The organism is Labrenzia sp. 011 (genome assembly GCF_003075075.1).
GTDB lineage: Bacteria > Pseudomonadota > Alphaproteobacteria > Rhizobiales > Stappiaceae > Roseibium.
The window spans coordinates 1-56,607 of sequence record NZ_QCYM01000009.1 but is presented as its reverse complement, the minus strand read 5'-3'; the positions used below and the strand labels follow the sequence as shown (position 1 = coordinate 56,607).

Below are 56,607 nucleotides of genomic sequence, written 5' to 3'. Positions count from 1 at the left end.
GTCTTCAAAGATCCGACCTCCATGCTGACCGGACAGAACCCGCTCGCGCGCACTGTCCCATGATGCAGCCCAGGCCTGGGCATCGTGCAGTTCCTGCAGAGGGTTTGACCTGCTTCGCGCGACAAAGCCGGGAAATGCCGGGCGGCCACTCTCCTGTCCGATGGGATGGAAACGCAGATCCATGCTCCAGCGCAGGTTTTGCGACAAGTTGGGCAACGCCCGATGGACGTTCATCTTGTGGAACAACACCGCTCCGCCCTTCCTGACGGGCAATGGCACACCCGCGCGTCCCTGCATGAGCTTGTCCGGCACCTGCGGCTCGCTGGCAATCGCGTCATTGGAGCAATGCGTCTTGGGACCTTCGCGATGGGAGCCCGGGATCGACACCAGGCAGCCGCTTTCGATGCTCGCGTCGCTGATCGCCAGCCAGACAGTCAACTGCTCGGTTTCATCTGCCTCAGGGAACAGGGCCACGATGTCCTGATGCCAGGTTGTTGCTCCCACATTCGAATGACCGGCCAACGCATCGCTGAGCTGCTTTTCCGGTGGCTTCATCCGCATTTGCTGCACCGGACTGGCATAGATCTCCGGGCCGATGATGGCCTCGACAACATTCAGGATTCTCGGGTGGCGCATCAAGTGGAATGCCGCCGGACCACTGTGCATGTGAAAGGTCGAGGCATCTATGTCTTCGTTCAACAGGGGCAGGGAGATATTCAGAAATTGATGCAGATCCGGATATTCCGAAATGATCCGGGCATATCGGGCCCCGAATTCCAGATCGGCATATTCATCTGCAATGTCGCCTTGCAGGTACAGACGTTTCGCATGTTCATCCAGCGCCGCATCATATTCCTGCTCTATGGCTTCCAGATCTTCGGCCGGCACAAGGTTGTCCAAGACAAGAAAACCATTTTCCTGAAACGACACAATCTGTTCTGCCGAGAGCGCAGGTTCACGGACCATAAGAGTATCCCCAGTTGAAACGCCAGGCGGCGTGTTCCTTGAATGCTTGCGAGATTGACATCGCCATTGTCGCCAATCAAACGTATTCTCAAGCGTCTAAGACCCCCGTTTTTTCGTGTCTCGGACCCTCTTCAAATTCCGGGAAGGAACATCGAATGGCGAGCAGACTCCCTCCTCTACCGGCCTTGCAGGCATTTGAAGCCGCCGCACGACACGAAAACTTCGCCGCCGCCGCGGTCGAGCTGAATCTGTCGCAATCAGCGGTAAGCCATCGGGTGCGCAGTCTGGAGCAACATCTCGGTTTCCTGTTGTTCGAGCGGCTTCCGCGCGGATTGCGACTGACGGAAGCCGCCAAGGCCTATCTTCCTTCGGTCCGGCAGGCCTTCGACGATATCCTCAGCGCGACTTCAGGCGTTTTCGGGCGAAGCGGAAGAACGACACTGAACATTCGTGCTCCCATCAGCTACGCAACACTGTGGCTTGCTCCGCTCGTGGACCGCTTCGTGAAGGAGTTTCCTCACGTTGAGGTAAGCATCTCGAGTTCAATCTGGGTAGAAAGACTGGCCACCGGCGGAACAGACGTCGAAATCCGGATTGGCCGCGGACATTGGACCGGATACGAGGCGGAGCTGCTCTTCAAGGATGCGCTTGTGCCTGTCTGTTCCGTGTCGGCGGCCGAAAGCATGGGTGCGTCCGCCGAACCCGCAGATCTGGCTGATCGGCCCCTGGTGCATCTGATGGGAATCGAAGACTACTGGGCCAGGTATTTCGAGCAATTTGGCATCGACCGCAAAAGACGGCCGGTTGATATCGGAGTGGATTCCGCGATGACTTCGGCCGAACTGGCCGCCTCCTCGCACCGTATTGCAATTCTGCACCAGACACTCGCCACGGCCTATGTAAGACAGGGGCGTCTGGCCGTCGCGGCCAGGGGGCGGGTGTTACCGGGGGAGGCGATGTATTTGCTGATACCCGGAAAATCGGACCAGCGAAACCCGGATGCGATCCTGTTCGAGAAATGGCTCCGGGCGGAAACCAGGCAATCGGACCCAGACATGTAATGAAAGCGGTGCTTTGATCTCCCCCTGCTCAGGCCGGCAGGAAAAGCCGCCTAATCCACATCGACCGCCTCGTCGGCTTCCAGAAGCTGACGCAACCTGCCGAAGGCGAGGCGGATACGGGATTTGACCGTTCCCAGCGGCAGTCCGGTCTCCTCCGCGATCTCGCTGTGCGACTGGCCGATGAAAAACGCCAGCCGGACCACCTGCCTCTGTTCGTCGGGTAATTGCCGGAGCGCGGCCTGAACGCGGGTTTCCCGCAGGCGTGCGTCCATTTCGTCGGCCACATCCGGCAGCGGCACCGGCTGCAGGGCCGGCTCTTCCGGATCGAGTTCGGCGGTCTTCTGCCGCCGCAGACGGTCGATGCGCCGATTTCGCGCGATACGGAAAAGCCAGGTGCTGGCGGAAGATTTTTCCGGGTCGAACAGGTGCGCCTTGCGCCACAGCGTGACCATCACGTCCTGGGCAACATCCTCGGCAACCCCGGCCTCAGCCCCCTGCCTCATCAGATAGCCCTTCAGGCGTGGAGCGAAATGATCAAACAATTCAATGAAGGCAGCCTTGTCCCGCTCCGCCGCGACCTTGACGATGAGTTCGGAATAATACTGCGTATTCGCCAATGGCTGCCAAACTCCCTGTCGACACGGCGGTCATGACGAATCTTTAGCAGGTTCGCCGGTTTTCGAAAGGGGGATGAGCCACTCCGCCACACTCTTGCCGTGATTAACCGCAACAGCCTGTGGTATGCGTTCCTGGAAATGACCCCCTTCGGGAGGTCTGTCCCCTGACATGACAAAAAGAGCGTCGAAAATTCAAAAAGCCAATTGTCACGGCTTCAACCCTTTCGTAACCCGCTTTAAGTTATCATTAAAGCAAGGTTTATATGTCAAACGGCAATTGAATTGAATTCGACGGAAACTCAAAGCCAAACGGTGTGGAGATGATGAAAGCAAAATCGCTGGTTCTAGCCCTTGCAGGTCTGGCCGTTTCGAGTGCAGTGGCTTTCGCGCAAACCCCGACGCTTCTGAAGCAGCATAACGATTGGGCGGCCTATGCATTGACCAGCGGCAGTGGCAAGGTCTGCTACGCGCTGACCAAGCCGACCACTCTGCTTCCCGGGGATCGCAATCACGGGGACGTCTTCTTCTTCGTGACGACCCGTCCGGCGGAAGGCGTCAGCTCCGAACCCAGCCTGCTTGTCGGCTATCCCTTCAAGGACAAGTCCTCTGTGACCGTCGACATCGACGGCAAGGGCTTTACGCTGTTCACCAACAATGACGGCGCCTGGGTGGAAAATGCGGCAACCGAAGCGCAGCTCGTCGCCGCCATGAAGGCGGGCCGGGAAATGAGCGTGAACGGCGAATCCAGCCGCGGCACCCGGACAACCTACAAGTTCTCGCTGTCCGGCGTGACGGCGGCGATCAATACCGCCAGCCAGGCCTGCAAGTAACAGGCCTGCCGCCCTTCGCGAACGGGACCGACCCGGCCGGACGTGTCCGGTTCCCCGGCATTCATCCGAATGCGGGCGGATCCGGCACCGGGCCGGGTTTTGCGCTCTGATGCGCGGGATGCTGCATGGCACCCCTGCAGTCCGCAAAGCTTGATTTTCCCCGCCGTTTGTGGTTTTGGAAGCGGACGGGGTTCCTGCGTCCGATTGACTGTGGGCAGGATGTTCCGACACATTGAAAGCGATCAACCTTCAAACTTCCCATCGTTTCCGGTCGGAAGAGCGTTGATCTTGGGTTTCAGCCTGCTTGTCAGGTGCCCGGCCGCCGCGTCCGGAAACGGGATGCGCCTCGACGAGAGCCGGACAAAAAAACGGATCACGACATGGCGATTACCCTCGACATCGCGCGGGACAATCCGAATGCGCAGACGGTTCCAGCCGCAGCCTCCCCGCTGCTTGGCGAGGACAAGCCGGGGCTGATCGGTCTCAGCCGCGAGGAACTGGGCGAGGCGCTCGGCACGATCGGCGTGCCGGAAAAGCAATGGCGCATGCGGACCTCCCAGCTCTGGCACTGGCTGTATGTGCGCGGCGTGTCCGATTTCGCGCAGATGACCAATATCGCCAAGGATCTGCGCCAGAAACTCGCCGAGAATTTTTCCATCGCCCGTCCGGAAATCGTCTCCGAGCAGATTTCCGTCGACGGCACCCGCAAGTGGCTGTTCCGCTTTCCCCCGCGCGGCGCCGGCCGTCCGGTCGAGATCGAGACCGTCTACATTCCCGAGGAAGGCCGCGGCACCCTGTGTGTCTCTTCCCAGGTCGGCTGCACCCTCACCTGCACCTTCTGCCACACCGGCACCCAGAAGATGGTCCGCAACCTGACGTCCGAGGAAATTCTCGCGCAGATCCTTCTGGCGCGGGACCGTCTCGGCGACTTTCCGGAGGCCCACACGCCCCAGGGCGCCATCGTCCCTTCCGAGGGACGGCTGGTCACCAACATCGTCATGATGGGCATGGGCGAACCGCTCTACAATTTCGACAACGTCAAGAAAGCACTGCTGATCGCCTCCGACGGCGACGGCCTGTCGCTCTCCAAGCGCCGCATCACCCTGTCGACCTCCGGCGTCGTGCCGGAAATCTTCCGCACCGGTGACGAGATCGGCTGCATGCTGGCGATTTCCCTGCATGCAGTCCGCGACGACCTGCGCGATGTGCTGGTGCCGATCAACAAGAAGTGGAATCTCGAAGCCCTGCTGGACGCCTGCCGCAACTATCCGGGCCTGTCCAACGCCAAGCGCATCACCTTCGAATATGTGATGCTCAAGGACGTCAACGACAGCAACAGGGATGCACTGGATCTGGTCCGCCTGCTCAAGGGCATTCCGGCCAAGATCAACCTGATCCCCTTCAACCCCTGGCCCGGCTCGGAATACGAATGTTCCGACTGGGAGCGGATCGAGGAATTCGCCGACATCGTCAACCGTGCCGGCTACGCCTCTCCCATCCGCACCCCGCGCGGCCGCGACATCTTCGCCGCCTGTGGCCAGCTCAAGTCCGCATCGGAACGCATGCGCAAGAAGGACAGGGACGCGCTGGCGGCTCAGAATTAAAGCCGCGGCCTATCCGGAACGCCGTCCCGGCCTCGAGCCGGGACCTGCTAGCAGAAGAGGGTAAAGGTCCCGGCTTGACGCCGGGACGGCCAGATCCATGCGCGCGACGCAAAAGGCCGCCCCGGGGGACGGCCTTTCTTTCGTTTCAGGCGACCTTCAACTCACACGAGCCCCGCCTTCGACAACGGCAAACTCGTGATCCATTCGCCCTTCGCCGAAGCGATGGCGTTGGCGACGGCCGGGCCGATTGGCGGTGTGCCCGGCTCGCCGATGCCGGTCGGCGGTTCGTTCGAGGCGACGATATGCACCTCGACTTCCGGCATGTCGGACATCCTCAGCGGTTCGTAGGTGTCGAAATTGGTTTCCTCGACCACCCCGTCCACCAGCGTCACCTGGTTGCGCAGGACCGCACCCAGGCCGTAACCGATACCGCCTTCCACCTGGGCAACGATGTTGTCCGGGTTGACCGGCGTGCCGCAATCGACCGCGGCGGTCACCTTCTCCACCTTCACGGTCCCGTCGTCGCGGAACGAGATTTCCGCCACTTCCGCCACATAGGAGCCGAAGGACTTGTGCACGGCCACGCCCCTGTAACGGCCGTCGGGAAGCGGCTGATCCCAACCGGCCTTTTCGGCGGCAAGCCTCAGGACATGCGCCTTGCGCGGATCGTCCCGGATCAACTCCAGCCGATAGGCCACCGGATCCTTGCCCGCTTCCTTCGCCAGCCGGTCGATCATGGTTTCCATGACGTAGGCCGTGTGGGTGTGGCCAACCGACCGCCACCACAGAACCGGAACCTGGGTTTCCTGGTAGGCAAGATCCATGTTCATCAGCGGGAAGGCGTAGGAGGTGTCATGCGCCCCCTCGGTCATGGAGTGATCGACACCGTCCTTCATGAGCACGGCTTCGAACGCGGTGCCCTTGACGATCGATTTGGCCGCGATGTTGTACTGGAACGCCGTGACGTTGCCCGCCGCATCAAGGCCCACCCTGATCCGGTGCGCCGACATGGGCCGGTAATATCCACCCGTCATGTCGTCTTCACGGGTCCAGACGATCTTCACAGGCGCGGGCGCCATGCCGGCCGCCTGCATGGCTTTGCCCAGTGTTGCGATTTCCGCGACCGGATGGGCGTCCGCCTGGGCACGCCGGCCGAAGGAGCCGCCGGCCCAGAGCGTGTTGATCTTCACGTTCTGGAAGGGGATGCCAAGCACGGCCGCCGCCACGTTGTGGTCGATGGTCTGGATCTGGGATCCGAACCAGAATTCCGCGGTCTCTCCGTCGAACATCATGGCAATATCGAGCGGCTCCATCGCGCCATGGGCCAGCAACGGAAAGTCGTAGTCGGCCTCAATCACTTTCGCCGAGGCCTCCAGCGCCGCGGCGACATCGCCGTCCTCGCGCACCTTCACCGGCGGCGAGACCGTCATCTCCTTGAGTTCGGCGATCATGGCATCGCTCGACCGGGTCTCGGCCGCGCTGTCGTCCCACTCGATTTCCAGCAGGGACCGGCCCCTGATCGCCGGCCATGTGCTTTCGGCGACGACGGCGACGCCGTTCGGGATCTGCAGCACCCTGACGACACCGGGAACCTTCATCGCTTCCCCCGCATCGAACGACTTGACCTTGCCGCCGAAGCGCGGCGCCCTGGCGACCGTCGCCACCAGAAGACCGTCCCGCTGAAAATCCATCGTGTAGGTGTTCGGCGCGCCGGCGGACTTGTTCTTCACGTCAAGGCGCGGAAAGGACTTGCCGATATAGACCCACTGGTCCGGCGTCTTCAGCACCGGCTCGGCCGGAACCTCCTCAGCGGCGGCAAGGCCCGCCAGCGCGCCCAGCGTCGCGGAGTCGCCCGACCCGTGCGAGACGACACCCTTGGAGACGGTGATCTCACCGACAGGAACGCCCCACGCCTTTGCGGCGGCAGCCACGATCATGGCTTTTGCCGCCGCACCGGCCTGGCGATACTGCATGAAGGAATTGGCCATGGCCGTGGAGCCGCCCGTGCCCTGCACACCGAAGAGCGAGTTGGCATAGACCTGCGGATCGGATGGCGCGAATTCGACCGTGACCTGGTCGTGCGCCGCATCGAGTTCGTCGGCAACCAGCGTCGCGAGGCCGGAGGCCGTCCCCTGCCCCTTGTCCAGATGCTTGGACAGCACCACCACGGTGTTGTCCGGACGGATATGCACGAACGGCTGGATGAATTCGCCTTCTGCCGCCGAGGCGGCGGATCGCGGCAGGTTCATTGCCAGAACGAGCCCGCCAATGGCGCCCGCCGACGCCTTAAGAAAGGTCCGGCGACTCGGTTGCGCGGCCGCAAGAGGCTTTTGCAGGAGATGCAACATGGCTCAGGCCTCCATCTTGTCGGATGCAAGGTGGATCGCCTTGCGGATACGGGCATAGGTGGCGCAGCGGCAGACATTGCCGTCCATCGCCGCGTCGATGTCATCGTCCGTCGGCTTCGGCGTATCGGCCAGAAGCGCGGCGGCGGCCATGATCTGGCCGGACTGACAGTAGCCGCACTGCGGAACCTCCAGTTCCTGCCAGGCGGCCTCGACCGCTTGCGCGGCCTTGCCGTTGATCCCTTCGATCGTGGTGATTTCCGCCCCTTCGACGTCTCCCACCATGGTCTGGCAGGACCGGATCGGCATTCCGTCCAGATGGACGGTGCAGGCCCCGCAGGAGGCAATGCCGCAACCGAACTTCGTTCCGGTCAGCTTGAGTTCGTCGCGCAGCGCCCACAGTAGCGGGCTGTCGGGATCCGCGTCGAGCGCGCGCTTTTCCCCGTTGATTGAAAGTGTAATGGACATCTGAAGACATCTCCTTTGGCTGGCCTGATCTGGCTAAAGGATGTAAACTATACCGTGTAGTATACTTATCGGCTGCGCATCTGTAAACGCCCTAGTTTACACAGGACTCGATTTTTGGGATGAAAGGGAGCGGGAGCCGTCCCCCGACAAAATTCTGCAAGCGGAGAACTCGCAACAGGCATGTCCGTATCAGACCGGAAAAAAAAGCAGATCATTGAAGCCGCGATCGCGGAATTTCAGGACAAGGGCTATGCCGGCGCAAGCATGGACCGGATCTCCGAACGGGCACAGGTCTCCAAGCGGACGGTCTACAACCACTTCGAGAGCAAGGAAGTGCTCTTCCACGAGATCAACCAGTTTCTCGTCGATCAGGTGAACTCCGCCCTGGAGATTCCCTACGACAACACGAAGCCGGTCCGCGACATGCTGATCGAGCTGGGCTGGGCGGAAGGCGCGCTGCTGATCAATCCCTGCTTCATGAACCTTGCCCGCATGGTGATGAGCGAGACGATCCGCGACCCTGCCCTGGCAGCGGACATGGACGATCGCATGACCCTTCAGTCCGATTTCGAAGCCGTTCTGAAGCGGGCAACCGAGGAAGGCCGGCTGTCCGTGGACGATCCGGCCGTCGCGGCAAAACAGTTCCTCGGCCTGATCAAGTCCCGCGGATTTTTCCCGAATCTCTACGCCGCCCGGGTTCCTGACCGCGAGGAGGTCGACAAGATCATCACCGAGAGCGTGGACATGTTCCTGGCGAAATACGGCAAGGAAGCGGACCGGTCGCAGTGAAACCGGCGAACATCGATCGGACCGGACGACCCTCCGGGTGACCCGCGGCGGTGACGCTGTTTTCCATGAGCATGCCCCGCAGACCGCCTTCCGGCGGACTGAAACTCCGGCCGATCTGCCTGCGGACCGGCCATGCCGACGGCAAATGCACGCAGGCGGGCCCGCAAGGGCTTGCGCCGGGAAGAGAACCGGCTAAATTGCCGCAAATTTTCAACCGCGCGGTCAAACCGCCCGGGAGCTGCCCAGGACATGGAACTTGACCGGATTTCGGCGCAATTTCCCCACCCTGCCGCCCCGGAACAGCAGACTGGACCTTCCCTCTATGGCGCATGGTGACATCAAGAAAGTCGTACTGGCCTATTCCGGCGGCCTCGACACCTCCATTATCCTGAAATGGCTGCAGACCGAGCTCGGCTGCGAAGTGGTGACCTTCACCGCGGACCTCGGTCAGGGCGAGGAACTGGAACCGGCACGCCGCAAGGCCGAAATGCTCGGCATCAAGGAAATCTATGTCGATGACCTGCGCGAGGAATTCATCCGCGACTTCGTCTTCCCCATGTTCCGCGCCAACGCGGTTTATGAAGGTGTCTACCTGCTCGGCACCTCCATCGCCCGTCCGCTGATTTCCAAGCGGCTGATCGAGATCGCCGAGGAAACCGGCGCCGATGCCATCGCGCACGGGGCAACCGGCAAGGGCAACGACCAGGTCCGCTTCGAGCTCTCCGCCTATGCGCTCAATCCGGACATCAAGGTGATCGCCCCCTGGCGCGACTGGAGCTTCAAGTCCCGCACAGATCTGCTCGATTTTGCCGAAAAGCACCAGATCCCGGTGCCCAAGGACAAGCTCGGCGAGGCGCCCTTCTCCGTCGATGCGAACATGCTGCACTCCTCCTCCGAAGGCAAGGTGCTGGAAGACCCGGCGGAGGAAGCCCCGGCCTATGTCTACCAGCGCACGGTCGATCCGACAGAAGCCCCCGATGTGGTCACCGAGATCGAGATCGGCTTCGAAAAGGGCGATGCGGTGTCCCTGAACGGCGAGAAGATGTCTCCGGCAACGCTGTTCGCCAAATTGAACGATTATGGCCGCGACAACGGCATCGGCCGTCTGGATCTGGTGGAAAACCGCTTCGTCGGCATGAAAAGCCGCGGCGTCTACGAGACACCGGGTGGCACCATCCTTCTGACCGCGCACCGCGGAATGGAATCCATCACCCTCGACCGCGGCGCCGCGCATCTGAAGGACGATCTGATGCCGCGCTACGCGGAGCTGATCTACAACGGCTTCTGGTTCTCGCCCGAGCGTGAAATGCTGCAGGCGCTGATCGACAAGAGTCAGGAACATGTCACCGGAACGGTCACGCTGAAGCTCTACAAGGGCAACGTGATCCTGACCGGCCGCTCTTCGCCCTATTCGCTCTATTCCGAAGAACTGGTCACCTTCGAGGACGACCAGGGCGCCTATGACCAGAAGGACGCGGCCGGCTTCATCAAGCTGAACGCCCTGCGCCTGCGCACGCTGGCCAAGCGCGACAGGCTCGGCTGAGCGGTGCCGGCATGAACGGACCGGCGGCAGCGGAGCTCGAAAAGGATCTCGCCGCCGCCGGTTTTCTGTGTCTGGGCGGGTTCTCCCCCGGCAAAGACAGTGACGTACCCGCGCTATCCGGAGGCACCCGGCCGCAAACCCTGCTGCTCATCGGTAGCACCGGACCGTCGATCTGGCCGTGTCTGGTGGAGAGCCCGGAGTGGGCGGACGGCGCCGACGATCCGCTTGACCGCTACACGGCACGGGTTCTCGGCGTACTTGCCCGCAAGCACGCCTGCGAGCCTCTCTTTCCCTTTCAGGGACCGCCCTATCATCCCTTCCAGAAATGGGCGCAGGCCTGCGGCGGCTTTTCCCAAAGCCCGATGGGCGTTCTGGCCCATCAGGTCTTCGGACCCTGGGCCGGTTTCCGGGCCGTCTTCCTGAGCTCACAGCCCCTGGATACGCCACCTGCTGCGGAGCGGTCCGGCCCCTGCGATACCTGCCTGGACAAGCCGTGCATTGCCGCCTGTCCCGCGAACGCCCTGTCGCTGACCGGCGGCTACGACGTTCCCCGATGCCGGGATCATCTGGCGCGGAGCCGCGCCCTCGACTGCTGGTCCGGATGCCTGGCCCGCCGGGCCTGCCCCGTCGGAACGCCCCATCGCCAGGACCCGGCCACCGCGCGGTTTCACATGGACAGTTTTATCGGGCTGTAAACAGCGACTGCGGCCCCGGACAGGGCCGCAATATTGCCGTCACCGGAATGCCGGCAGCACCCGATCTCACCCGGGCACCTCTCCACGCCTTTCATGCAGCTCCAGAAACCGACCGGCCGCACCTTCCTGTCGTGAGAATGTAAGGGCCGCATGGACCAGAACGGCAATGGCAATCACCGGAATGAAACTCGAGAAATAGAACGCGGCATCGGCGGCATAGACATTCAGGACATCGTGCACGACAGGAGCGATCCAGAGCAGCCCCGCGATCGCCTGCAGCGACAGCGGCCATTTTGGAGACAGCTTGAGCAGCAGGAGAAGCGCCATCGCATACATCAGCCAATCGTAGAAAAGGAAAGACGGCGCCGCCAGACTCATCGCGAGCATGGAAAGCGCCGCGGCAGCATCTCTTTTCCAATGGCGGGCGCAGCCCCAGACGACCAGTCCGAAAACCAGGATGCAGACGAGCTGCGCGACCATCTTCAGATCGGCTCCGGCGCCGATCTTGCCCATCGACTGGCCGATGGTAACCATCATGTTATGCGAAATCTCAAACTGGATTGAATGCACGCCGCCGGTCATCGATGCGAAAAACGCCTGCCAGACGGAAACGCCGTAAAGACCGATGGATGCGGCGATCAGAACGAGGGTTCCGCAGGCAGCAACTCCGAAGGCGCGCCAGTCCCTCATTGCCAGCAGGTAGACCGGAACCAGGAGTCCATATTGCGGCTTTATGGTCAGAACGCACAGGGCAAGCCCGCTGAGCACCGGTTTCCGGTGACTGAACAACAGCGCAAACAACAGCAGAAACGTGGTGATCGGGGCGAGCTGCAGCAATTGCAGGGAATAGAGCGTACCCGCCGAAAGCGCCACGAAGACATAAGGCCAGAACCCCGCCGGCAAACGGATCATGCCGACCGACAGGAAAAGGCAGAGGATACTGGAAGCCAGAATGACCCCCCGCGCCGTCGGATAGCTCATCTTTGCCAGCAGCTCATAGAACAGCAGGGCATGGGGAGGATTGAGAAACAGCAGACTCTGGTTCTCGGGCGAAAGACCTTCGGTGAACCGGTAATAGTCATAGACTTCGGCCGCCCTGCCCTGCGCCGCCATTTCGCCGCCACGATAGAAAGCGGCGAAGTCTTCATGCTGGGCCACAGCCGGGCTTGCGCCGAATTCCAGCAAGCCGATGTCGGAGCTGATCCAGGTCGCCGCCAGCAAGAGCGAGGCGGCAATCAGCATGGCCACGAAAAGAGGCCCGCCGAAACTGCTGTTCAGTTCGTCGGACTTCAGCATTTTCAAATAGAATTTTCTGATCTCGTTCATGAAAACCCCGGTGGATCACGAACGGATCTTGACCCGAGACCGTTTCAGAACCGTGAAGGACCGGGCAACCATCGCCCTCTGGCGCCGCTTCATTCGGCCGGGCAGGACAACCTACCCGTCCAGCTTGACCACGCCTTCCTGATCCGGACAGCTCTCCAGAGCCTCGGCCGCCGTGCGGCCATCCGCGAGCGGCGCATCCGGCCAGATTTCGGCCAGCGGGATCAGCACGAAGGCCCGGTCGCCCATGCGCGGATGCGGGATCTCGAGATCGGATTCCGCGATCCGTTCCATGCCGTAGATCAACACGTCGATATCGATCGTCCGCGGCCCCCAGCGCTCTGCGCGCACGCGGCCCAGTTCGATCTCGATGGCCAGGCAGCGTTTCAGCAGATCCCGCGGGCTCAGGGTCGTGTCCAGCACAACACAGATGTTGCGGAAATCATCCTGTTTCACCGGCCCCCAGGGCGGCGTCCTGTAGTCGGAAGAGCGCGCCACCAGCGTCACCCCTTCCGTCAGCTCCAGCCGGCGGACGGCCTCGTCCACATTGGCCTTGGGATCGCCGAGATTGGACCCGAGCCCGAGGGCGCAGCGGGTCGGCATGTCAGTCGTCATATCTGGCCGGATCATTCAGTTCGGGTCCCGCTCGAGCCTGGTTGCTTCCAGCATACGCACACAATCGGCATGTGGATGCACGTCATGTGCCCGGACGATCGAGGCGCCCTTGAGCATTGCGGTCATATGGACCCCCATGGACCCGTAGAGCCGGTCGGCCATTTCGGCCTGAAGCACTGTCCCGATCATCCGTTTGCGGGACGCGCCGGCGAGAAGCGGCAACCCGTGTTTTTTCAGGGTCTCGAAGCGGTTGAGGATCAGGAAATTCTGGTCGATGGTCTTGCCGAATCCGAAGCCCGGATCGAGGATCTGCTTCTCCCGGACAATGCCGGCCCGCTCCGCCAGCTCCATGGAGGTTTCGAAGAAGCGGTCGATGTCGTCGAGTATATCGAGGCCCCCGTCGGCTTCGGCGCGATTGTGCATCATCACCACATGCACGCCGGCTTCCGCCACCACATCCGCCATCGCCGGATCCTTCTGCAGGCCCCAGACATCATTGACGATGGCAGCACCGGCCGCGCAGGCACGTCTGGCGATTTCCGCCTTGTAGGTGTCGATGGACACCGGCGTTCCCAGGTCGATGACATCTTCCAGGACCGGAGCGAGCCGTGCCCATTCCTCCTCCTGTGCCACCGGCGTCGCATTCGGCCGCGTGCTCTCCGCGCCGATGTCGAGAATATCCGCACCCTCGGCGATCATCGCCCTGGCATGGTCAAGCGCGGCCCCGGCAAGCGTGTGCCGTCCGCCATCGGAAAAGGAATCGGGCGTCACGTTGAGAATGCCCATCACATGCGGGCGCTGCGTCGGCAGCCGATATCCGGCGGTTTTCACCATCAGGGGTCCCTCGTTCATCCGCACCTGATGCCCGCTCGGCCGGTGGTGGTCAAGCTATTGCTTGACCTGAATGACCCGAAAGGATGCGGCTCACGACACCGCGGCCGCCTGCCTCGGGATCCGGCTCCTGAAGATCAGGGACAGGACAATGCCGGTGACGAGCATTGCCGGCGGTATGATGGCCATGCCCAGGACCGGATTGCCGAGAGCCGCGATCACCAGACTGGCCAGGATGCCGCCGCCGAACTGCAGGAAGCCGAGCATGGAGGACGCGGCACCCGCGATCTGCGGAAACGGTGCCATGGATTCGGTGAAACATGCCGGCAGCACCAGCGCAATGGCGAACATGAAAAACCCCACGGGGCCCATGACCGTTGCGATGGACGGAACCTGTGTCAGCGACAGATAGCACATCAGGGCAGCAGAGATCAGCAGGAGCACCAGGCCATAGGGGACGAGCTTGCGCGCATCGACGGCACGCAACAGCCGGCCGGTCACAAAGGTGCCGGCGATGAACGACCCGGACTGGAGCATCATGGTGAGACCGAATCCGGACGGCGACAGGCCGACCTCATAGATCAGCACGAAGGGCAGGACGGTCGCCAGGGCATAGATGTTCCCCAGCCCGAAACCGATCAGCAGGCCCGGAGCGAGAAAGCGGGGGTCCTTCAGGAGCGTGCCGTAGCTCGCGGCAAGCTGTCTGGGGTTGAGATGATGCATGCCGGGCCGGGGATTTGTTTCCACCTGGAAAAGCGCGACGCAGACCATCAGCACCACCCCGTAGATCACCATGCACCAGAAAACTTGCCGCCAGCCGAACAGCTCCAGAACGATGCCGCCGATGGTCGGGGCAATGGCCGGTCCGAGCGCCAGCATCATGGCGATGGTGTTCATCACCCTGGAGGAGGCCTGCCCTGTGAACTGGTCGCGGACGATCGCCCGCGAAACGGAAATGCCCACCGCCGCGCCGATTCCCTGGAGGGCGCGGGCAACCACCATGAATTCCACCGTCGGCGCGAGGGTCGCGAAAACGCTGGAAACGAGATAGAGCGTCAGGAACATCTGCGTGACAGGCTTACGCCCGAAGGCATCCGACAGCGGACCGCAGACGAGCTGCGTCGCCGCAAAGCCCGCGAAATAAGCCGTCAGCGTCAGCTTGACGGCACTTTCCGTCGTGCCGAAGGCCTCGACGAGCGCCGGCATCGCCGGCGTATAGAGCGCCATGGATATGGGGCCGATCGCCACAAGCCCGGCCCCCAGCAGCGACGTGCGCCGCGTCGTCATGATCGAATTTTCGGAAGTCATTTCTGTTTCTCTCTGGAAACGTCCTGCAGCAGACTGTCCTTCATTGTCTGCAACAGGTTTTCCAGGACCTGCTTCCCCTCTTGCGGGATCTTTTCGAGCGCTTGCGAACGCACCGACTGCAGCGCCACGTCGATGCGCTCGATAAGCGGCACGGCGCGCGGCGTCAGCTTGATCAGCTTGGCCCGTTTGTCGGTCGGGTCGGAGCAGCGTTCGATCAGCCCGGCGGCTTCCAGCGAGTCCAGATAGCCGACCAGGGTCATCGGCTCGACATACATGTTCTCGGCCAGAACGGCCTGCCGCTGCCCGGGACTGCGCCAGACATAAAACAGCGTCCGCGCTTCGCCAACCGTCAGCCCCGTGTCGACCTCCGACAAGGCGCTTTCAAAGCGCCGCCGCATCAATCGCGCCAAATCGACGACCAGCATGGTAACACCGACACTCGGAGGAGGAACTGACATCACCGCTCCAATATAGTAAGGATACCTTACGAATTACGCCGTCAAACGGCACCTGTCAATGCACACTTGTGACATTGCGTTGCACAATTCGTCCCGGCCACGTATAAAGGCGCCAAATACGGCACGGCTGCCGATCTGTCGAAATCTCATATCCAGACAAGCTGCGGGTCCACAAGGGCCCGTTCTGTCTTTTGGAGCCACTCATGAACTTGCGCAATATTGCCATCATCGCACACGTCGACCATGGCAAAACAACACTGATCGACGTTCTTCTCAAGCAATCCGGCGCATTCCGCGACAACCAGCGCACGGAAGAACGGATGATGGACTCCAACGACATCGAGCGCGAGCGCGGGATCACCATCCTCGCCAAGGTCACCTCGCTTGTCTGGAAAGACACCCGCATCAACATCGTCGACACGCCAGGCCACGCCGACTTCGGCGGTGAGGTCGAGCGAATCCTGCACATGGTCGACGGCGTGATCCTGCTGGTCGATGCCGCCGAAGGCCCGATGCCGCAGACCAAGTTCGTTCTCGGCAAGGCGCTGAAGCTCGGCCTGAAGCCGATCGTCGCGATCAACAAGATCGACAAGCCCGAGCAGCGCGCCGAGGAAGTCCTCGACGAGGTCTTCGATCTCTTCGCCGCGCTCGACGCCAATGAAGACCAGCTCGATTTCCCGGTGCTCTACGGCTCCGCCAAGCAGGAATGGATGGCGCTTGAGCCGGACGGGCCGCAGGACAACATGGATCCCCTGTTCGACATGGTTCTGGACCGGATCTCCGAACCGGAAGCCGAGCCGGGCGATTTCCGCATGCTGGCGACGACGATTCAGTCCGATCCCTTCCTGGGCCGCATCCTGACCGGCCGCATCGTTTCCGGCACCGCCGTGCCGAACATGCCCGTCAAGGCCCTGGCGCGGGACGGCAGCGTCGTCGAGACCGGCCGGATCTCCAAGGTCCTCGCCTTCCGCGGCCTGGAGCGCCAGCCGATCGAACAGGGAGAAGCCGGTGACATCGTCTCCATCGCCGGCCTGACCAAGGCCACCGTCGCCGACACGCTCTGCACCCCCTCCATCAGCGAGCCGCTGCAGGCCCAGCCGATCGATCCGCCGACCCTGTCCATGACCTTCCGCGTCAATGACAGCCCGCTGGCCGGCACCGAAGGCGCCAAGGTGCAGTCGCGCGTCATCCGCGAACGCCTGATGAAGGAAGCCGAAGGCAATGTCGCCCTGAAGGTGGAAGAGACCGAGGAACCGGACGCCTTTGTCGTTTCCGGCCGCGGCGAACTGCTGCTGGCGATCCTGATCGAGAACATGCGCCGCGAAGGCTTCGAACTCGGCGTCGGCCGTCCGCGCGTCGTCTACCAGTACGACGACGCCGGCAACCGGCTGGAGCCGGTCGAGGAAGTCATCATCGACGTGGACGAGGAACATTCTGGCGCGGTCGTGCAGAAGCTGCAGGAACGCAAGGCCGACCTGCTGGAAATGAAACCCTCCGGCGGCGGACGCACCCGCCTCGTGTTCCATGCTCCGACCCGGGGCCTGATCGGCTACCAGGCCGAACTCATGTCCGACACCCGCGGCACGGCGATCTTCAACCGCCTGTTCCATGGCTACGAGCCCTACAAGGGTCCGATCCAGGGCCGTCATACCGGCGTGCTCCTGTCCAACGGCACCGGCGAAGCCGTGGCCTACGCCCTGTTCAACCTGGAAGACCGCGGCCCGATGATGATCGACCCGGGCACCAAGGTCTATCCGGGCATGATCGTCGGCGAGCACACCCGCGGCAACGACCTGGAAGTCAACGTGCTGAAGGGCAAGCAGCTCACCAACATCCGCTCCGCCGGCAAGGACGACGCGGTCAAGCTGACCACGCCGAAAAAACTGACCCTGGAAGCCGCGCTTTCCTACATCTCCGATGACGAGCTGGTGGAAGTGACCCCGGTGTCCATCCGCCTGCGCAAGGCCATGCTCGACCCGCACGAGCGCAAGCGCGCCGAACGCTCGGCGAACAAGGCCACCGCGTAGAACCGCGCCTGCCCCGCACCGTCTCCCTGCCCCGGCCTCGCGCCGGGGCCACGGCGAAAAACGGCGACCGGTCCCGGCTCGAGTCCGGGACAGTCCGGGCTCGCACTCCGGTTCCCGAACAGGCCCTCCGCGCCCCTTTCCGCAAAAGATTGCCAGACAGACCCTCCGTTTTGGTTCAATTTATCAACCAGCCGGACAAATTTGAAACGTCATCCCTGTTTCGCGCGCAGCAGCTTCCCTAGATTCAGCCACATGTAACAGATGCGGCCGGACGCAAGCCGAAGGCCGCTGACCAGGAAAGCTGATCCCATGAAACACGTCGCTCTCGCACTCGCGATGGCCACCGGCCTCGCGACCTCTGCCCTTGCCGACACCTATGGTCCGCTGGTGGAAGCGGCGGAGCTCTCCGCCACCCTCGACACGGCACAGCCGATCCTTCTGGACATCCGCAACGCCGGCTATGAAGAGTCTCATGCCGACGGCGCCCTGTTCGCGCCCTATCGCATGTTCCGCGGGCCGGAGGAAAATCCGGGCGGTCTTGTCGACCTGGAAAAACTGGAGGCGGAACTCGAGGAGCTCGGCCTGGAACAGGACAGCCCGATTGTCATCCTGTCGGAAGGCAAGAGCGACACCGATTTCGGCGCCGCAGCCAGGGTCTACTGGACCCTGAAGTCCACCGGCTTCACCGACCTGTCGATCCTCAATGGCGGCCTCACCTCCTGGCGGGCAGCCGGTCTGCCGGTGAACAAGACCGTCGAATCCGCCATGCCCAGCGAACTCGACCTGACCTTCGACGATACCTGGCTGGCCACAACCGCCGACGTCGCGGCCGTGGCCAACGGCGAGAAGGACGCGCTTCTGGTCGATGCCCGTCCGGCCGACTTCTTCAACGGCAAGAAAGCCCACGAGGCCGCCGCACGCCCCGGCACTCTGCCGACCGCCACCAACCATTCCTATACGTCCTTCTTCGACAAGGGCTCCCCGGCCATGTCGACGGCCATCGATCCGGCGGCGCTCAAGGCGAGCCTGGGCGTCCAGGACGGCAAGGACACGGTTTCCTTCTGCAACACCGGCCACTGGGCGGCAACGCACTGGTTCGCCGTGTCGGAACTGGCCGGCGTGGAAAACGCCAAGCTTTACCCGGGGTCCATGGTGGAATATTCCAATGCCGGCTATGAAATGGCCAATACGCCGACCCTCTTCGAAAACCTGATCCTCCAGATCAAGCAGATCATCAACTGACGTGACCACACTGACCGCACCCCGTGACACCGCCGCCGCGCCGCTCCTGCGCCGCGGCGGTCTCGTTCTGGCCGCCATTGCCATCGTCTTCGCAGCGGCGCTTCTGGCCGGCGGCCGCTTCGGCCTGATGCTGGCCATCGGGCTGGGCTTCGGCATCGTGCTGGAGGGCCTGCGCTTCGGCTTTGCCGGCCCCTGGCGCGCCATGATCCTGCGCCGCGATCCGGCCGGCCTCTGGGCACAGCTCCTGGCGATCGGCATCGTCACCCTGGTGGCCCTGCCGATGATCTCGGCCGGTACCGGCGAATTGACGGGCGCGCAGGCGCCGGTCGGCTTTGCCATGATCGCCGGTGCCTTCATCTTCGGCGCAGCCATGCAGGTGGTGCTCGGATGCGGATCGGGAACCCTGGTGAACGCCGGATCCGGAAACGCGGTCGCCCTGGTCGCCCTGCCCTTCTTCGCCATCGGCAGTTTCGCCGGCGCCTATCACCTGATCTGGTGGACCGACCTGGGTGCGCTGCCGATCATCAGCTTTTCCGGCTGGCGGGGCGTCGCGGTCACCCTCCTGGGCCTTGCCGCAATTGCCGCGCTCCTGTGGAAGCTCGCCCCGCCCGAACACCGCCGCCTGCCGCGCCGGCTGGTTGTCGCCGCAGTTCTGGTTGCCGCCTTTGCCATCCTCAACCTGATCGTTTCCGGACAGCCCTGGGGCGTCGTCTACGGGCTCGGGCTGTGGGCCGCCAAGGCAGCCTCCGCCGCCGGTGCCGACCTGTCCGGATCCGCCTTCTGGAGCGCGCCGGGCTCGCTTGAGCGTCTCAAGAGCAGCATCCTGACGGACTACACCTCCCTGACCAACATCGGCATCGTGCTCGGCGCCTTCCTCGTGGCCAGCTGGCGCGTCGGCGGCCTGTCCCAGAAGATTCCCGCCCTTCCCCTCCAGGCCTGGCTGGCGGCCATCGTCGCCGGCTTCCTGCTGGGCTATTCCTCGCGGCTGGCCTTCGGCTGCAACGTCGGGGCGTTCTTTTCCGGCATTTCTACGGGAAGCCTGCACGGCTGGGTCTGGTTCGCCGCCGCATTTGTTGGATCGATCTACGGCATCCGGCTGCGGTCGCTCGTCAAGCTGGAGCCAAAGCCATGACCCGTCTGGTAACCGCCTCGATCGCAGTTCTGGGGATCGCCGTTCTGGTCGCCCTCGACGCCTCCGCGACCCCGCCCAATCCCTACAAGGCCCCGCCCTTGCTCGCCCTCGGCTCCGGCACGGCCCCGAGCGGCGGCTTCTGCGGCGCCCTGCCGGAGCCGGCAGGGACGTAGGAAAAGACCCCGGGCTTACAAAAAGCCCGGATCAGTCTTTCACCAACGCCGCCGCGTCGTCTCCAGCATCCCGGCAGCAGCAAGCCCCTTTGCCTGCATCTCGCGCGCCCGCTTCAGCGCGACCTCAAGACAATCCATGAAACACCCGCTGTCCCGGACCTGATCCGGGACCTCCTCGCGTGCCTCCGCAACAGGTGCAGGACAGGCTCCGGCTCGGGGGCATGAGCGGCGTGGTGCCTTGTGGGGCATCGCAATGCCGTCCCTCCGCAAAAGGTTCAACTTGCTCCTGTGCGCTGCGGCAGGCTTAATGCGCGCCAGTGGGATCACGAGCAGGAGGCGGCGTTGAGCAAGAGCGGTCAGGGCAATTTTTTCGAGGATTTTGAAGTCGGCCAGGTGATCCGGCACGCGACGCCGCGCACAGTCACCAGCGGCGACCAAGCGCTTTACACGGCGCTCTACGGTTCGCGCTTCGCGGTGCAGTCCTCCGACGCCTTCGCAAGTGCCCTCGGCTATGCCCATGCGCCGGTGGATGACCTGCTGACCTTTAACATCGTCTTCGGCAAGACCGTTCCGGACATTTCCCTGAATGCGGTCGCCAATCTCGGCTACGCGGGCGGACGGTTCCTGGCGCCGGTCTTTCCCGGCGACACGCTTTCCACCGTCTCGGAAGTGATCGGCAAGAAGGAAAACTCCAGCGGCCGGACCGGGGTGGTCTATGTGCGCTCCACCGGCTACACGGACAAGGGCACGGAAGTGCTGGACTATGTGCGCTGGGTGATGGTCAACAAGCGCGTTGCATCCAGCCCGGCGCCCGAACCGGTGGTTCCGGACCTGCCGGCCGCTCTCGATCCGCAGGTTCTGGGCATGGCCGTGCCGCTGCTGGACAGCGCCAACTGGGACAACGATCTGTCCGGCTCGCCCTACCACTTCGGCGATTACGAGATCGGCGAGAAGATCGACCATGTGGACGGCATGACCGTTGAGGAAGCCGAACACCAGATGGCGACGCGGCTCTACCAGAACACCGCCCGAGTGCATTTCAATCATCACACGCAGGCTCACAGCCGTTTCGGACACCGTCTGGTCTATGGCGGCCACGTGATTTCCATCGCCCGGGCACTGTCCTTCAACGGTCTCGCCAACGCCTTTCATATTGCCGGCATCAATGGCGGCCGCCATGTCGGTCCGCTGGCGGCCGGCAACACCGTCTATGCCTGGTCGGAAGTGCTGGACAAGGCCGATATCGACGGCCGCTCGGATGTCGGCGCGCTGCGCCTGCGCCTGGTCGCCACCCGCGACCGGCCCTGCCATGACTTCCCCGGCAAGGACCCGGAGGGCAATTATCTGCCCGAGGTACTGCTCGACTTCGACTATTGGGCCCTGATGCCGAAATAGGCCGGTCCCCAAGACTCCGCAAACGGGAGAAAACCATGAAAACCGTCTCCTTCACCCAAATGAAAGACGGCACCCGCCAGGACTACGAACTGCTGGAAAAAGCCGAGAAATCCTATCACGCCCTGACGGCGGACCGGGTGCTGGCCGAGCTGCGCCGCCAGGGCGAGGACACGCTGTCAGGCTACAAGATCACCCGCATGCAGCACGGTCTTCAGGCGGCGACACGGGCCCGGCGCGAAGGCGCGGATACCGACTGGATCGCCGGTGCGTTGCTGCACGACATCGGCGACGGTCTGGCGCCGCAGAATCACGACCGGTTCTCGGCGGAAGTCATCCGGCCATTCGTGCGCGACGAGGTTTCCTGGGTGGTGGAGCACCACGGCATTTTCCAGTCGATCTATTACGCCCGCCACTATGGCTGGGATGAAAACGCCCGCGACCGGTTCAAGGGACACATCCACTTCCAGGCCTGCGCCGATTTCTGCGAACGCTGGGACCAGAGTTCCTTCGACCCGGATTATCCGACCGACCCGCTGGAAAGCTTCGAGGCGCTGGTCAGGGAGGTTTTTGCGCGCAAGGCACATGACCCGGCGGTTCTGCGGATGGGCGTTTCGACCGGCCTGCCGCCGCTTGCGGGCAACAGGCAGGGCTGATCAGTCCGGCTTTGCTCCCGGCACGACCTCGGTGGTGATGGGCCTGATACCCGCGCCTTCATCTGAGGTCTTGGGTCCGAAGGGCACCCAGCGCTTGAAGAAACTGCCCACGGAACCGCCACGCGGTCTTTCATCAGCCACATAGGCCGTTTCGACCGCCGCTCCCGGGCGTTTCTGCGCTTCCGGCGCGTCCGCGGCATCCGCCGTGGCGGTCTCAGCCGGCTTCGCGGCGGAAGTCGCCTCCGCAGCCGGCTGGGAGGCCGTGTCGGCGGCAGCCGTTTCCGTTGCCGCGTCCTTCTGCCCGCTGCCGAGCACTTCCGCGATGCGGTTGGAACGTTCTTCCCAGCGCTTCTGCCGTTCCTCGCGCGCGTCGAAACGCGCGGCAAGCTGTTGGAACTTCTCGTTGTCCTTGCGCTGCTTCGCCGACACGGCAGACGCGATCCGCGGGCTGATCCGGAAGTCCGGGCATTTGGCACTGGCGCGGAACGGCACGCCCTGAACCAGCGTGGTCGCGTCGAAGACATATTTCTTTTCGCAAACGGCGATGGCCGGCGGTGTTTGCGTGACCTCGAAATGATCGTAGCCGGTCTTCAGCATCTTCCAGAATTCCAGGTGCTCGCTGTCGCGGTGGCGCGCCATGTTTTCCGGTGTCATGCGAAAGGGAAAGGCCTGGACCTGGAAGGATCGCTGCCCGCCCTTGAAACTGTCGCGGGCCAGCGCGTAGATGTCCTGGACCTGTTCGTCCGTCATGGCGTAACAGCCGCGCGACGAACAGGCGCCATGCACCATGAGATGGGAACCGGTCCGCCCGTGCGCCCGGTCATAGGCGTTCGGATAGCCGAGATTGAAGGCCAGGTGATAGTTGGAATTCGGATTCATCAGCGCCGGCGTGATCTCGTAGAAGCCTTCGGGAGCCTGACGGTCACCCTCCTTGAACTTCGGCCCCAGATCGCCGGACCACTTGCAGATCTCGAATTCCTCCAGAAGCTTGTATTTGCCGCTGCGCGTCTGCTTCCAGACCTCGAGCGTCGACTCCTCCTTGAAGATCCGGATCATGATCGGCGATGTCGCGCTCATGTTGAGATCGCTCATCTTGCGCTTGATCGAGGCGCTGACCGGACGCTGCGCCTTGTTGGAACCGGACCCGAATTCATCGCCCTGACAGGCGGCCAGGAACCCTGCGGCAAGCAGGAGGCACACCAGCCTCGCGATGTTGCCACGCAGGCGTTCCAGACCCTGACGGATGACGGCCCGCATCTGCATGAAGCGCCGAAAGACCATGATACTATCCCAAACTTGACGGAAACCGATGACAGCCCTTCAGCCGTTCGAGCAAACGGCTCGCTCCTATTTCCAGCCACACGCCCCCGCCCAAGGCTAGGCAATGATGGTTGACGATAGGTTACCGAATTCCGCCGCCGCCCGCGAAGCAAATTCCGGTGATGGCACCGGACTTCGCGGAAAAGGCCCGGCTCAGACCTTGTCCCTGATGGATTGACTGCGGGAAAATTCTGGCCAGACAATGGCAGACCCGGCCGCATTCCGCAAAGTTTGTGCTGAAAATCCGGCAGATTGACACTGAAGCCAGTGCCGCATCCCTTGCGGATCAGCCGAGATTGCGGCCAATGGCAATGAATTTCTCGCGCCGCTGCTTGCGCAACTCGTCCGCGCTCAGCCCCGACAATTCCGTCAGGGCGTCGTCAATGGCCTTGCCCGCAGAGTCGATCACGATTTCGCGCGCACGGTGGGCTCCGCCGACCGGCTCCTCGATGATCCTGTCGATCACGCCCAGCTGCTTGAGATCCTGAGCGGTAATCTTCAGCGCGGTCGCCGCGTCCTGGGCCTTGGTGCTGTCCCGCCACAGGATGGAAGCCGCCCCTTCCGGCGAGATCACCGAATAGATGGCATGTTCCATCATCAGCACCTTGTTGGCGTTGGCGATCGCGATCGCGCCGCCGGACCCGCCTTCGCCGATCACGACGGAAACGGACGGCGTTCCCAGGCCGAGACCCGCATCCGTGGAGCGGGCGATCGCTTCCGACTGCCCGCGCTCTTCCGCACCACGGCCCGGATAGGCTCCGGAGGTATCGACGAAGGTGATCAGCGACAGGCCGAACCGCTCCGCCATTTCCATGATCCGCACCGCCTTGCGGTAGCCTTCCGGCCGCACCATGCCGAAGTTGTGCTTCAGCCTCGTCTCGGTGTTATGGCCCTTTTCCTGCGCAAGCACCGCCACCGACTGTCCGCGGAACCGGCCGATTCCGGCGATCATCGCGTGATCCTCGGCAAATTTCCGGTCGCCGGCCAACGGCGTGAAGTCCTCGATGAGACCGGCGATATAATCCACCGCGTGCGGCCTGTCCGGATGACGGGCGACAAGCGTTTTCTGCCAGGGGGTCAGCTTCGAATAGAGGTCTTTGAGCGTCTGCGAGGATTTCGCTTTCAGCCGGTCGATTTCATCCTCGACATTGACGGCTTCGCCGCCTGCGGCCAGTGCCCGCAATTCCTGGATCTTGCCTTCGATGTCTGCAACGGGCTTTTCGAATTCCAAATAGCTGCGCATTTACTCGGTTACCTGAGACAAGCCGGCACCGCCCGATCGGGGCGGCCACTCCGGAAAACAGTTACACGGGCATACTCGGCCCGGACGGCATGACGTGGTGGGCTGTAACAAGAGACGCAGGGAGGTGCAAGCCTTCGCTTGGCCCCGACACCCCGATTCCGGCTGACGCGTGCCGATCGGGGCGATGCAACGGCCCGCGCTGCGTCAGCGGGACGCCTGGTCGCTGCCGGCGCCGTCGATGTTCAGCTTGGAAGCCTCCACCACCAGACGGCCGTTCTGCGTGTCGATCGCGATCCGGTAGGGGATCAGCACGTTCTCGCGGCCCATCGGCGCGACCCAGACTTCCATATTGGCCTTGGCCATATGCTTGACCGATTCCTTGGAGGGCCGATGTCCGGCGACCGGAACCCAGCGCGCCTTGCACACAACCACCTGGCCGTCATAGCCGCGTCCGGACACTTCCTTGAGGCCTTCATAGCTCAGCTTGATGTCGAAACGGGTCCAGCCGTCGAAGATCGGCAGTTTGCGCGAACACGCCTTGGGCCCCAGGCTGTCCTTGGCGCGGCCGACCGGCATCAGCGCCGCGCTCAACGGGTCGATCGCATTGCTTGTGTGACGGTTGGTGACCTTGATGCGTTCCGCATTGGGCTTGAACTGCGGCGCCACATCCATGGAACGGATGCTGCCGGAGCCCTGCTTCAGCCTGACATGGAAATCGATATTGGCCGCATGGGAGGCCATGCGGTACTTGGACGGCACCACCCGCGAGCCGACGAGCCAGCCAGAGGCTTCCGCCCCGCCCTTGCCGGTGGAAAACAGCGTTCCGATGCCCGCAGGCTCCAGGCTGACCTTGGCCGAATAGGCATTGCCCTGCATGACGAGCGACAGCGTTCCGCGGCCGACCTTGAAACCGGCGATGGAAATGGAATAAAGGCCGCCGACACTGCTCTTCTTCGCGTGAGCCGGTGTGATCAGCAGCGCCCCGGCAATCATCGGCAGAGCAAACAGCCGTCCCAGGGTCAGAACCGGTGAAAACGTCAAACCAAACACCTCAAAACCTCCGCACTGCCTGATCCGGCAGCGAATTGCGCCCCCGCGCCAAAAGTGTTCCGCAACGGCAACGTTATCATGATTTCCGCCCGATGAACGCCCACAATCATTCAGAATTATGGTAACTCAGTGGTTAACGTCCGGTATCAAGATCTGTTGAAAATCACGATGTGGACGAGGAATGTGCGATGGGCCGTGCTTCCTGCGGAGAAAAATCACTGAATCTTGCCTAATCGCGCGAGATGTCTTGACGCTGACGCGCACTGCGATTATAGCGGGGCAACTTTTTTCCGAGAAATGCCGGAGACGATGTCGCCGGACCTCAGGTCCGCGCCGGTTCCGGTTTTGACAAGCTGGGTTCCATGTAACGGCCCGGCCACGAAAACAAAAGGTGATATCATGGCACGCCGTTGCGAACTTTCCGGCAAAGATGTGATGACTGGCAACAACGTCTCGCACGCAAACAACAGATCCCGCCGCCGGTTCCTGCCGAACCTGTGCAACGTGTCTCTGCTGAGCGATACGCTGGGTCAGACCTTCAAGCTGAAAGTATGCGCCCATGCGCTGCGCTCCGTGGAGCACCGCGGCGGCCTCGACGCCTACCTGATGAAGGCTTCCGACGCGGAACTTTCCGACGCGGCCCGCAAGATCAAGGTCAGCATCAAGCGCAAGCAGGCTGAAGCCGCTGCCCCTGCTGCCGCCTAAATTCCAACCCTCTGGGGTAAAATCATGACGGATACCCGGAATTTTTCCGCGGGACATCACGCCATCGCGATCCTTGCGATGGCGATTGTCGTTGTGGCCTCCAACTACCTGGTCCAGTTTCCGGTCGAGCAGGTTCTCGGCGGCATCAATCTGGCCGACACGCTGACCTGGGGGGCCTTCACCTATCCCGTCGCTTTCCTGGTCACGGACCTGACCAACCGCCGCTACGGCCCGGCCGCTGCCCGCAAGGTCGTGGTCGCCGGCTTCGTCATTGCGGTGATCCTGTCCGTCTGGCTCGCGACACCCCGCATCGCCATCGCCTCCGGCTCCGCCTTCCTGGTGGCCCAGCTTATGGACGTCACCATCTTCGACCGCCTGCGCAGGACCGCCTGGTGGAAGGCACCCGTCGTGTCCTCCCTGTTCGGTTCGGTGATCGACACCCTGCTGTTTTTCGGCATCGCCTTTTCCGCCAACTTCGCCTTCATCGATGCCTTTTTCGGTATGGAGAACGGCTCGCTCGCCTTCCCGGTTCCCTTCCTGGGCATTGCCGAAGGGCCCCAGACGCTGCTGTGGGTTTCGCTGGCAGCCGGCGACTTTCTGGTGAAGATGCTGGTGGCGGTCGCCTTGCTGGCGCCCTACCGGGTCCTGCTCGGCCTCTTTCAGGCAATGCCGAACAGCAGGGCGGCCTGATCTACTTCTCCTTTTATCCATAGAAAATGAAAAAGGCGCCCGGAAAACCGGCGCCTTTTTTGCGTCCTGCAGAGGCGGACAAAGAGCAAACGGCCACATGGGGCGAAACCAGCCTCATCCGGCGAAGGAGCAGGCTCCCACATCCTGGGGACGCGGCCGCCCGGCCTTGAGATCCTTCAATTGCGGCGCATCCGTTTTCTTCACGCCTTGCTTGGAATGATAGGCGTCGCGGTCAATCGGGATCAATCTTCCCGCGGAGGTATAAATTCCCATTTTACCGCCGCCGATATAGACCGATCCGCCCCGCATCTTGCAGAAGTATTTCTTGTCGCGACCGGAAACGAACCATCCCATGGAGCCGGACCGGCTGCGCGTCAGTTTGCTGGTCTTGTAGCCCTGCGATACCAGTTTCTTGTAGCTGGCTGCGGAGCTGGCCTGAGGAAACATCGCAATCGAAATTGCAACACAGGCGGAAAACAAGATCCCGTTTTTCAAAGAAGAAATATTCATGTTCGGTATCCATGTCCGTTTTAATCACAACAAAACTATCACGCAGCATGGGGCGGGAAACTTGAACCTTCGTTTGGAGCCGGTTGCCCTCGAGAAAATTCATGGATTCGGGGGATTTCCCGAATTCAATTCAACGCGACATACGCCAGATCACGGGTCCAGCCGGAACCGCAACAGGACCGTCCGTTGGAGAAAAGACCGGTTGTCATCGGACAGCAGGGTCAAAATGGTGTCTCCGCCCTCGTTCCGGTGAACGGCAAGCGCTTCCATGTTGTCGATCTGGTATCCGAAATCCGCCTCGAGCAGCAATTCGCCCTCCAGCAGGGCGCCCGGCTTGACGGCCTGCCCGGGAAAACGGCGCAACCGCAGGCCGATCAGGTCGACCAGGTTGAACCGGCGCTCAAGCAGCAGCAGGTCGCCATCGGGCAGATAGGCGGCGTCCGTGGCGTCGAAGCCGTCTTGTCGGCGGATCTTGAACCGCTCCGTCCCCTCCGGGCCGATGATATAGCCCTGGAGGTCCAGCCCCTCGCCGGCCGAAGATTCGGCAACCGCAATCAGATTGCCGGCCAGTGGACTGTCGTCTGGCGCGGCCGCCAGCGCCTCCAGCCCCGTGTTGCGGGGCAGCGCGCGGATGTCTTGCGCCAGCGCCAGTTCGCCGAGCATGTGTTCCTGGCCCGTTGCCAGCGGCCAGGGATAGCGGTAGATCGCGTTCTTCGTCTCTGCGGTCACGTAAAGACCGGATCCGGCCAGCGCCAGGGCTTCCGTATCATGCCCCCAGCGGGCCTTGAGGGTCCGGCCGTCGGCGCCCAGCAGCGGCGCCATGCGAACATCGGACACTTCCAGGGGGGCCCCTTCCGGGGTCTGCGCAATCCGGCCGCTCACCCAGTGACCGTGATCGGTCGCCGCCAGGAAGGCCTCTCCGCCCTCGAGGGTGACAAGACCGGAAAGCCCGCCGATTTCAGGGTCGGAGGCGAGCAGCTCCAGCCCGCCGAGAAACGTCAGCTTTCCGAAGCGCCGGTCCTCATGACCGATGCGGAAGGTTTCGATTGCCTTGGTTCGAAGACTGACCGGCTGTCCCTGACTCAACAGTTCGCCGGCGATCCCGGCGGCCGGCGCCGCAAGTCCTGCGGCGATCCCGGCCAGGATTGCGGCGGATCTCAGGATGTGCCGGAACCGTCCGCCCGCCATGCTCCGTGCCTGCCCGGCTACCGGCGGCCGGCGCGGCGGCGCCCGCGGGACTGGAGCTCCTGCTGGACAGTGTCATCGAAGAGATTGGCAAGCTGGTCGGTCATCGCGCCGGCCAGTTCCTCCGCATCGACGATGGTCACGGCACGGCGGTAGTAGCGCGTCACGTCGTGGCCGATGCCGATGGCGATCAGCTCGACCGGTGACCGGGTCTCGATTTCCTCGATCACATAGCGCAGATGGCGTTCCAGATAGTTGCCCGGGTTCACCGACAGTGTCGTGTCGTCCACCGGCGCACCATCCGAAATCATCATCAGGATGCGCCGCTGTTCGGGACGCGCCATCAGGCGGTCATGGGCCCAAAGCAGCGCCTCGCCGTCGATGTTCTCCTTCAGCAGGCCTTCGCGCATCATCAGGCCGAGATTGCGCCGGGCCCGGCGCCAGGGCGCATCCGCGGACTTGTAGATGATGTGCCGCAGATCGTTCAGCCGCCCGGGTGTCGGCGGCTTGCCGGCTCCGATCCAGCTTTCCCGCGACTGGCCGCCTTTCCACGCCTTGGTGGTGAAGCCGAGAATTTCCACCTTCACGCCGCAGCGTTCCAGCGTCCGCGCCAGGATATCGGCGCAGGTCGCTGCAACGGTGATCGGCCGTCCGCGCATGGAGCCGGAATTATCCAGCAGCAGCGTCACGACCGTATCGCGAAATTTGGTGTCCTGTTCCTGCTTGAACGCCAGGGGCGCCATGGGATCGGTCACCGCGCGTGTCAGCCGTGCCGTGTCCAGAAGCCCTTCTTCCAGGTCGAAATCCCAGGACCGGTTCTGCTGCGCCATCAGCTTGCGCTGCAGGCGGTTGGCCAGCCGGGCAACCGCGCCCTGTAGCGGGGTCAGCTGCTTGTCCAGGAACCCGCGCAACCGGTCGAGCTCGGCCATGTCGCAGAGCTCTTCCGCGGTGACCGTTTCGTCGAACTGATGCGTGAACACCCGGTAATCGGTTTCCGGCCGATTGCTGAACGGCGCATTGGAGCGCTCGCTTTCGCCCGGTTCCTCGGTATCCTCCGCCATATCCTGTTCGGCGAAATCCTCCATATCGGCTTCGGCGGCTTCCGTATCGCCGGTATCCTGCTCCTCGCCGGAGAGTTCCATCTCCTGGGGAGAGGCCTCCTGATCGCCGCCGTCCTCTTCGCCGTCGTCGCCGCTTTCCGCGTCGTCGTTGTCGCCCTGGTCCTCGTTCTGGTCCGGGTCCATGTCGTCGTCGTGGTCGCCGATTTCGTCGGCCATGTCGAGGGACCTGAGCACATCGCGCAGACGGGCCGCAAAGAGATTCTGGTCTTCCACATCGGCTTCGAGCTTGTCGAGATCGGCGCCGGCCTTGTCCTCGATCCAGCCTCGCCACATATCGACGAGCTTTTGCGCACTTTCCGGCGGCTTGGCTCCGGTCAGCCGTTCCCGCACCATCAGCGACAGCGCGTCCTGAAGCGGCGCCTCCTCGCGGCTGGAGATATCCGGTGCGCCGGATTTGCGGAAGCGGTCGTCCAGCATCACGGCCAGATTGTCCGCGACCCCTTGCATCCGCCGCGCGCCCACGGCTTCGCAACGGGCCTGCTCGAGAGCCTCGAAGATCGCCCGTCCCTCGGCGCCCTGCGGCATGTTCTTGGCATGCAGCGCCTTGTCGTGGCAGGCAATGCGCAGTGCCATGGAATCCGACAGGCCGCGGGTCACGGCGATCTCGCGCGCGTTCACCTTGCGCGACGGTTCGGGAAGACGCGCCGACAGGCCGCTGAGGCCGGGGCGGTCGCCGGAGAAGATCACCTCCAGCTCCGGTTCACCCGAGATTGCACGCATGGTGCCGCTCACCGCCTGCTTCAACGGTTCGGTGGTCGGTGCCGGCTTGTTGCCCGGAAGGGAATTGCTGCCCGGCCTGGCCCGCGTATCACGCATACCCTACGCCCTTGTTTGCACTGGAAGCCATGGGCCTCAGCTCATCACGACGTTGACGGCCGACTCCGGCAGGTCTTCCCCGAAGCAACGCTGATAGAATTCCGCGACGAGGGACTGTTCCATGTCGTCACACTTGTTGAGGAAGGTCAGGCGGAAGGAGAAGCCCACGTCGCCGAAGATTTCCGCATTCTCGGCCCAGGTGATCACCGTCCGCGGGCTCATGACCGTGGAAAGGTCGCCGTTGATGAAGGCATTGCGGGTCATGTCCGCGAGGCGCACCATCTTGGAAACGGTCTGACGGCCTTCCTCGGTGCGGAAGTGCTTGGCCTTGGCCAGCACGATGTCGACCTCGTTGTCATGCGGCAGATAATTCAGCGTGGTGACGATGGACCAGCGGTCCATCTGCGCCTGGTTGATCTGCTGCGTGCCGTGATAGAGACCGGAGGTATCACCGAGACCGACCGTATTGGCGGTGGCGAACAGACGGAAGGCCGGATGCGGCCGGATGACGCGGCTCTGGTCGAGCAGCGTCAGGCGCCCGGAGGACTCCAGGATACGCTGAATGACGAACATCACGTCCGGCCGGCCGGCATCATATTCGTCGAACACCAGCGCCACATTGTGCTGATAGGCCCAGGGCAGGATACCGTCCTTGAATTCGGTGACCTGCTGGCCCTCCTTCAGCACGATCGCATCCTTGCCGACAAGGTCGATTCTGGAGATATGGCTGTCCAGGTTGACGCGGATACAGGGCCAGTTGAGACGGGACGCCACCTGTTCGATATGCGTCGATTTCCCCGTACCGTGATAACCGGTCACCATAACGCGGCGGTTATGCGCGAATCCGGCAAGGATCGCCAATGTGGTTGCCCGGTCGAACAGGTAGTCTTCGTCACGCTCAGGTACATGCTCGGACGGCGCGGAAAATGCCGGCACCTTGAGGCCGGACTTGAAACCGAAAACCTCTTCCACGGAAATTTTGGTATCCGGCATGGCGATGGCCGCAGTCGTCGTCTCTGTCATCAGTCCTCCGCAGTCCCGAGTTGTTCGGGAAGGGTCTGTTTGGGAAAGTCGGCAGGATCCTGCCGGCTCAAAGGAACCCGGCTTTTTTCAGGACATTATAGGCCTGAATGATCTCCCGCAGGCGGTCTTCGGAAGACCTGTCGCCGCCATTGGCATCCGGATGGTTCAATTTCACAAGCTCCTTATACCGCGCTTTTATATCGGCGCCACGGGCTGTGTAGGACAGATTGAGCACATCCAGCGAACGTTTTTCAAGCGCCAGCAGTTTTCTTTGCCGCGGACGATGTCCCTGGGCGGCCCTGCGCTGCGCATTTGTCCGCATGTCGGCACGCGGGTCATGCCCGTCCGGACCATCGGCCGCCTGCCGGTTGACACCCATCTTCCAGGTCGGGCGATGGCCGGTCAGGCTGTCCTTGTGATAGGACCGCACGTCGTCGTCGCCCATCCCGTTGAAATAGTTGTAGGACTTGTTGTACTCGCGGACGTGATCGACACAGAAGTTGAAATACTGGCCTTCCCGGTCGCGCCCTTTCGGCGCCCGGTGCGTGCCGGGCCTCTTGCATCCCGGGTGTTCACAGACCGGATGACCGTCCTGCTTGGCCCGTTCCTTGTCCGGCTTGACCCGAATGCTGTCGAAGAGTTTGGAATCCAGTTTCATGCGGTAAGATATTGAGATCCATCAGGCTGCGGACCCGCCGCAGGCGATTAAGTTGAACCGGGGCCGGATTGGCATCGCGACTCCCGGACGTCGGAAAGCCCGTTACTTTATCAGTCGCGACCGGAGCAGCAAAGACTTGAACTTTGAAAACAGGGGGTACACGTTAAAAACATGAACACCAAAGAGATTATCGTCATCAAGCTGACATCGGCCTTTTCCCCGTCCTTTCTGAACGTCATCGACGAGTCCGAGAAACATCGCGGCCACGGGGGCTGGAAGGAGGGTGGCGAGACCCATTTTCGCGTCCAGATTGCCGCCGCCGCGTTTGAGGGCATGAACCGCCTGGCGCGCCACCGGGCGGTGAACGACGTTCTGGCGGAGGAACTGGCCAACGGCATCCACGCCCTGGCCCTCGAGATCCGCTCCGACAGCGAGCCCGATCCCCGCGCGGCGCGGATCGCGGACTGAGCGGCCCCTTTCCGGCCCTGTTTCCGAAGCAATTCGGCCTGCGCCCGGGCGCAGGCAGGCATCTGCTACATCACGTCACGAACCCGCTTGCGACGGCAGGGACTGCACGGGCGCGCGGGCGGCATCCGAACCGGCCAGCGCACGCGCCTGCCCAAGCGGCATGATCCTCAGCCGGGTGATGCGGTTCTTCTCCCGTCTGAGAACCGTGAAGCGGAAGCCGTGGAAGGTGAAGATCTGCCGCTCCTCCGGGATCATCCGCGCCTCGTGAATGACCAGACCGGCGATTGTCGTCGCCTCGTCGTCCGGCAGATTCCAGTCGGCGGCCCGGTTGAGATCCCGGATGGGAACGGACCCGTCGACGATCACCGATCCGTCCGCCTGCGGGCGCAGGCCTTCCAGTTCGACATCGTGCTCATCGGCGATCTCGCCGACGATCTCCTCCAGAATGTCCTCGAGGGTTACCAGCCCCATCACCTCGCCGTATTCGTCGACGACGAGCGCGAAATGCGACTTGTTGCGCAGGAAGGCATTGAGCTGGTCTTTGAGGCTGGTCGTGTCCGGCACGAACCAGGCCGGAGCCGCGATATCCAGAATGTCGATCTTGCTGGTATCGCCCCCCACCGCATGCAGTGCCCGCAGCAGGTCCTTGGCATGCAGAACGCCGACGAAATTGTCGCTTTCGCCCCGCCACAGCGGAATACGCGTGTAGGGCGATGCCAGCGTGGCGTCGACCAGATTGGCGGCGCTGTCATCCGCGTTGAGCGCCACCATGTTGGTCCTGTGCACCATCACGTCGGACACTTCCAGCTCGGCAAGATCGAGCAGACCGCCGAGACGGTCGCGCTCCCCCTTTTCCAGAGCACCCTCGATATGCTGCAGATCCACGGCGCCACGCAGCTCATCGAGCGCGGAGAGAATGGACCTGTCATCGTGGACATCGACCCCGACCAGTTTCAGAATATGGCGAACGATCCACTCCACTCCGATCACCACCGGCCCGAAGACCGCGACAACCAGCCGCACGATCGGCGAGACCGCCACGGCAAAACGCTCCGGGTTGGATATCGCCCAGGTTTTCGGCAGCACTTCGGAAAAGACCAGCACCAGCACCGTCATGACGAGGGTCGCAAGCGCCACCCCCGCCTCGCCGAACAGGGTCATGAACACACTGGTCGCCAGCGCCGAGGCCAGAATGTTCACGAGGTTGTTGCCCAGAAGCAGCGCGCCGATCAGCCGTTCCCGGGACGCGATCAGGCGGCTGGCCACGCCCGCCCGCCAGTCGCCGGTCTTTTCAAGCTGATGCAGCCGGGCACGGGACGCGGCGGTGAGCGCCGTCTCCGAACCGGAAAAGAAACCCGAGAGAACCAGAAGCACAAAAATGGCGGCAATCGCCAGCCAGACAGCTGTTTCCATCATGCCGGAAGCTTCTCCTTGAGAAAGTCCAGAACCTGCGCGGGATCCACGCCCTTTTCGACAAAGGCCTCGCCGATGCCGCGGGTCAGGATGAAGGTCAGCGCTCCCCGGCTCACCTTCTTGTCCTGCGCGATGATATCCATGAAGGTTTCCGCGGGCGGCAGCTGTCCCGGAATCTGTCCGATCCGCACCGGCAGGCCGACATCCGTCAGATGCTTGCGCACACGCAGGCTCGTCTCTTCGCCGATCAGCCCGAGCCGTTCGGAAAACTCATGCGCCAGCATCATGCCGATGGAAACCCCTTCGCCATGGACGAGGCGTTCGGTTTCATAGGATACCGCCGATTCCAGTGCATGGCCGAAGGTATGGCCAAGATTGAGCAGCGCCCGGCGCCCCCCTTCCAGCTCGTCGGCGGCAACGACATCGGCCTTGGCCTGGCAGGACCGGGCAACCGCCTCCTCCCGCTCGCCGCCGCCGGCAAAGACCGCCTGCCAGTTGTCCTCGAGCCAGGCAAAGAAATCCGCATCGCCAAGCAGGCCGTATTTCGCGACTTCCGCATATCCCGCGCGGAACTCCCGCTGGGACAGCGTGTCCAGGATGGCCGTGTCGGCCAGCACGAGCACCGGCTGGTGAAAGGCACCGATCAGGTTCTTGCCATGGCGGGAGTTGATGCCGGTCTTGCCGCCGACGGAACTGTCCACCTGGGCCAGAAGACTTGTCGGCACCTGGATGAAGGTCATGCCGCGCCGCACCGCCGATGCGGCAAAACCGGTCAGATCCCCGACCACGCCGCCGCCCAGCGCGACGACCGCATCGTTGCGCTCCAGCCGTGCCGCCAGGATTTCATCGCACAATCGCTCGAACTGGCTGAAACATTTGGTGCTCTCGCCGGGCGGAACGGTAATTACCGTATGCTCCAGACCGGCGGCGTCCAGGCTTGCCGAGAAAGCCTTCAGATGCAGCCTTGCGACGGTCTCGTCAACAACGACCGCCAGCCGCGCACCGGGAACGGCCAGGGCGATATCCGCACCGGCCGATGCCAGCAGGCCGCGGCCGATCCTGATGTCATAGCTGCGCGCACCAAGATCCACATGGACGACTTTCACGTCCTGCCCGGAGCCGTTTTCTGCATCTGCTGTTGCCGTATCTGCCATGCTGTCACGCTTTGAAATTCAGGAAATGGAGGTCTTCGGAAGGCTGCCGTCCTCACCCTGCAACAGGTGACCGGCAAGAGTAAGAACGATCTGGTCCACCACAGCCTCATGCGGGACGTCCCTGGACCGCACGGTCATCGTCGCCCGGGCATAGACGGGTTCGCGCTCGGCCAGCAGCTTGCACATCGTCCCTTCCGGATCCGGGGTCTGCAACAGCGGCCGGGTCGCCCGGCGGCGCACTCTCGCCATTGCGGTCTCCAGATCCACCTTGAGCCAGATGGAAAGGCCCCGTTCGCTGATTTCCGCCCGGGTCGCCTCGCTCATGAAGGCGCCGCCGCCGGTCGCCAGAACCTGGGGGCCTTCCCGCAGCAGCCGGGCGATCACCCGTTCCTCGCCACTGCGGAAATAGTCTTCGCCATGTTCGGCGAAGATCTCGGACACCGTCATGTTCGCGGCACGCTCGATTTCGGTATCCGCATCGACAAATTCAAGCCCGAGCCGATGCGCGAGGCGCTTGCCCACCGTCGACTTTCCGCACCCCATGATGCCGACCAGCACGATCGACCGGCGCCCCAGAGCCTGAACAAGCCGGGCGCGGTCGACCGATTGCGCTGTCATTTCCGCGGCGCCCTCTTCAGGGCTCCGCATCCTGTCGTTTTCTTTCATGGCGGCGTTGTAGCATATTCGACGAAAAAGGCACGGGGGAGAACACGGGAAGTTGTCGGTATCTGATCCCTTGCGCGCGGCGCTCGCTTGCTGAAACAATTCGGCATCCGATTCGCCGAATGTTACGATCCGGGAGATCCGAGTGCCGACCCTGACCCGATTGCTGTTTGCGCTCCTGCTGCTGGGCGCGCTCGGATACGGAGCGATTTATTCGCTGGCGACTTTTGTCGACCCCCGCGAGCGGGAAATCACGGTTCGTGTCAAGAAGGACGGTTTTGGCCGCTGATGGCAACTGGCTTCGACCTGGAAAACTTTCTGGAAATGCTGGCCGCCGAACGCGGCGCGGCCGAGAACACTCTTGAGGGTTACCGGCGGGACCTGGAGGATTTTTCCGGCTTTCTGGGCCGCAAATCCCTGGCGGCCGCCTGCCCGGAGGATATTTCCGCCTATCTGGGCGACCTCGTCCGGCGCGGTTTCGCCGAAACCTCCCAGGCGCGCCGGCTTTCGGCGCTGAAACAGTTCTACAAGTTCCTTTATGCGGAAGGCAGCCGGGAGGACGACCCGACCCGGACCCTGTCCGCCCCCAGGAAACGCGCCAGCCTGCCCAAGGTGCTCTCGATGGACGAGGTCGATATCCTGATCGAGACGGCCCGAAGGGAAGCGGAAAAACCTCAGAAGAGTGCCGCCGCCCGCCTGCGCGCCCAGCGCATGTACACGCTAATCGAAACCCTCTACGCAACCGGCCTGCGGGTGTCGGAACTGGTCGCCCTGCCCGTGTCCGCCGCCTTGAGGGATGCCCGGCTGATCGAGATCAGGGGCAAGGGCGGCAAGGAACGGCTGGTTCCCCTGTCCCGCGCGGCCCAGGCGGCCATGAAGGACTATGTCGGCTTGCGCGCCGCGGAGGGGGCCCATGAAAAGAGCCCCTGGCTTTTCCCCTCCCATGGAGACAGCGGACATCTGACCCGGCAGCATTTCGCCCGTGACCTCAAGGATCTGGCGGTGGCCGCAGGTCTTGACGCCACGAAGGTCTCGCCCCACGTCCTGCGCCATGCCTTCGCCTCCCATCTGCTGCAGAACGGCGCGGATCTGCGCGTGGTGCAACAGCTCCTGGGGCATGCGGACATCTCCACCACGCAGATCTACACCCATGTTCTCGACGAACGCCTGCGGGAGCTGGTGGAAAGCGCGCATCCGCTGGCCAAAAGGTAATTCAGCAGATCTATTGCGCTGCAGCATCCCGCGCCCTAAACTCCGCTGCCTAATTTTTTAGCACCGGAATCCGACCTATGCTGCAGCCCGCCAGCGACTATGACACGCTGAAAGCCCGTTTCCGCTGGGCCTTGCCAGAAACCTTCAACATGGCGGGCGCCATAAGCGACCAATGGGCCGCGAAGGACCCGCAGCGTCTTGCCATCCGCCACATGCTTGCGGACGGATCGCAGCAGGACTGGAGCCACCAGGCCCTCAACCGGGCGGCAAACCGCTTCGCCAACGCCCTTGAGGCGCAAGGCATCCGGCGAGGCGACCGGGTGGCCCTGCTCCTGCCCCAGATCCCGCAAACCGCGATTGCCCATATCGGTGCGTACAAGCTCGGTGCGATTGCCGTGCCGCTGGCATCTCTGTTCGGGCGCGAGGCCCTGCGCTATCGCCTGTCGGACTCCGGCGCCAGGGCCCTTGTGACCGACACGGCGGGAGTGGAGAAGCTGGCGGAAATCCGGGAGGACCTTCCCGACCTGGGTCTGGTCGTCTGTGTGGATGGGCCGGACACCGGGGTGCTGGGCTTCGAGGATCTTCTGTCCGCCGCCTCCGACAGCTACGACACATTGCAGACCACACCGGACGATCCCGCGCTGATGATCTACACCTCGGGCACCACGGGTCAGCCGAAAGGCGTGCTGCATGGTCACCGCGTGCTGCCCGGCCACATGCCGGGCATCGAACTGTCGCAGAATTTTCTCGGCCGCAGCGGCGACATCCTGTGGACGCCCGCCGACTGGGCCTGGGCGGGCGGACTCCTGAACGCTCTTTTTCCCGCCCTCGCCCTCGGCGTGCCCGTGGTTTGCCATGCCTTCAAAAAATTCGATCCGGAGTTTGCCTTCCGTCTGCTGGAAACCCAGGCCATCCGCAACGTTTTCATTCCCCCGACAGCCCTGAAGATGTTGCGCGCGGTCGACAATCCGGGCAGGCGGTTCAAGCTTTCCTGGCGCAGCGTCGGCTCGGCCGGAGAGTCCCTCGGCCGCGAAACCTATGACTGGTTCGCCGAAACCTTCGGCTTTCCGGTCAACGAGTTCTACGGCCAGACCGAATGCAACGCGGTTCTGGGATCCGCCTCGCAGATGGGCGTCAGCCGCTCCGGCGCCATCGGCAAGGCCATTCCCGGACACGAGGTGGCGATCATCGACAGCGCCGGCACACCTCTGCCTCCGGAAACCCTCGGCCAGATCGCCATCAGGCGGCCCGACCCGGTGATGTTCCTGAAATACTGGAACAAGCCGGAGGCGACCGAAGAGAAATTCATCGGCGACTGGATGATCACCGGGGACCAGGGCGTGGTCGACGAGGACGGATATGTGCATTTTGTCGGCCGGGACGACGATATCATCACCTCCGCCAGTTACCGGATCGGACCGGGGGAGATCGAGGATTGCCTGATCAAGCATCCCTCCGTGGCCCTGGCCGCGGTCATCGGCAAGCCGGATCCGCTGCGCACGGAAATCGTCAAGGCCTATGTCGTTCTGAAGCCGGGAGAAGAACCCGGCGAGGTGCTGGAGGACAGCATCCGCGCATTTGTCCGCAACCGCCTGTCCGCCCATGAATATCCGCGCGAGATCGCATTTGTCGACGACCTGCCCATGACCACCACGGGCAAGATCATCCGCCGCGAACTTCGCGAACGCTCAAGGACGGAGCGTGAGGATGCAAACTTTACCTGAACGGCTCCCTTCAAGCGTGGCGCGTTGAACTGACCTCGGGAAATCGCCCGAACGCAACACGCTACAGCCGCCGTTTCACCGCACGCGCGATCCGGCGCAGGCAGCGCATCGCCGCAAGGTCCCTTTCCCCGGCGGCCGTCATCAGGCCTCCCAGAGGCCCTTTCGCCGCCAGCAGCGTTCCCGTTTCCACGCGGCCCCGCCAGAGCGGTTCGATCATGGAATGACCGGGGATCGCCAGGGAATCGGCCCCTTCGAACCCCGGCATCGCCAGATTTTCCCGCAAGGCCTGCAGGGCAATCTGGGCGCCCGGAGAAAAACGTGCGCGGCTTTCGTCAAAGGCGATTTTCCAGGAAAAGACATGGCCGCGCTCCTGGATCAGGACAAGAGAGGCCACCAGCGCATCGCCTGCCCGCAGCTGGTCGATGCGCACACTGTCCACCGCGGCCAGATTGGCAATCGCGGTTCTGGCGAAGGCTTCGGTCTGCGGCCGGCTTGCCAGGGCGGTTCCCGAGCGGCCTTTCCACCCCTTGGCTTCCAGGCGAAGGAAAGCGTCGAAGGCGCCTGCGACGTCCGGACCTTTCAGGCTTTCAAAGCGAATCTCCCCCTCATCCCCGAGACGGCGGAGCAGCCGGCGCATCTCCTTGCGCCGCTTGCCGCTGAAGGCGGCCTGCAGCTGTTGCTCGCCGGCAGGTCCCGCGTCGTGCCCGGAGCGCTTCTCCGGCGCGGCAACCGCGATCCGCACGGCCGGCGACCCGCGCAGGCGCGCCGCCGTTTCCGACGCCAGCGGCAGATAGGGGATGGCCAGCAGGGCGCCGGACCCGGCCGCCGCCCAAAGGAAGACGTCGACGGCATCCCCCCCGGCCTGCGGATGCATGAGAGGCGTGCCGAGAGGGGAATAGTCCGTTGCCCAGACCGTGGCGGCCGGCAGCACCATGCCGAGACGGCGCCGTCCCACGGGAGCCGCCAGAAGCCACGCCCCCGTCCCGGCGTCGCGGACCACGGCAAGCCGGACCTCTCCCCGGCCCATGTGCTGCAGGTAGGGACACAGGAACGCCGGGCTGAAAAACGGGTTCGGATCGAGAGCCGCATCGCACAATTGCTGCCAGGCGCCCGAAGGGAGATCTTCGCTCAGGGGAGCGAAGAAACGGAACTCCAGGCCCGACGCTGCTTTCGGATCACTGGTCAACCGGCCGTTCCCTCGATACGAAAAGAAGAGGCACGACGAATGTCGTGATATCGAGCTTGCGTTTCGCCGTCAGCGCAAGGGCGGCAGCCTCGAAGAAAATCGCGCAACTGGTGGCGATCGCCGCACCGGCGAGCCCCAGAAGCGGGATCAGGGCCAGGTTGAATACCACGTTCAGCAGGAAGGTGGCCGCATAGATCACCGCGCAGGATTTCTGATGCCCGGTCATGGTCAGCAGCGCGTCGGCCGGACCGACCGACGCCCGGGCCAGGACACCGATCATAAGGAGCGCGATCAGCCAGTAGCCGCTTTCGAACCCGCTGCCGAACAGGCGCAACAGCAGCGGCGCGATCAGCAGCAGCCCCGCGCCGGCGGCAAGAGACGGCCAGAAGGTCCAGTGCGTCGCCTGGCGCACGTAGTCGGCAAGGCCTGTCCTGTCATCACTGTGAAGATAGCCGGAAAACCGGTGCGCGGATGCGGATCTCACCGCGAAATAGACGAAATGGACAAGGGCCAGCGTCTTGGAGGCGGCGAAATAGACCGCCACCTTGTCCGGATCCTCGAAGAAACTGATCATGATGACGTCGGCGCTGGTGATCAGTTGCAGGAAGCCGTCCACCAGAAGCATCGGCAGGGAGACTGCAAGCCAGTATTTCAGGTCGACCCTGTGCGGCCCCGGTGGAACCTTCGGCGCCAGACGCCCCTTCAGGTGAACATACTGGTAAAGGGCGATCGCCATGGTGGCCGATACGACCACGACCGTGGCCGTGAGCGCATCTGCCCGAAATCCCGCGAAAGCGGCCACGACAAGCAGCAGCAGAATGGCGAGAGGCCGCCAGATATAGGTGGGCACCATCGCCAGCAAGGGCCAGTCATAACTGCGGGCGATGCCGTCCTGCACCTGGCCGAAGGTGAAAAACGGCAGGGCGAACAGAACGACCATCAGCGGCAGGACATAGTCCGTGTCGATCGCCGTACGGAACGCGAAAACCAGGCAGATTCCCAGCATCGCCACGAGCGTTCCGAGAAAGAAGGCCGTTTGCCGGCTGACACGCAGGAAGCCGCGCAGGCCCTCCATGTCGCCTGCCCGCAGATATTGCGGAATGAACCGGTTGGCGGATGTTGAAAATCCACCGCAGGTCATGGCACCGATGACGATCAGGAAGGTCCAGGCAACGGAATAGATGCCGTAGTCATGCGCGCCCAGGAGCCGTGCCAGAACGATCTGCGAGAGATAGGCAAGCGCGGCACCGCCCACACGGATCGCGAATGTCGAAACGGCCATGCGCCCCGCGGATCCCTGGCCGCTTCCATCATCCCGCAGAAGTCCGGCGACCCTGGCTGCCTTGCCCAGAACCTGCGGCCAGGCAGCGCCTTGCATATGTTTTGTCCAGCTGGCGGCGAAAAATCGCAAATCGGATCCCTTTTGAAACCTGATCCGTATTTGTGTCATGAAGGCCTTAACATTCAATGGCGAACGGTTACCCGCACACCGTTTCGATTCACAGATGCGTGAGTTCCTTCCACCGCCGCCATGGGGCGGAATCCGGCACCGATCACAGGGACATCAGGAGACCCATCGCAATTGCCGCTTGACGCAGCCGTCAAATCATGGAACAAAGAGGGAACATTGACGTTGACTCGAGCGATTTCCTGCCTGCCGGAATGCATCTGTCCGACCGTTCGAGAAACGTGAACCAGCATTGCGGATGTTGAGGGCTGCCTCCCTTCGATCCGCAGTTTGGTCCGGTCCCTGCCCCCCCCGCCGCCTTCCGCAGGGACCGGACATTTTTCCATCATGGTTCTGCAATGCTGACGACCAGCGAAGCTCACGGGGCACCGCTTTCGTTGCCGCGGCCCCGCAGAAACCTATTCCGGCACAGCCTCCACATAATACCAGCGGCCGGCCTTCTTGCGGAACCGGCTGAGTTCCCGGTGCGCGCGCAGCGTGCCTCCGGAAAGATATCCGGCCTCGAACAGGACCGTGCCGTCGCGGTCACCCTTTCCGCCCTGCTCCGTTTTCAGAATTTTCAGGCCGGTCCAGTGGCTTTCGGCTGCCCATCTGGCGGTTTCCAGCTCATCGAAACCGTCCTGGTATTTCGGCCAGAGCGTCCGTTTCAGGTAGCCTATGTCCTGCCGGACATAGGCCGTATAGCGCGAGCGCATCAGCGCCTCGGCGGTTTCGGGAATCGCTTCACCGCCAAGAAAACGTCCGCAACAGCGCTCAAACGGCTCCGCGCCGCCGCAGGGACAAGGGTCATCGGCCATGCCGGTCTCCTGACATCAAGGTTCCTGCTGTCTACCATGAGGTCACGGTTTCACAAACGGGCAGGCATGACGCCACCGCCTGCCGGTCGTGACCTCGCGCGGTCCCGCGGCTATGGTACGTTTCGCATCCTGCTCGACATGGCCGGCAACATGAAACTTGCAACCTTCAACATGGAATCCTTCGGCGGCGACCGCTTCGATGCGCTGGCGCTGCAACCGCGACTGGACGCCCTGCGCCCGAAGATACTCGAGCTGGAGGCCGACATCCTGTGTCTGCAGGAAGTCAACGCCCAGAAGACCCCGGCAAGCCCGAAAAGACAATTCCAGGCGCTCGACCTGCTGCTGTCCGGCACGCCCTACAGCCGCTATCACCGCGCTGCCAGCGAACGGGCGCCGGGCAAGGGGCCGGGCGACAGGCACAATCTGCTCGTCCTGTCCCGCTATCCCATTGCCTCCGCCGAAAGCCTCTATCAGGCCCGCGCCAACCCGCCCCTGTGGCAGCCGACAACCGCCGACCCGGCCTTCGACAAACCGCAACCGGTCGAATTCGACCGGCCCGTCCTGAAGACCGAAATCGATCTCGGCGGCGCCAGGCCGCTGCATCTTTTCGTGGTTCACCTGCGCGCGCCGATCGCCGCGAACATTCCAGGGGGCAAGACCGACGCACGAACCTGGAAGAGCGTCGCCGCCTGGGCCGAAGGCTACCAGCTGTCCGTCCTGAAACAGACTGCCCAGGCCCTGGAGCTGCGTCTGGCGGTCGAAACGCTGTTCGATGCGGACGAGGAGGCCCGGGTGATCCTGACCGGTGATTTCAATGCAACCGGCGAGACCGGGACCCTGCGTCTCCTGCGCGCCGACCCGGATGACACCGGATCGCCGGATCTGGCCTCGCGCCGGCTCTACCAGCTCGACGCCTCGCTTCCTCTCGACCGGCGCAGGACCGTCATTCACAAGGGCAGAAGTCAGGCGCTCGATCACATTCTTGCAAGCGCCGCGCTGACACACAGGACCGTTGACGTAAGAGTCTTCAACGAGGGACTTGCCGATGAGGTCCTCGACGCCGACGGTGATGAGCAGGCAGGCTCTTTCCACGCCGCCATGCGGGCGCAGTTCGATATATGAGCGCCGGACAGCCTACTGTTTCAGCGAGCTGATATAGGCGGCAAGATTGGCGATTTCCGTATTTCCGAGAGCCATGCCCGGCATGGAGGGATGCGGGTCCGCCAGGAAGGTCGTCAGTCCTGCCTCGGTCCACCCGGGATCCGCGGCGATGTCGTAGAAGCTCGGCAGAGAGGTGCTTGCCACGCTCGGCTGATCCTCGGCGACCAGATGGCAGGCCGCACACCAGCGCAGCGCCAGTGTCTTTCCGGTCGCCGCATCGCCCGCCCAGGCGGGACTCACGCCACCGGAAGGGACAAGGGCGAACAGGCCGGCACCGGAGAGGGCAAACAGCCCCCATAGCAATGCGGCAGAAGCCTTGCGTAAAAACCTGCGTTTCATGAAGCCTCCTTGTGACGCGCCCTGTCTTCCGGGACCTCCGGCAGACAGGGCATCAGTACCACCACTCTACCCGTCCCCGGGACACATGCCTTGCGGTGAATCAATCGCAACGGGTACCGCACACCGTTTCACGTTCGCGTCATGGCACCGGCGTTTGGCACGTAACTCTTGCCTCCCCTTCCGGCCTTCTGCACACTTGCCGTATCATCAACGCCGGAGGGAACCATGCGCCGTCACCTTGAATCCCTTGCCTGCTCCTTCGCTCTGGCTGCTGCACTCGCCTTCGGAACGGCAGCTCCCCTTGCCGCTCAGGACACCGCCATCTACTCGCTGAAGGACCGGTTCCAGCCGGTCACCGCGCAAAACGGCATGGTGGCGAGCCAGGAAGCCGTGGCGACCGGTGTCGGCGTCGACATCCTCAGGAAGGGCGGCAACGCGGTGGACGCGGCCATCGCCACCGGCTTCGCCCTGGCCGTGACCCTGCCGCGCGCCGGCAATCTGGGCGGCGGTGGCTTCATGCTCGTTCACATGGCCGAAAGCAGGCAGACCGAAGCACTGGACTACCGGGAAAAGGCGCCTGCGGCCGCTTCCTGGGACATGTTTCTGGATGAGGACGGCGAGCCGGACAGCGACAAATCCCGGTTCTCGGGTCTGGCCGTCGGCGTGCCGGGAACCGTTGCCGGCTTCGCTGAAGCCTATGCAAGGCATGGCAGCGGAAACCTGACATGGGCGGAGCTCGTCGCCCCCGCGATCGAACTGGCCGAAAACGGCATCACCGTCACCCCGGGCCTTTCGGCGGCCCTGACGGCAGCAATGCCGCGCCTCACGAAAGATCCGGCGACCGCGGCCGTTTTCTACAGACAGGGGATGATACCGCCACTGCCGGGTGACATCCTGAAACAGCAGGATCTGGCCGCCACCCTGCGCCGGATTGCCGACCTGGGCGCTGAAGGGTTCTACCAGGGCGAAACCGCCGAGATGATCGCCGCCCGGGTCCAGACCGCCGGCGGCGGCATGACGGTTGAGGATCTGGCCGCCTACCGGCCGGTCTGGCGCGCGCCCATTACCGGCACCTATCGCGGGTACGAGATTGCCTCCATGCCGCCGCCGTCCTCCGGCGGTGTCCATATCGTCCAGATCCTCAACATGCTGGAACATTTCCCGCTGGCCGAATACGGCCTGAATTCCGCCGACAGCATTCATGTCATGGCCGAAGCCATGCGCCGCGCCTATGCGGACCGGTCGGAATATCTCGGCGATCCGGATTATGTCGACGTCCCCGTGACCGGACTGACCTCACCGGCCTATGCAGCCGAACTGGTCAGGACCATCGACATGGAAACGGCCACCCCGTCCGCAGAGATCAGGCCCGGCAATCCGGCCCCCTACGAGAGCAACGAGACCACCCATTTTTCGGTTGTCGACAAGGACGGCAACGCGGTGGCCAACACCTACACGCTGAATTTCTCCTACGGTGTCGGCATGATGGCGGAAGGCACCGGAGTGCTGCTCAACAACGAGCTGGACGACTTTTCCGCCAAGCCGGGCGTTCCCAATGCCTATGGCCTGATCGGCGGTGCGGCGAATGCCGTGGAGGCCGGCAAGCGGCCGCTGTCTTCCATGAGCCCCACGCTCGTCTTCAGGGACGGCGTCTTCCTTCTGGCAACCGGCTCACCGGGCGGCAGCCGCATCATCACCACCACGCTGCAGATCATCCTCAATGTCATCGATCACGGGATGAACATCGCCGAGGCGACGGCCGCGCCCCGTATTCACAATCAGTGGCTGCCGGACGAAATCCGCATCGAGGAAGGCCTTTCGCCGGACACGATCAGGCTTCTGGAGGAACGCGGACACACCATCGAGCTGCGCAATGCGATGGGGTCCACCCAGTCGATCATGAAAGCCGCCGGTTTGCTGGCCGGCGCCTCCGACCCGCGCCGCATGGGGGCCCTGACCGCCGGCTACTGAGGCCTCCCCCGGACCGGCGCCCCGCCCGGGACAAGACCGATTGACAGGCCCCAAGACTGGTGTTAGCGCTACCCAAAGCGCTTTGAACGTCACTCATCAAGCCGCAATCCCATCAGAACCTACGGCAACCGGGAGGAGCCGACATGACCATCAGAACCGTGGTCTGGGGCGAGAACGTCCATGAACAGAACAACCGCATCGTTGCGGATCTCTATCCGGACGGCATGCACCAGTGCATTGCCGATGCACTGAACGCCGATCCCGATATCCGCGCGACGACCGCAACGCTTCAGGATCCCGAGCACGGCCTGACCCGGGAGCGTCTCGCCGAAACGGATGTTCTTGTCTGGTGGGGCCACGCCGCCCACGGCGACGTGGCGGAAGACGTCGTGGAACGGGTATGCGATGCCGTCTGGTCCGGCATGGGCATGATGTTTCTGCATTCGGCGCATTTTTCCAAACCCTTCAAGCGCCTGATGGGCAGCCCTTGCAACCTGACATGGCGCGAGGCCGGCGAGCGGGAACGGCTCTGGGTCACCAGCCGCAACCATCCCATCACCAAAGGCCTGACGGACAGTTTCGAACTGGAGATGGAGGAAATGTACGGCGAGCCCTTCGGCGTGCCGGAACCGCTGGAAACCGTGTTCATCAGCTGGTTCCAGGGCGGCGAGGTCTTCCGCTCCGGACTCACCTACAGGCGCGGCGCGGGTAATGTGTTCTATTTCCGCCCCGGTCATGAAACCTATCCGACCTACCATGACGCCAATGTGCACACGGTTCTGAAGAACGGCGTCAAATGGGCCTTCAATCCGATGGCGCGGGTGGGCGATCCAAACGAAGCCCCGAATGTGCCGGTGGAAGCGGCACCGGAAAAGATCGAGGAACGCGGACCGAAGCTCCACGCCGAAGGCGAGGACGGCTTCCGCTGACCGCCCGTTCCCGGCCCGCGTCCAGAACCGGGGGCCGGACTCCCGTCCCAGTCGCGATGGAGAACATTCATGGCATCTGCCGCAACACCGGTCCGGTTACTGATCCTCGGAACCGGCAACATGGCCGTCAATCATGCCACGGCTTTTCAGAAGATCCCCGGTGTCGACATCGTCGCCGGCGTCGACCGCCGGGCGGAGGTCCTCTCGGACTTCTGCAGTCGCTTCGGCATGCCGCACAGTTTCGCCGATCTGGAAGAGGCCATCGCCTGGGGCAACTTCGATGCGGTTGCCAATGTCACGCCCGATGCTGCCCACCACGCGACGACCCTTCCTCTTCTGCAGGCCGGAAAGCACGTCCTGTGCGAAAAACCGCTCGCGACCAACGCCCGTGACGCGGTGGAAATGGCGGAGCTGGCGCGGAAAAGAAATCTGGTCGGCATGATCAACCTGAGTTACCGCGATGTCGCGGTGCTGCAGAAGGCTGCCGCCCTTGTGGCGGAAGGCGCCATCGGCGCGCTGCGCCACTTCGAGGCCTCCTACCTGCAAAGCTGGCTGACCCAGCCCGCCTGGGGGCCCTGGCACTCGCAAAGCCAGTGGCTCTGGCGGCTGTCCACGCAGCACGGCTCCAAGGGCGTGCTCGGCGACGTCGGAATTCATATTCTCGACTTTGCCACCTTCGCCGCCGGCAGCCGGGTCGATGCGCTGTCCTGCCGCCTGAAGACCTTCCACAAGGCCCCGGACGGCAGGATCGGCGACTACATACTGGATGCCAATGACAGTTTCACGCTCCAGGCGGAACTGGAGAACGGAGCTCTGGGCACCGTCAGCGCGACCCGCTTCGCCTCCGGCCACCTGAACGACCTTCGCCTCCGGCTCTATGGCGACAGAGGCGGTCTGGAGGTCTGTTTCGAAAAGCAGGTCGGAACCCTGCGGGTCTGCCGGGACCCGGCGCTGGAAACCGCCGATTGGCATGAAGTGACCGCGGAACCGGTCGCAACGGTCTATGAGCGCTTCGTGGCCGCGATCCGGGAGGGTGCCCCTGCAGAACCGGGGTTCGACCACGGCGCGGATCTTCAAAGGGCGCTGGATGCCGCCGAGCGCTCCCACGCGCAGGGAAGCCTCTTTCTCAAGATCCACGAATAGGGTCTGTGCGCCTGTACCGGATCCGGAGCACGGCCCGGAAATAAAGCTGCAGCGGAACTTTCGGGTTCCGCTGCAGAAGTGGTACTTGAGGCAATGCAGACAGGGGTGGGGCGGCTTTTCCGACACCCCTCCCGTCCAAGCCTGCAGACCTTACCGCGTCCCCCCTGATACTTCGTTCAGCTTGCAACGCAGGTTTGCCTCAATTTTTAGGCTAACCGGATCAGTTTCCGCCAAGGGCGGCAACACGCCCGGGTTTCCGCCGTCAACAGGCACCGCTCCTGCCTGTTGACGGCAAAGATTTGCAGCCGGACATAAGCGGCTGCCTCAGTGCCGGACGACATAGACGGACTGGTTGGCGTGGCGGACGACGCGCGCGGCGTTGGGGCCCAGCAGGTAGTCGCTGAGGCCGGGCCGGTGGGCCCCGATCACGATGAGGTCACAGTCCAGCTTGTCGGCCACCTTCATGATCTCCGAATAGATGGAGCCATGGGCGATGTGCCCCTTGACGTTCTCCAGGGTGGCGTTCTCGGACAGAAAGGCCTTGAGAGCCGAAAGCGCCCTTTCGAGAACCTTCTCCTCCTCTCCGGGGCCGAAATAGGAGCCCACGATCGGCATGGAGTAGGTCGGCACCACGGTGACGATATGCAGTTCGTCCTTGCGGAGAGACGCCAGCTCCTCCGCGGTCTTGAGAAGCTGTCTTGCATCTTCGGGTTCGCCGAGATCGAGCGATACGAGGATTTTTCCGGTCATTGATGTCCTCCGGTTCCGGATCGGCAGCCCCCCGGCCGGATCGGCCGGGGTTCGGGAAATGATCGACGTCAGAGTGTCAGAATGCCGGCACGGTCTGGCGGCGGCGCTGCATGAGGATCACCAGCCCCAGCAGCAGCAATGCCGGAATGTAGAAGACCTCCTTGGGCATCCGTTCCGCAGGCAATTGCACCTTGGAAATCACAACGCTCTCGTCGGCGTAGTAGTCGTACCCCTGCAACTGGGTGAAATACGGCGTTCCGGGCATCGGCTCTTCCAGAACCGTCTTGTCCCCGTCCTCCATGACCGACAGGCCGATATCGAAGAGACGGTCGGTCCCGTCGGTTTTCGGCCCCAGTTCCAGAACGACCGTCAGGTCCTCGATCCGGTCCGCGTCGTCGAAATCCGGTCCCGTGACCACCACCCGCAGGGTGCCCCCGTCCTCGACCTCGCCGGCCAGCCGGACGAGATCGGCTCCGGGCCGGTCCACATAGGGAGCCTGGACATAGTCGAGCCAGAAGCCCGGACGGAACAGCGTGAAGGCGACCAGAAGCAGTGCGACGGTTTCCCAGATGCGACTTCGGGCGAGGAAATAGCCCTGCGTCGCCGCCGCGAAGAGCATCATCGCGGCCACCCCGATGACGAAGATGAAGACCGCCTTCACCGGCCCGACGTCGATCAGCAGCAGTTCGGTGTTGAAGATGAAGAGGAACGGCAGGAGCGCCGTGCGGATGTCGTAGCTGAAGCCCTGGATACCCGTGCGGATCGGATCGCCTCCGGAGATGGCCGCCGCCGCGAAGGCCGCCAGCCCCACCGGGGGCGTGTCGTCGGCCAGAATACCGAAATAGAACACGAAGAGATGCACGGCGACCAGAGGAACGATCAGCCCGCTCTGCGCCCCGACCGTGACGATCACCGGTGCCATGAGCGACGACACCACGATGTAGTTGGCTGTCGTCGGCAGGCCCATCCCGAGGATCAGGCTCATGACCGCCACGAGGAAGAGCATGAGCATCAGGTTGCCCCCGGACAGGAACTCGACGAACTCGCCGACCACCTGGTGCGCGCCGGTCAGGGACACAGTTCCCACGATGATCCCGGCGGCCCCCGTGGCCACACCGATGCCGATCATGCTGCGGGCGCCGGCGATCATCCCGTCGATGAAGTCCTGCACTCCCTGCTTCCAGGCGATGCCCAGTTCCCCGCTCGACCGCAGGACCGCCTTCAGCGGCCGCTGGGTCAGCACGATGGTGAGCATGGAGATGGTCGCCCAGTAGGCGGAGGTGGTCGGCGACAGGCGCTCGACCAGAATGCACCAGATCAGAATGACGATGGGCAGCAGGAAATAGAACCCGGTAACGGCCACGTCCCATGCCCGCGGCAGCTCTTCGATCGGCGCATTCGGATCGTCCATCTCCAGATCGGGATGCCGGGCGGCGACCATGGCCAGAAGGACATAGGCCGCAAGACAGATGAGCGCCGCTGCGGTGAATGTCAGGTTCGGGAACACCACCTTGATCCAGCCGAGTCCGTAATAGACCACCGCCGCCAGAACGCACATGGCAAGAAACCCGAAGAGAACCCCGGACAGCCGCCGCGCGATGGTCGCCGTGACCGTCGGCCGCTTCATGCCTTCCAGGCCCAGCTTCAGGGCTTCCAGGTGAACGATATAGACCAGCGCGATGTAGGAAATCACCGCCGGCAGAAAGGCGTTCTTGATGAGCTCGGGATAGGAAATGCCGGTGAACTCGGAAATCAGGAAGGCCGCGGCCCCCATGACCGGCGGCGTGAGCTGACCGTTGGTGGAAGAAGCGACTTCCACGGCCCCCGCCTTTTCGGGCGAGAAACCGGTGCGCTTCATCAGCGGGATCGTGAAGGTTCCGGTGGTCACCACATTGGCGATCGACGACCCGGAATAGAGGCCGGACAGGGCCGAGGCGACCACGGCTGCCTTGGCCGGTCCGCCGCGCAAATGGCCCAGCAGCGCGAAGGCAAGCTTGATGAAATAGTTCCCCGCGCCGGCCTTCTCCAGCAGAGAGCCGAAGAGCACGAACAGGAAGATCATCGAGGCGGACACGCCCAGGGCGACGCCGAAGACACCCTCCGACTGCATCCAGTAGTGCCACATGGCCTTGCCCAGGGAAGCACCTTTCCACTGGATCGCATCCGGCATGAAGGACGCATGACCGAAGAAGACATAGAAGACGAAGACCGAGGCAACGATCACCAGCGGCAGACCGAGAGACCGGTAGACCGCGATACCGAGACTGACCATGCCCAGGATGGAAAAGGCGATATCTGCGGTGGTCGGCAGGCCGGCGCGGTTGGCGATCTCCTCCTTGAAGACGAAGAGATAGAGACAGGACGACGCGCCCAGAAGGGCAAGCACCCAGTCGTAGAGGGGAATGCGGTCACGCGGCGAGGTCTTGAACAGCGGATAGGCCAGCATCGCCAGGGCAAGCGCGAACGCCAGATGGAACTGCCGGGCTTCCTGGTTGTTGAAAACGACGTTGACCCCGGTCAGCTCGGTCAGGACATAGGGAATGTTCGAGGCGATATAGATCTGGAAACAGGACCAGACGAACGCAAGCGCGAGTATGAATTTCCCCGCAGCTCCCGCCGCGGACCGCGCGCCGGTCTCGACCTCGGCGACCATCATGTCCACGTCGACATCCTTGTCGCGCCGGGTATCGTTTTCAGCTGACATGCCGTGTCCCTCTGCTTGCGTTCCGGCCTGCGGACCGCCTGTCCCCTAGTGACCGGGTGCGGAACCCGGCCTCCGGCCCCCGCCGGACGTGGTCCCGAGGGACCCGATGCGTTTGTATCGAAAGCAAAAGGCCGGGCAGGTGACCCTGCCCGGCCGATCCGGCGCGGATTACATCCAGCCGCGTTCCTTGTAGTATTTCACGGCACCCGGATGAAGCGGAGCGGACAGCCCGTCCTGGATCATCTCTTCTTCCTTCAGGTTGGCGAAGGCCGGATGCAGTTTCTTGAAGGCATCGAAATTGTCGAAGACGGCCTTGACCACCGTGTAGACGACTTCATCGGACACATCCGAGGAGGAAATGAAGGTGGCGCCCACGCCGAAAGTGGACACGTCATTGTCGGTGCCCCGATACATGCCGCCCGGAATGACGGCAACACGGTAATAGGGGTTTTCCGAGACGAGCTTTTCGATCGGCTCGCCCGCCACCGGAACGATCTCCACGTCACAGGTGGTTGCCGCTTCGGTGATGGCTGCGGCCGGGTGACCGACGGTGTAGATCATCGCGTCGATCTTGCCGTCGCAGATCGCCTGGGCCATTTCCGAGCCCTTCAGCTCCGCCGCCAGGGCAAGATCATCCATGGTCATGCCGAAGGCGTCCATGACGACTTCCATCGTCGCCCGCTGGCCGGAGCCGGCATTGCCCACATTGACCTTCTTGCCCTTGATGTCCTCGAAGCCGGAAATGCCCGAGCCCTTGCGGGCGATCAGGGTGAAGGGTTCCGGATGAACGGAGAAAACCGCCCGTTCCTTCTCGAAAGGACCCTGGTCCTCGAACTTCGAGGTGCCGTGGTAGGCATGATACTGCCAGTCCGACTGGGCGACACCGAATTCAAGCTCACCGGCACGAACGGTGTTGATGTTGTAGACCGACCCACCGGTGGATTCCGCCGAGCAGCGGATACCGTGATCCTTGCGGTCCTTGTTCACCAGACGGCAGATGGCCCCGCCGGTCGGATAATAGACGCCCGTGACACCGCCGGTGCCGATGGAAATATATTCTTCCGCGCTCGCTGCCGAAGCGCACAATCCGAGGGCAAATGCCCCGGCAATTGCAGAATACCTGAGTTTCATGGGAGTTCCCCTGTTCTTTGCGGTAACGGTGAATGCGATCCCCTCGCCCCCCGGACACGGCCGGAACCGGCGTGCAAAAGACCTTGGTGCAATCACTCTATTTCAAAAATGACGCTTGCACACCCTCCTTCCTTCTCATGTCATTCCGGTTGATCGGATCGCTGCATCGACTGCAGCGCCAAGACGATCCACGATCGTCTCGATATCTGTTTTCGTCGAGATGAAGGGCGGTGCGATCAGCACGTGATCCCCCTGCCGGCCGTCGATGGTGCCCCCCATGGGGTAAACCATCAGTCCCCGCTCCATCGCCTCGCGCTTGATGCGCGCGTGGACCCTGAGCGCCGGATCGAACGGGGCCTTGGTTTCCTTGTTCTCGACAAGCTCGATCGCCTGGAACAGTCCGCGGCCGCGGATGTCTCCGACAAAGGCATTCTGGCCGAAACGCCGGGTCAGGCAGTCCGTCAGGCAGGCGCCCATGGCCGTGACATTTTCCAGAAGATTGTCACGCCGGATGATGTCCTGCACCGCCAGTCCGGCCGCCGCCGCCATTGGATGACCCATATAGGTATGCCCGTGCTGGAAGACGCCGCTGCCCTGTTCGAAGGCCTCGAACACGCTGCCGCTGAGCAGCACGGCGCCGATCGGCTGGTAGCCGCCACCCAGGCCCTTGGCGACGACCAGCAGGTCCGGACGGATTCCTTCCTGCTCGCAGGCATGCAGCGTGCCCGTGCGGCCCATGCCGCACATGACCTCGTCGAGGATCAGCAGCACCCCGTAACGGTCGCAGATCTCGCGGATCCTGCGGAAATAGCCCGGAACGGGAGGCACCGCGCCGCTGGTCGCCCCCACCACCGGCTCGGCCACGAAGGCCATCACCTGGTCTTCGCCGAGCGCCAGGATCCTGTCTTCCAGTTCCGCCGCCACGCGCGCGCCATAGGCTTCCGCGCTCTCGCTCTCCTGCTGATGCCGGTAGGCGTAGCAGGGAGCGATGTGGTGGGTTTCGATGAGCAGGGGGCTGAACTGCGTCCGCCGCAAGGCGTTGCCACCGGCCGCGAGCGCACCGAGCGTGTTGCCGTGGTAGCTCTGACGGCGGGCGATCACATGCCGGCGTCCGGGCTGGCCCCTTTCCACGAAATACTGGCGCGCCATCTTCAGCGCCGCCTCCATCGCCTCCGAGCCGCCGCTGACCAGATAGACCCTTTCCAGGCCCTCGGGCGCGTCCTCGATCAGCCGGTCCGCCAGTTTTTCGGCCACATCCGTGGTGAAAAAGCCGGTATGGGCATAGGCGATCATGTCCAGTTGCCGGTGCAGCGCCTCCAGCACATCCGGATGCCCGTGCCCCAGACTGGAAACCGCGGCCCCGCCGGAGGCGTCGAGATAGGCCTTCCCGTCCCTGTCGTGAATGAAAACGCCCTCACCGCGAACGGCGACCGGCAAGTCGGATTGAATGGATCGGTGCAGAAGATGCGTCATTGGACTTCTTTAGGCGGGCGCGCGACGGGAAACGGTCGTTCGGCGGCATGCGTGCCGAGGCTCGCATGATAGGAATCCACCTGTCTGAGCGCATCCAGGGTTTCGGTGTCTCCCTGGCCGGCCACCAGAACGGCCAGGATTTCGGCAAGCGCGAAGGCAGGTGTCATCGTGTGATAGAAGGAGGGACTTTCCGTCGTCGTGGCGATCGTTATGGTGGCACGCTTCGCCAGCGGCGAAACCGGACTGTCCGTCAGGGCGACGACCGGCACGCCCTGCCTGTGCGCATAATCGACGACATCCAGCGTCAGCTGGGTATAGGGCATGACCGTCACCGCAAAGAGCACGTCTTCCGGACCCGCGAAGCGGATCCGGTCCGACCCGGTATTGGCAAGATCGTCCAGCAGGACAGAGCGGTCACCGACAAGCGACAGAATGTAGTTGAGCTGCCAGGCGATCGGATGGCTCGCGCGCAGGCCGAGACAATAGACACGCCGGGCTCCGGCCAGAAGCCGGGCGGCATCCGACAGGCGCACGAGCTGCTCTGCAGCCGACAGGGCTTCCAGCTGCCGGGTAACCGAGGCGACGATCTTCGCCGCCAGCGCCTGCTCGCCGCCGAGGTCCTGCAGACGCTGCTGGTCCCGTGCCTTGCGCTCGAAGCTGTTCGCCGGATTGCGCATGGCATCCGCATAGGCATCGCGCACGGGCTCGAAGCCGTCGAAGCCCAGCTGCTTGGCAAGCCGCATCATCGTCGACGGCTGCACCCCGGCCCGGCGCGCCTGCTCGCGCATCGACAGAAGCGCCACGTCGCGCGGATTGTCGAGCACGAAACGCGCGGCTTTCCGCACTTCTGCGGAATAGCTGTCGAAGGAACGGATGATCGCATCTGCAAGCGGGGGTCTCTCCATGGAGCAAATCCTAACGGCTTTTTTACCGCTTGCAACATTTGTTTCACAATTGCTATCAAGAATACAAATGATCCATTCCCGGACCCTGAAATGACCGCGTCACGCCCTCCCGCAGAAGTCTCCATCGCCGTGGCGCCCAACGGCGGCCGCAAGACCAGAAGCGATCATCCCGCCATTCCCATGACCGCTGCAGAGCTGGCCGCAACCGCCGAGGCCTGCCTGGATGCCGGGGCGGCCATGATCCATGTGCATGTGCGCAAGGCCGATGGCGGCCATCTTCTGGATGCCGACGCCTATCGTGCGGCAATCGACGCCATCCGGAGCGCGGTGGGAGACCGGCTGCTGATCCAGATCACCAGCGAGGCCCTCGGCCTCTACAGCCCGCAGGAGCAGATCGCGGTGGTCAGGGACACCCGCCCGGAAGCGGTCTCCCTGGCCTATCGCGAACTGGTTCCCGGGCCGGACCACCTGCCCGCCTTTCTGGATCTGCTTGGCTGGATGAAACGGGAAAACGTCCTGCCGCAGATCATTCTCTACGAGCCTGCGGAAGCTCTCGAGCTGGCCCGGCTGCGCGAGCGCGGCGACCTGCCCTTCGCGGACATTCCCGTCCTCTATGTGCTTGGCCGCTACACCGCCTCACAAACCTCCGCACCGGCCGACCTTCTGCCCTATCTGGACACCGGCCAGCCGCGCTTTGCCCATTGGACAGTCTGCGCCTTCGGCCGCTACGAGACGGCCTGCCTGACGGCCGCCGGTCTTTTCGGCGGCAATGTGCGCACGGGCTTCGAGAACAACACCACACGCCCCGACGGCAGCCAGGCCGCCGGCAACCAGGACCTGGTCGCAAGCATCGCCGCCTCCCTGCAGGCCTGCGGCATCGGCCACACGGACGCCGCCACCTTGCGCACGGCAATCCGCCGGACACTGGGCTGAGCCACGCGACGGCTTTGTCCTGGACAACGGCGAAACCTCGTATCTACGGCACCCTTCCCGCCGTCTTCGACAGGCCGCAACGTAAGCCCCAACTGTTCCTGGCTGACGCAATTCTGCGCACCAGAGCCTGCTATTGGCAGGGACAAGCCCATCATTTCCCCAAAGTCCAACCGCAGGAAACTGGCACCATAAGTTCGATCCGGATGAACAACGACCGGATCGAACGCAGGTTCAACAAGCAGAAACAGTTCTGCAGGATTACCATCCGGCAAGACAAAACCCGACCCCTATCTTTCCGGCCGTTCTGGCAACGATGCTAAAAAGACGATTGAGATGGCAATCGAAGAACTTGGAGACATGACCCGGAGCTTCGAACAGAAGCTAAATAAAATCTGAAAATAGATCTTTAGACCAAGCCAAGAAGGAATTTTACCTTATCTACTATGACACACCAAATGAACTACGTATAATCGAAGTGTAAATATGCAAATGTCGCTCGAGAAATTTCGCCGCCTTAGAAATTACAGCCTCAGAAAGCTCTTCAGCTGACTGCTCACCATCGATGGCTTTTTCATAATCCTTCACGCTCTGCACATACTCGGCGCTTAGATGCTTCCATCTCGGCGCCAATACAGAAGTTTTTCTACTAATTTTTAACTTCCCATTCTCAACATACCTCAAGACTTC

53 protein-coding genes (1 of these 53 only partly in view) are annotated in these 56,607 nt (G+C 63.0%); 23 read left to right on the top strand and 30 right to left on the bottom strand.

Features of this window, described 5'->3' with window-relative positions; genetic code table 11:
- Positions 1-966 carry the 5' portion of a phytanoyl-CoA dioxygenase family protein gene (locus DCO57_RS11530; protein WP_116699052.1) on the bottom strand. Its footprint begins 30 nt before the window's first position, so the window shows 966 of its 996 coding nt (coding positions 1-966); the start codon lies at positions 964-966; the stop codon falls past the left edge of the window.
- Between the two features lie 14 nt (positions 967-980).
- On the opposite strand from DCO57_RS11530, the gene DCO57_RS11525 reads away from it, so the two are divergent.
- On the top strand, positions 981-2,027 hold the full coding sequence (locus DCO57_RS11525) for a LysR substrate-binding domain-containing protein (RefSeq protein WP_133192660.1): 1,047 nt from the start codon (positions 981-983) through the stop codon (positions 2,025-2,027).
- A 50-nt stretch (positions 2,028-2,077) separates the two neighbouring features.
- On the opposite strand, the gene DCO57_RS11520 is transcribed toward DCO57_RS11525, so the two are convergent.
- Positions 2,078-2,644 (bottom strand): sigma-70 family RNA polymerase sigma factor, encoded by a 567-nt coding sequence (locus DCO57_RS11520; RefSeq protein WP_116699050.1) that lies wholly within the window; start codon positions 2,642-2,644, stop codon positions 2,078-2,080.
- Between the two features lie 320 nt (positions 2,645-2,964).
- Between DCO57_RS11520 and DCO57_RS11515 the strand changes: the two genes are divergently transcribed.
- A complete protein-coding gene (locus DCO57_RS11515) occupies positions 2,965-3,474 on the top strand; it encodes an invasion associated locus B family protein (protein WP_116699049.1) in 510 nt (169 codons plus the stop codon).
- Between the two features lie 380 nt (positions 3,475-3,854).
- Positions 3,855-5,078, top strand: coding sequence for a 23S rRNA (adenine(2503)-C(2))-methyltransferase RlmN (rlmN, locus tag DCO57_RS11510; protein ID WP_116699048.1), 1,224 nt, complete (start codon positions 3,855-3,857; stop codon positions 5,076-5,078).
- A gap of 161 nt (positions 5,079-5,239) precedes the next feature.
- Here the strand turns inward: rlmN and DCO57_RS11505 are convergent, their stop codons facing one another.
- Positions 5,240-7,426, bottom strand: coding sequence for a xanthine dehydrogenase family protein molybdopterin-binding subunit (locus DCO57_RS11505; RefSeq protein ID WP_116699047.1), 2,187 nt, complete (start codon positions 7,424-7,426; stop codon positions 5,240-5,242).
- Between the two features lie 3 nt (positions 7,427-7,429).
- Positions 7,430-7,891: a (2Fe-2S)-binding protein gene (locus tag DCO57_RS11500; protein ID WP_116699046.1), complete on the bottom strand. Its 462-nt coding sequence runs from the start codon at positions 7,889-7,891 to the stop codon at positions 7,430-7,432.
- Positions 7,892-8,071: 180 nt separating this feature from the next.
- Between DCO57_RS11500 and DCO57_RS11495 the strand changes: the two genes are divergently transcribed.
- The 3 genes from DCO57_RS11495 (at position 8,072) to DCO57_RS11485 (ending at position 10,918) form a co-directional block, all read left to right on the top strand.
- A complete protein-coding gene (locus tag DCO57_RS11495; protein WP_116699045.1) occupies positions 8,072-8,680 on the top strand; it encodes a TetR/AcrR family transcriptional regulator in 609 nt (202 codons plus the stop codon).
- Positions 8,681-9,002: 322 nt separating this feature from the next.
- A complete protein-coding gene (locus DCO57_RS11490) occupies positions 9,003-10,223 on the top strand; it encodes an argininosuccinate synthase (protein WP_116699044.1) in 1,221 nt (406 codons plus the stop codon).
- Between the two features lie 11 nt (positions 10,224-10,234).
- Positions 10,235-10,918, top strand: a complete 684-nt coding sequence (locus tag DCO57_RS11485; protein ID WP_116699043.1) for a hypothetical protein — start codon at positions 10,235-10,237, stop codon at positions 10,916-10,918.
- Between the two features lie 66 nt (positions 10,919-10,984).
- Here DCO57_RS11485 and DCO57_RS11480 read toward each other — a convergent pair whose 3' ends face one another.
- The 5 genes from DCO57_RS11480 to DCO57_RS11460 form a co-directional block, all read right to left on the bottom strand.
- On the bottom strand, positions 10,985-12,244 hold the full coding sequence (locus DCO57_RS11480) for a glycosyltransferase family 87 protein (protein WP_116699042.1): 1,260 nt from the start codon (positions 12,242-12,244) through the stop codon (positions 10,985-10,987).
- A gap of 111 nt (positions 12,245-12,355) precedes the next feature.
- Complete coding sequence (gene folK / locus DCO57_RS11475) at positions 12,356-12,871, bottom strand: 2-amino-4-hydroxy-6-hydroxymethyldihydropteridine diphosphokinase (RefSeq protein WP_244287929.1); 516 nt, start codon at positions 12,869-12,871, stop codon at positions 12,356-12,358.
- Complete coding sequence (gene folP / locus DCO57_RS11470; RefSeq protein WP_116699041.1) at positions 12,872-13,708, bottom strand: dihydropteroate synthase; 837 nt, start codon at positions 13,706-13,708, stop codon at positions 12,872-12,874. It lies immediately after the preceding gene.
- A 72-nt stretch (positions 13,709-13,780) separates the two neighbouring features.
- A complete protein-coding gene (locus DCO57_RS11465; protein ID WP_116699040.1) occupies positions 13,781-14,995 on the bottom strand; it encodes a multidrug effflux MFS transporter in 1,215 nt (404 codons plus the stop codon).
- On the bottom strand, positions 14,992-15,453 hold the full coding sequence (locus DCO57_RS11460) for a MarR family winged helix-turn-helix transcriptional regulator (RefSeq protein WP_116699039.1): 462 nt from the start codon (positions 15,451-15,453) through the stop codon (positions 14,992-14,994). The genes DCO57_RS11465 and DCO57_RS11460 overlap by 4 nt, the downstream gene beginning before the upstream one ends.
- A 203-nt stretch (positions 15,454-15,656) precedes the next feature.
- On the opposite strand from DCO57_RS11460, the gene typA reads away from it, so the two are divergent.
- The 6 genes from typA (at position 15,657) to DCO57_RS11435 (ending at position 22,075) form a co-directional block, all read left to right on the top strand.
- A complete protein-coding gene (typA, locus tag DCO57_RS11455) occupies positions 15,657-17,480 on the top strand; it encodes a translational GTPase TypA (RefSeq protein ID WP_116699038.1) in 1,824 nt (607 codons plus the stop codon).
- A 309-nt stretch (positions 17,481-17,789) separates the two neighbouring features.
- On the top strand, positions 17,790-18,722 hold the full coding sequence (locus DCO57_RS11450; protein WP_208977904.1) for a rhodanese-like domain-containing protein: 933 nt from the start codon (positions 17,790-17,792) through the stop codon (positions 18,720-18,722).
- Between the two features lies 1 nt (position 18,723).
- Complete coding sequence (locus DCO57_RS11445) at positions 18,724-19,854, top strand: YeeE/YedE family protein (protein WP_116699036.1); 1,131 nt, start codon at positions 18,724-18,726, stop codon at positions 19,852-19,854.
- Entirely contained in the window at positions 19,851-20,027 is a 177-nt protein-coding gene (locus DCO57_RS23525; protein ID WP_165814721.1) for a hypothetical protein, read from the top strand. The genes DCO57_RS11445 and DCO57_RS23525 overlap by 4 nt, the downstream gene beginning before the upstream one ends.
- Positions 20,028-20,369: 342 nt before the next feature.
- Positions 20,370-21,422 (top strand): MaoC family dehydratase, encoded by a 1,053-nt coding sequence (locus DCO57_RS11440; protein ID WP_116699035.1) that lies wholly within the window; start codon positions 20,370-20,372, stop codon positions 21,420-21,422.
- Between the two features lie 35 nt (positions 21,423-21,457).
- A complete protein-coding gene (locus tag DCO57_RS11435; RefSeq protein ID WP_116699034.1) occupies positions 21,458-22,075 on the top strand; it encodes an HD domain-containing protein in 618 nt (205 codons plus the stop codon).
- Here the strand turns inward: DCO57_RS11435 and DCO57_RS11430 are convergent, their stop codons facing one another.
- From DCO57_RS11430 to DCO57_RS11420, 3 genes are all read right to left on the bottom strand, one after another.
- Positions 22,076-23,356, bottom strand: coding sequence for a murein L,D-transpeptidase family protein (locus tag DCO57_RS11430; protein ID WP_116699033.1), 1,281 nt, complete (start codon positions 23,354-23,356; stop codon positions 22,076-22,078).
- Positions 23,357-23,681: 325 nt separating this feature from the next.
- Positions 23,682-24,638, bottom strand: coding sequence for an acetyl-CoA carboxylase carboxyltransferase subunit alpha (locus DCO57_RS11425; protein WP_116699032.1), 957 nt, complete (start codon positions 24,636-24,638; stop codon positions 23,682-23,684).
- A gap of 204 nt (positions 24,639-24,842) precedes the next feature.
- Entirely contained in the window at positions 24,843-25,679 is an 837-nt protein-coding gene (locus DCO57_RS11420; protein WP_208977903.1) for a DUF3108 domain-containing protein, read from the bottom strand.
- A gap of 408 nt (positions 25,680-26,087) precedes the next feature.
- Between DCO57_RS11420 and rpmB the strand changes: the two genes are divergently transcribed.
- Positions 26,088-26,393, top strand: a complete 306-nt coding sequence (gene rpmB / locus DCO57_RS11415; RefSeq protein ID WP_116699031.1) for a 50S ribosomal protein L28 — start codon at positions 26,088-26,090, stop codon at positions 26,391-26,393.
- Positions 26,394-26,417: 24 nt separating this feature from the next.
- Positions 26,418-27,083, top strand: coding sequence for a queuosine precursor transporter (locus DCO57_RS11410; RefSeq protein WP_116699030.1), 666 nt, complete (start codon positions 26,418-26,420; stop codon positions 27,081-27,083).
- A 114-nt stretch (positions 27,084-27,197) separates the two neighbouring features.
- Here the strand turns inward: DCO57_RS11410 and DCO57_RS11405 are convergent, their stop codons facing one another.
- From DCO57_RS11405 to DCO57_RS11385, 5 genes are all read right to left on the bottom strand, one after another.
- Positions 27,198-27,593 (bottom strand): hypothetical protein, encoded by a 396-nt coding sequence (locus DCO57_RS11405; protein WP_133192659.1) that lies wholly within the window; start codon positions 27,591-27,593, stop codon positions 27,198-27,200.
- 150 nt (positions 27,594-27,743) lie between these two features.
- Entirely contained in the window at positions 27,744-28,781 is a 1,038-nt protein-coding gene (locus DCO57_RS11400; RefSeq protein ID WP_116699028.1) for an esterase-like activity of phytase family protein, read from the bottom strand.
- 17 nt (positions 28,782-28,798) lie between these two features.
- Positions 28,799-30,715: a cobaltochelatase subunit CobT gene (gene cobT, locus DCO57_RS11395; RefSeq protein WP_116699027.1), complete on the bottom strand. Its 1,917-nt coding sequence runs from the start codon at positions 30,713-30,715 to the stop codon at positions 28,799-28,801.
- A 36-nt stretch (positions 30,716-30,751) separates the two neighbouring features.
- Positions 30,752-31,738 (bottom strand): cobaltochelatase subunit CobS, encoded by a 987-nt coding sequence (gene cobS / locus DCO57_RS11390; protein ID WP_116699026.1) that lies wholly within the window; start codon positions 31,736-31,738, stop codon positions 30,752-30,754.
- 67 nt (positions 31,739-31,805) lie between these two features.
- Positions 31,806-32,396: a DnaJ domain-containing protein gene (locus tag DCO57_RS11385; protein ID WP_116699025.1), complete on the bottom strand. Its 591-nt coding sequence runs from the start codon at positions 32,394-32,396 to the stop codon at positions 31,806-31,808.
- 171 nt (positions 32,397-32,567) lie between these two features.
- Between DCO57_RS11385 and DCO57_RS11380 the strand changes: the two genes are divergently transcribed.
- A complete protein-coding gene (locus DCO57_RS11380) occupies positions 32,568-32,864 on the top strand; it encodes a BolA family protein (RefSeq protein WP_116699024.1) in 297 nt (98 codons plus the stop codon).
- Between the two features lie 75 nt (positions 32,865-32,939).
- Here DCO57_RS11380 and DCO57_RS11375 read toward each other — a convergent pair whose 3' ends face one another.
- Genes DCO57_RS11375 through DCO57_RS11365 form a run of 3 tightly spaced genes read right to left on the bottom strand, consistent with a single transcriptional unit; the run spans position 32,940 to position 36,049 of the window.
- The gene (locus DCO57_RS11375; RefSeq protein ID WP_116699023.1) at positions 32,940-34,280 is read right to left on the bottom strand and encodes an HlyC/CorC family transporter; all 1,341 of its coding nucleotides are present in this window, start codon (positions 34,278-34,280) and stop codon (positions 32,940-32,942) included.
- Positions 34,277-35,431, bottom strand: a complete 1,155-nt coding sequence (aroB, locus tag DCO57_RS11370) for a 3-dehydroquinate synthase (protein ID WP_116699022.1) — start codon at positions 35,429-35,431, stop codon at positions 34,277-34,279. The genes DCO57_RS11375 and aroB overlap by 4 nt, the downstream gene beginning before the upstream one ends.
- A gap of 18 nt (positions 35,432-35,449) precedes the next feature.
- Positions 35,450-36,049, bottom strand: a complete 600-nt coding sequence (locus DCO57_RS11365) for a shikimate kinase (protein WP_165814720.1) — start codon at positions 36,047-36,049, stop codon at positions 35,450-35,452.
- A gap of 190 nt (positions 36,050-36,239) precedes the next feature.
- Between DCO57_RS11365 and DCO57_RS23520 the strand changes: the two genes are divergently transcribed.
- From DCO57_RS23520 to DCO57_RS11355, 3 genes are all read left to right on the top strand, one after another.
- Positions 36,240-36,383, top strand: a complete 144-nt coding sequence (locus DCO57_RS23520; RefSeq protein WP_165814719.1) for a hypothetical protein — start codon at positions 36,240-36,242, stop codon at positions 36,381-36,383.
- Positions 36,383-37,306, top strand: a complete 924-nt coding sequence (gene xerD, locus DCO57_RS11360) for a site-specific tyrosine recombinase XerD (RefSeq protein ID WP_116699020.1) — start codon at positions 36,383-36,385, stop codon at positions 37,304-37,306. Before DCO57_RS23520 ends, xerD begins: the two co-directional genes overlap by 1 nt.
- A 77-nt stretch (positions 37,307-37,383) precedes the next feature.
- Positions 37,384-39,030, top strand: coding sequence for an AMP-binding protein (locus tag DCO57_RS11355; RefSeq protein ID WP_116699019.1), 1,647 nt, complete (start codon positions 37,384-37,386; stop codon positions 39,028-39,030).
- A gap of 61 nt (positions 39,031-39,091) precedes the next feature.
- Here DCO57_RS11355 and DCO57_RS11350 read toward each other — a convergent pair whose 3' ends face one another.
- From DCO57_RS11350 to DCO57_RS11340, 3 genes are all read right to left on the bottom strand, one after another.
- Positions 39,092-40,216: a GNAT family N-acetyltransferase gene (locus DCO57_RS11350; protein ID WP_116699018.1), complete on the bottom strand. Its 1,125-nt coding sequence runs from the start codon at positions 40,214-40,216 to the stop codon at positions 39,092-39,094.
- Complete coding sequence (locus DCO57_RS11345; RefSeq protein ID WP_116699149.1) at positions 40,206-41,594, bottom strand: lipopolysaccharide biosynthesis protein; 1,389 nt, start codon at positions 41,592-41,594, stop codon at positions 40,206-40,208. Before DCO57_RS11345 ends, DCO57_RS11350 begins: the two co-directional genes overlap by 11 nt.
- 488 nt (positions 41,595-42,082) lie before the next feature.
- Positions 42,083-42,481 (bottom strand): YchJ family metal-binding protein, encoded by a 399-nt coding sequence (locus tag DCO57_RS11340; RefSeq protein WP_116699017.1) that lies wholly within the window; start codon positions 42,479-42,481, stop codon positions 42,083-42,085.
- Between the two features lie 66 nt (positions 42,482-42,547).
- Here DCO57_RS11340 and DCO57_RS11335 point away from each other — a divergent pair, with 66 nt between their 5' ends.
- Positions 42,548-43,603 carry an endonuclease/exonuclease/phosphatase family protein gene (locus tag DCO57_RS11335; protein ID WP_208977902.1) on the top strand — a complete coding sequence of 352 codons (1,056 nt, stop codon included), beginning with the start codon at positions 42,548-42,550 and terminating at the stop codon, positions 43,601-43,603.
- A 12-nt stretch (positions 43,604-43,615) separates the two neighbouring features.
- On the opposite strand, the gene DCO57_RS11330 is transcribed toward DCO57_RS11335, so the two are convergent.
- Complete coding sequence (locus tag DCO57_RS11330) at positions 43,616-43,981, bottom strand: c-type cytochrome (RefSeq protein ID WP_244287928.1); 366 nt, start codon at positions 43,979-43,981, stop codon at positions 43,616-43,618.
- A 225-nt stretch (positions 43,982-44,206) separates the two neighbouring features.
- Between DCO57_RS11330 and ggt the strand changes: the two genes are divergently transcribed.
- From ggt to DCO57_RS11315, 3 genes are all read left to right on the top strand, one after another.
- Positions 44,207-45,952: a gamma-glutamyltransferase gene (gene ggt, locus DCO57_RS11325; protein WP_116699016.1), complete on the top strand. Its 1,746-nt coding sequence runs from the start codon at positions 44,207-44,209 to the stop codon at positions 45,950-45,952.
- Between the two features lie 143 nt (positions 45,953-46,095).
- Entirely contained in the window at positions 46,096-46,881 is a 786-nt protein-coding gene (locus DCO57_RS11320) for a ThuA domain-containing protein (RefSeq protein WP_116699015.1), read from the top strand.
- A 69-nt stretch (positions 46,882-46,950) separates the two neighbouring features.
- Positions 46,951-48,024: a Gfo/Idh/MocA family oxidoreductase gene (locus DCO57_RS11315; protein WP_116699014.1), complete on the top strand. Its 1,074-nt coding sequence runs from the start codon at positions 46,951-46,953 to the stop codon at positions 48,022-48,024.
- Between the two features lie 324 nt (positions 48,025-48,348).
- On the opposite strand, the gene DCO57_RS11310 is transcribed toward DCO57_RS11315, so the two are convergent.
- The 5 genes from DCO57_RS11310 to DCO57_RS11290 form a co-directional block, all read right to left on the bottom strand.
- Positions 48,349-48,774 carry a universal stress protein gene (locus DCO57_RS11310; RefSeq protein ID WP_116699013.1) on the bottom strand — a complete coding sequence of 142 codons (426 nt, stop codon included), beginning with the start codon at positions 48,772-48,774 and terminating at the stop codon, positions 48,349-48,351.
- A 76-nt stretch (positions 48,775-48,850) separates the two neighbouring features.
- The gene (locus tag DCO57_RS11305) at positions 48,851-51,478 is read right to left on the bottom strand and encodes a TRAP transporter permease (protein WP_116699012.1); all 2,628 of its coding nucleotides are present in this window, start codon (positions 51,476-51,478) and stop codon (positions 48,851-48,853) included.
- A gap of 168 nt (positions 51,479-51,646) precedes the next feature.
- Positions 51,647-52,609 (bottom strand): TAXI family TRAP transporter solute-binding subunit, encoded by a 963-nt coding sequence (locus DCO57_RS11300; protein WP_116699011.1) that lies wholly within the window; start codon positions 52,607-52,609, stop codon positions 51,647-51,649.
- Between the two features lie 135 nt (positions 52,610-52,744).
- Positions 52,745-54,082, bottom strand: coding sequence for an aspartate aminotransferase family protein (locus DCO57_RS11295; protein ID WP_116699010.1), 1,338 nt, complete (start codon positions 54,080-54,082; stop codon positions 52,745-52,747).
- Complete coding sequence (locus tag DCO57_RS11290; RefSeq protein ID WP_116699009.1) at positions 54,079-54,987, bottom strand: MurR/RpiR family transcriptional regulator; 909 nt, start codon at positions 54,985-54,987, stop codon at positions 54,079-54,081. The genes DCO57_RS11295 and DCO57_RS11290 overlap by 4 nt, the downstream gene beginning before the upstream one ends.
- Positions 54,988-55,077: 90 nt before the next feature.
- Here DCO57_RS11290 and DCO57_RS11285 point away from each other — a divergent pair, with 90 nt between their 5' ends.
- Positions 55,078-55,920, top strand: coding sequence for a 3-keto-5-aminohexanoate cleavage protein (locus DCO57_RS11285; protein ID WP_116699008.1), 843 nt, complete (start codon positions 55,078-55,080; stop codon positions 55,918-55,920).
- A 441-nt stretch (positions 55,921-56,361) separates the two neighbouring features.
- Here DCO57_RS11285 and DCO57_RS23695 read toward each other — a convergent pair.
- A partial coding sequence (locus DCO57_RS23695; protein WP_205756133.1) for a hypothetical protein occupies positions 56,362-56,607 on the bottom strand: 246 nt, incomplete at its 5' end.

What these genes read in the sequence shown, in the direction of transcription:
- DCO57_RS11515 (WP_116699049.1), top strand. Translation starts at nt 2,965, where the DNA reads ATGATGAAAGCAAAATCGCTGGTTCTAGCCCTTGCAGGTCTGGCCGTT.
- rlmN (WP_116699048.1), top strand. Translation starts at nt 3,855, where the DNA reads ATGGCGATTACCCTCGACATCGCGCGGGACAATCCGAATGCGCAGACG.
- DCO57_RS11505 (WP_116699047.1), bottom strand. Translation starts at nt 7,426, where the DNA reads ATGTTGCATCTCCTGCAAAAGCCTCTTGCGGCCGCGCAACCGAGTCGC.
- DCO57_RS11500 (WP_116699046.1), bottom strand. Translation starts at nt 7,891, where the DNA reads ATGTCCATTACACTTTCAATCAACGGGGAAAAGCGCGCGCTCGACGCG.
- DCO57_RS11495 (WP_116699045.1), top strand. Translation starts at nt 8,072, where the DNA reads ATGTCCGTATCAGACCGGAAAAAAAAGCAGATCATTGAAGCCGCGATC.
- DCO57_RS11490 (WP_116699044.1), top strand. Translation starts at nt 9,003, where the DNA reads ATGGCGCATGGTGACATCAAGAAAGTCGTACTGGCCTATTCCGGCGGC.
- DCO57_RS11485 (WP_116699043.1), top strand. Translation starts at nt 10,235, where the DNA reads ATGAACGGACCGGCGGCAGCGGAGCTCGAAAAGGATCTCGCCGCCGCC.
- DCO57_RS11480 (WP_116699042.1), bottom strand. Translation starts at nt 12,244, where the DNA reads ATGAACGAGATCAGAAAATTCTATTTGAAAATGCTGAAGTCCGACGAA.
- folK (WP_244287929.1), bottom strand. Translation starts at nt 12,871, where the DNA reads ATGATCCGGCCAGATATGACGACTGACATGCCGACCCGCTGCGCCCTC.
- folP (WP_116699041.1), bottom strand. Translation starts at nt 13,708, where the DNA reads ATGAACGAGGGACCCCTGATGGTGAAAACCGCCGGATATCGGCTGCCG.
- DCO57_RS11465 (WP_116699040.1), bottom strand. Translation starts at nt 14,995, where the DNA reads ATGACTTCCGAAAATTCGATCATGACGACGCGGCGCACGTCGCTGCTG.
- DCO57_RS11460 (WP_116699039.1), bottom strand. Translation starts at nt 15,453, where the DNA reads ATGTCAGTTCCTCCTCCGAGTGTCGGTGTTACCATGCTGGTCGTCGAT.
- typA (WP_116699038.1), top strand. Translation starts at nt 15,657, where the DNA reads ATGAACTTGCGCAATATTGCCATCATCGCACACGTCGACCATGGCAAA.
- DCO57_RS11450 (WP_208977904.1), top strand. Translation starts at nt 17,790, where the DNA reads ATGAAACACGTCGCTCTCGCACTCGCGATGGCCACCGGCCTCGCGACC.
- DCO57_RS23525 (WP_165814721.1), top strand. Translation starts at nt 19,851, where the DNA reads ATGACCCGTCTGGTAACCGCCTCGATCGCAGTTCTGGGGATCGCCGTT.
- DCO57_RS11435 (WP_116699034.1), top strand. Translation starts at nt 21,458, where the DNA reads ATGAAAACCGTCTCCTTCACCCAAATGAAAGACGGCACCCGCCAGGAC.
- DCO57_RS11430 (WP_116699033.1), bottom strand. Translation starts at nt 23,356, where the DNA reads ATGGTCTTTCGGCGCTTCATGCAGATGCGGGCCGTCATCCGTCAGGGT.
- DCO57_RS11425 (WP_116699032.1), bottom strand. Translation starts at nt 24,638, where the DNA reads ATGCGCAGCTATTTGGAATTCGAAAAGCCCGTTGCAGACATCGAAGGC.
- rpmB (WP_116699031.1), top strand. Translation starts at nt 26,088, where the DNA reads ATGGCACGCCGTTGCGAACTTTCCGGCAAAGATGTGATGACTGGCAAC.
- DCO57_RS11410 (WP_116699030.1), top strand. Translation starts at nt 26,418, where the DNA reads ATGACGGATACCCGGAATTTTTCCGCGGGACATCACGCCATCGCGATC.
- DCO57_RS11405 (WP_133192659.1), bottom strand. Translation starts at nt 27,593, where the DNA reads ATGAATATTTCTTCTTTGAAAAACGGGATCTTGTTTTCCGCCTGTGTT.
- DCO57_RS11400 (WP_116699028.1), bottom strand. Translation starts at nt 28,781, where the DNA reads ATGGCGGGCGGACGGTTCCGGCACATCCTGAGATCCGCCGCAATCCTG.
- cobT (WP_116699027.1), bottom strand. Translation starts at nt 30,715, where the DNA reads ATGCGTGATACGCGGGCCAGGCCGGGCAGCAATTCCCTTCCGGGCAAC.
- cobS (WP_116699026.1), bottom strand. Translation starts at nt 31,738, where the DNA reads ATGACAGAGACGACGACTGCGGCCATCGCCATGCCGGATACCAAAATT.
- DCO57_RS11385 (WP_116699025.1), bottom strand. Translation starts at nt 32,396, where the DNA reads ATGAAACTGGATTCCAAACTCTTCGACAGCATTCGGGTCAAGCCGGAC.
- DCO57_RS11380 (WP_116699024.1), top strand. Translation starts at nt 32,568, where the DNA reads ATGAACACCAAAGAGATTATCGTCATCAAGCTGACATCGGCCTTTTCC.
- DCO57_RS11375 (WP_116699023.1), bottom strand. Translation starts at nt 34,280, where the DNA reads ATGATGGAAACAGCTGTCTGGCTGGCGATTGCCGCCATTTTTGTGCTT.
- aroB (WP_116699022.1), bottom strand. Translation starts at nt 35,431, where the DNA reads ATGGCAGATACGGCAACAGCAGATGCAGAAAACGGCTCCGGGCAGGAC.
- DCO57_RS11365 (WP_165814720.1), bottom strand. Translation starts at nt 36,049, where the DNA reads ATGACAGCGCAATCGGTCGACCGCGCCCGGCTTGTTCAGGCTCTGGGG.
- xerD (WP_116699020.1), top strand. Translation starts at nt 36,383, where the DNA reads ATGGCAACTGGCTTCGACCTGGAAAACTTTCTGGAAATGCTGGCCGCC.
- DCO57_RS11355 (WP_116699019.1), top strand. Translation starts at nt 37,384, where the DNA reads ATGCTGCAGCCCGCCAGCGACTATGACACGCTGAAAGCCCGTTTCCGC.
- DCO57_RS11345 (WP_116699149.1), bottom strand. Translation starts at nt 41,594, where the DNA reads ATGCAAGGCGCTGCCTGGCCGCAGGTTCTGGGCAAGGCAGCCAGGGTC.
- DCO57_RS11340 (WP_116699017.1), bottom strand. Translation starts at nt 42,481, where the DNA reads ATGGCCGATGACCCTTGTCCCTGCGGCGGCGCGGAGCCGTTTGAGCGC.
- DCO57_RS11335 (WP_208977902.1), top strand. Translation starts at nt 42,548, where the DNA reads ATGACGCCACCGCCTGCCGGTCGTGACCTCGCGCGGTCCCGCGGCTAT.
- DCO57_RS11330 (WP_244287928.1), bottom strand. Translation starts at nt 43,981, where the DNA reads ATGAAACGCAGGTTTTTACGCAAGGCTTCTGCCGCATTGCTATGGGGG.
- ggt (WP_116699016.1), top strand. Translation starts at nt 44,207, where the DNA reads ATGCGCCGTCACCTTGAATCCCTTGCCTGCTCCTTCGCTCTGGCTGCT.
- DCO57_RS11320 (WP_116699015.1), top strand. Translation starts at nt 46,096, where the DNA reads ATGACCATCAGAACCGTGGTCTGGGGCGAGAACGTCCATGAACAGAAC.
- DCO57_RS11315 (WP_116699014.1), top strand. Translation starts at nt 46,951, where the DNA reads ATGGCATCTGCCGCAACACCGGTCCGGTTACTGATCCTCGGAACCGGC.
- DCO57_RS11310 (WP_116699013.1), bottom strand. Translation starts at nt 48,774, where the DNA reads ATGACCGGAAAAATCCTCGTATCGCTCGATCTCGGCGAACCCGAAGAT.
- DCO57_RS11305 (WP_116699012.1), bottom strand. Translation starts at nt 51,478, where the DNA reads ATGTCAGCTGAAAACGATACCCGGCGCGACAAGGATGTCGACGTGGAC.
- DCO57_RS11300 (WP_116699011.1), bottom strand. Translation starts at nt 52,609, where the DNA reads ATGAAACTCAGGTATTCTGCAATTGCCGGGGCATTTGCCCTCGGATTG.
- DCO57_RS11295 (WP_116699010.1), bottom strand. Translation starts at nt 54,082, where the DNA reads ATGACGCATCTTCTGCACCGATCCATTCAATCCGACTTGCCGGTCGCC.
- DCO57_RS11290 (WP_116699009.1), bottom strand. Translation starts at nt 54,987, where the DNA reads ATGGAGAGACCCCCGCTTGCAGATGCGATCATCCGTTCCTTCGACAGC.
- DCO57_RS11285 (WP_116699008.1), top strand. Translation starts at nt 55,078, where the DNA reads ATGACCGCGTCACGCCCTCCCGCAGAAGTCTCCATCGCCGTGGCGCCC.